General features: G+C 60.0%; 54 protein-coding genes (1 of these 54 running past the window's edge). 12 read left to right on the forward strand and 42 right to left on the reverse strand.

Features of this window, described 5'->3' with window-relative positions:
• The first annotated feature begins 191 nt into the window (after positions 1-191).
• A complete protein-coding gene (gene mnmC / locus D8U70_RS11140; RefSeq protein WP_130928888.1) occupies positions 192-2,171 on the forward strand; it encodes a bifunctional tRNA (5-methylaminomethyl-2-thiouridine)(34)-methyltransferase MnmD/FAD-dependent 5-carboxymethylaminomethyl-2-thiouridine(34) oxidoreductase MnmC in 1,980 nt (659 codons plus the stop codon).
• Between the two features lie 3 nt (positions 2,172-2,174).
• Here the strand turns inward: mnmC and D8U70_RS11145 are convergent, their stop codons facing one another.
• Complete coding sequence (locus D8U70_RS11145; protein WP_130928889.1) at positions 2,175-6,998, reverse strand: NEL-type E3 ubiquitin ligase domain-containing protein; 4,824 nt, start codon at positions 6,996-6,998, stop codon at positions 2,175-2,177.
• A 318-nt stretch (positions 6,999-7,316) separates the two neighbouring features.
• Here D8U70_RS11145 and D8U70_RS11150 point away from each other — a divergent pair, with 318 nt between their 5' ends.
• The 4 genes from D8U70_RS11150 (at position 7,317) to D8U70_RS11165 (ending at position 12,589) form a co-directional block, all read left to right on the forward strand.
• The gene (locus tag D8U70_RS11150) at positions 7,317-9,089 is read left to right on the forward strand and encodes an N-acetylglutaminylglutamine amidotransferase (RefSeq protein WP_122751487.1); all 1,773 of its coding nucleotides are present in this window, start codon (positions 7,317-7,319) and stop codon (positions 9,087-9,089) included.
• 3 nt (positions 9,090-9,092) lie between these two features.
• Entirely contained in the window at positions 9,093-10,841 is a 1,749-nt protein-coding gene (ngg, locus tag D8U70_RS11155; RefSeq protein ID WP_130928890.1) for an N-acetylglutaminylglutamine synthetase, read from the forward strand.
• A gap of 160 nt (positions 10,842-11,001) precedes the next feature.
• On the forward strand, positions 11,002-12,192 hold the full coding sequence (locus tag D8U70_RS11160; protein ID WP_024013890.1) for an osmoprotectant NAGGN system M42 family peptidase: 1,191 nt from the start codon (positions 11,002-11,004) through the stop codon (positions 12,190-12,192).
• 169 nt (positions 12,193-12,361) lie between these two features.
• Positions 12,362-12,589, forward strand: coding sequence for a YheU family protein (locus tag D8U70_RS11165; RefSeq protein ID WP_003172962.1), 228 nt, complete (start codon positions 12,362-12,364; stop codon positions 12,587-12,589).
• Between the two features lie 5 nt (positions 12,590-12,594).
• Here D8U70_RS11165 and csrA read toward each other — a convergent pair whose 3' ends face one another.
• The 3 genes from csrA to D8U70_RS11180 all read right to left on the reverse strand — a co-directional run bounded on the left by csrA (position 12,595) and on the right by D8U70_RS11180 (position 14,125).
• Entirely contained in the window at positions 12,595-12,780 is a 186-nt protein-coding gene (gene csrA / locus D8U70_RS11170) for a carbon storage regulator CsrA (protein WP_024013891.1), read from the reverse strand.
• Between the two features lie 133 nt (positions 12,781-12,913).
• Complete coding sequence (locus D8U70_RS11175) at positions 12,914-13,246, reverse strand: YnfA family protein (RefSeq protein ID WP_073472324.1); 333 nt, start codon at positions 13,244-13,246, stop codon at positions 12,914-12,916.
• Positions 13,247-13,309: 63 nt separating this feature from the next.
• Positions 13,310-14,125, reverse strand: coding sequence for an SDR family oxidoreductase (locus tag D8U70_RS11180; protein WP_125926386.1), 816 nt, complete (start codon positions 14,123-14,125; stop codon positions 13,310-13,312).
• Positions 14,126-14,455: 330 nt separating this feature from the next.
• Here D8U70_RS11180 and D8U70_RS11185 point away from each other — a divergent pair, with 330 nt between their 5' ends.
• On the forward strand, positions 14,456-14,608 hold the full coding sequence (locus tag D8U70_RS11185) for a DUF3309 family protein (protein ID WP_003183939.1): 153 nt from the start codon (positions 14,456-14,458) through the stop codon (positions 14,606-14,608).
• A 72-nt stretch (positions 14,609-14,680) separates the two neighbouring features.
• Here D8U70_RS11185 and D8U70_RS11190 read toward each other — a convergent pair whose 3' ends face one another.
• From D8U70_RS11190 to D8U70_RS11235, 10 genes are all read right to left on the reverse strand, one after another.
• Positions 14,681-16,774, reverse strand: coding sequence for an LTA synthase family protein (locus tag D8U70_RS11190; protein ID WP_130900013.1), 2,094 nt, complete (start codon positions 16,772-16,774; stop codon positions 14,681-14,683).
• Positions 16,775-17,088: 314 nt separating this feature from the next.
• Positions 17,089-17,694: an START domain-containing protein gene (locus D8U70_RS11195; protein ID WP_071173184.1), complete on the reverse strand. Its 606-nt coding sequence runs from the start codon at positions 17,692-17,694 to the stop codon at positions 17,089-17,091.
• Positions 17,695-17,734: 40 nt separating this feature from the next.
• On the reverse strand, positions 17,735-17,989 hold the full coding sequence (locus D8U70_RS11200; RefSeq protein WP_071173185.1) for a YkgJ family cysteine cluster protein: 255 nt from the start codon (positions 17,987-17,989) through the stop codon (positions 17,735-17,737).
• 163 nt (positions 17,990-18,152) lie between these two features.
• On the reverse strand, positions 18,153-18,626 hold the full coding sequence (locus D8U70_RS11205) for a translation initiation factor 2 (RefSeq protein WP_130928891.1): 474 nt from the start codon (positions 18,624-18,626) through the stop codon (positions 18,153-18,155).
• A 78-nt stretch (positions 18,627-18,704) separates the two neighbouring features.
• The gene (locus tag D8U70_RS11210) at positions 18,705-20,144 is read right to left on the reverse strand and encodes a PLP-dependent aminotransferase family protein (RefSeq protein ID WP_130928892.1); all 1,440 of its coding nucleotides are present in this window, start codon (positions 20,142-20,144) and stop codon (positions 18,705-18,707) included.
• 201 nt (positions 20,145-20,345) lie between these two features.
• Positions 20,346-21,158 carry an OmpA family protein gene (locus tag D8U70_RS11215; RefSeq protein ID WP_073472316.1) on the reverse strand — a complete coding sequence of 271 codons (813 nt, stop codon included), beginning with the start codon at positions 21,156-21,158 and terminating at the stop codon, positions 20,346-20,348.
• Positions 21,155-21,517 carry a DUF4398 domain-containing protein gene (locus D8U70_RS11220; protein ID WP_038860459.1) on the reverse strand — a complete coding sequence of 121 codons (363 nt, stop codon included), beginning with the start codon at positions 21,515-21,517 and terminating at the stop codon, positions 21,155-21,157. The genes D8U70_RS11215 and D8U70_RS11220 overlap by 4 nt, the downstream gene beginning before the upstream one ends.
• A gap of 9 nt (positions 21,518-21,526) precedes the next feature.
• Positions 21,527-22,348 carry a transporter substrate-binding domain-containing protein gene (locus D8U70_RS11225; protein ID WP_130928893.1) on the reverse strand — a complete coding sequence of 274 codons (822 nt, stop codon included), beginning with the start codon at positions 22,346-22,348 and terminating at the stop codon, positions 21,527-21,529.
• Between the two features lie 81 nt (positions 22,349-22,429).
• Complete coding sequence (locus D8U70_RS11230) at positions 22,430-23,359, reverse strand: FAD-binding protein (protein WP_056788298.1); 930 nt, start codon at positions 23,357-23,359, stop codon at positions 22,430-22,432.
• The gene (locus D8U70_RS11235) at positions 23,360-24,109 is read right to left on the reverse strand and encodes an electron transfer flavoprotein subunit beta/FixA family protein (RefSeq protein ID WP_007908338.1); all 750 of its coding nucleotides are present in this window, start codon (positions 24,107-24,109) and stop codon (positions 23,360-23,362) included. It lies immediately after the preceding gene.
• A gap of 550 nt (positions 24,110-24,659) precedes the next feature.
• On the opposite strand from D8U70_RS11235, the gene D8U70_RS11240 reads away from it, so the two are divergent.
• On the forward strand, positions 24,660-26,324 hold the full coding sequence (locus D8U70_RS11240) for an electron transfer flavoprotein-ubiquinone oxidoreductase (RefSeq protein ID WP_024013896.1): 1,665 nt from the start codon (positions 24,660-24,662) through the stop codon (positions 26,322-26,324).
• Between the two features lie 122 nt (positions 26,325-26,446).
• Here the strand turns inward: D8U70_RS11240 and D8U70_RS11245 are convergent, their stop codons facing one another.
• A complete protein-coding gene (locus D8U70_RS11245; protein ID WP_016770956.1) occupies positions 26,447-27,337 on the reverse strand; it encodes an AraC family transcriptional regulator in 891 nt (296 codons plus the stop codon).
• A 191-nt stretch (positions 27,338-27,528) separates the two neighbouring features.
• Between D8U70_RS11245 and D8U70_RS11250 the strand changes: the two genes are divergently transcribed.
• Complete coding sequence (locus D8U70_RS11250) at positions 27,529-28,581, forward strand: NAD(P)-dependent alcohol dehydrogenase (RefSeq protein WP_130928894.1); 1,053 nt, start codon at positions 27,529-27,531, stop codon at positions 28,579-28,581.
• 11 nt (positions 28,582-28,592) lie between these two features.
• Here D8U70_RS11250 and D8U70_RS11255 read toward each other — a convergent pair whose 3' ends face one another.
• The 9 genes from D8U70_RS11255 to D8U70_RS11300 all read right to left on the reverse strand — a co-directional run bounded on the left by D8U70_RS11255 (position 28,593) and on the right by D8U70_RS11300 (position 37,115).
• On the reverse strand, positions 28,593-29,396 hold the full coding sequence (locus D8U70_RS11255; RefSeq protein WP_016770958.1) for an IclR family transcriptional regulator: 804 nt from the start codon (positions 29,394-29,396) through the stop codon (positions 28,593-28,595).
• Positions 29,397-29,457: 61 nt separating this feature from the next.
• Complete coding sequence (locus tag D8U70_RS11260; RefSeq protein WP_130928895.1) at positions 29,458-30,768, reverse strand: MFS transporter; 1,311 nt, start codon at positions 30,766-30,768, stop codon at positions 29,458-29,460.
• A gap of 191 nt (positions 30,769-30,959) precedes the next feature.
• Entirely contained in the window at positions 30,960-32,108 is a 1,149-nt protein-coding gene (gene dgoD, locus D8U70_RS11265; protein ID WP_016770960.1) for a galactonate dehydratase, read from the reverse strand.
• 60 nt (positions 32,109-32,168) lie between these two features.
• Entirely contained in the window at positions 32,169-32,789 is a 621-nt protein-coding gene (locus D8U70_RS11270) for a 2-dehydro-3-deoxy-6-phosphogalactonate aldolase (protein ID WP_071173195.1), read from the reverse strand.
• A gap of 19 nt (positions 32,790-32,808) precedes the next feature.
• Positions 32,809-33,798, reverse strand: a complete 990-nt coding sequence (locus D8U70_RS11275) for a 2-dehydro-3-deoxygalactonokinase (protein ID WP_130928896.1) — start codon at positions 33,796-33,798, stop codon at positions 32,809-32,811.
• A gap of 777 nt (positions 33,799-34,575) precedes the next feature.
• Positions 34,576-35,316, reverse strand: a complete 741-nt coding sequence (locus D8U70_RS11285; RefSeq protein ID WP_071173197.1) for an alpha/beta hydrolase — start codon at positions 35,314-35,316, stop codon at positions 34,576-34,578.
• A 6-nt stretch (positions 35,317-35,322) separates the two neighbouring features.
• Positions 35,323-35,817 carry a PAAR domain-containing protein gene (locus D8U70_RS11290; RefSeq protein ID WP_073472301.1) on the reverse strand — a complete coding sequence of 165 codons (495 nt, stop codon included), beginning with the start codon at positions 35,815-35,817 and terminating at the stop codon, positions 35,323-35,325.
• The gene (locus D8U70_RS11295) at positions 35,814-36,476 is read right to left on the reverse strand and encodes a hypothetical protein (RefSeq protein ID WP_130928897.1); all 663 of its coding nucleotides are present in this window, start codon (positions 36,474-36,476) and stop codon (positions 35,814-35,816) included. The genes D8U70_RS11290 and D8U70_RS11295 overlap by 4 nt, the downstream gene beginning before the upstream one ends.
• A 159-nt stretch (positions 36,477-36,635) precedes the next feature.
• Positions 36,636-37,115, reverse strand: coding sequence for a GNAT family N-acetyltransferase (locus D8U70_RS11300; RefSeq protein ID WP_016770628.1), 480 nt, complete (start codon positions 37,113-37,115; stop codon positions 36,636-36,638).
• Between the two features lie 225 nt (positions 37,116-37,340).
• On the opposite strand from D8U70_RS11300, the gene D8U70_RS11305 reads away from it, so the two are divergent.
• The 4 genes from D8U70_RS11305 (at position 37,341) to D8U70_RS11320 (ending at position 39,191) form a co-directional block, all read left to right on the forward strand.
• Positions 37,341-37,994 carry an HD domain-containing protein gene (locus D8U70_RS11305; protein WP_130928898.1) on the forward strand — a complete coding sequence of 218 codons (654 nt, stop codon included), beginning with the start codon at positions 37,341-37,343 and terminating at the stop codon, positions 37,992-37,994.
• Between the two features lie 108 nt (positions 37,995-38,102).
• The gene (locus tag D8U70_RS11310) at positions 38,103-38,447 is read left to right on the forward strand and encodes a hypothetical protein (RefSeq protein WP_130928899.1); all 345 of its coding nucleotides are present in this window, start codon (positions 38,103-38,105) and stop codon (positions 38,445-38,447) included.
• A gap of 44 nt (positions 38,448-38,491) precedes the next feature.
• Positions 38,492-38,749, forward strand: coding sequence for a hypothetical protein (locus D8U70_RS11315; protein ID WP_016770967.1), 258 nt, complete (start codon positions 38,492-38,494; stop codon positions 38,747-38,749).
• 61 nt (positions 38,750-38,810) lie between these two features.
• The gene (locus D8U70_RS11320) at positions 38,811-39,191 is read left to right on the forward strand and encodes a Rho termination factor N-terminal domain-containing protein (protein WP_130928900.1); all 381 of its coding nucleotides are present in this window, start codon (positions 38,811-38,813) and stop codon (positions 39,189-39,191) included.
• Positions 39,192-39,336: 145 nt separating this feature from the next.
• Here D8U70_RS11320 and D8U70_RS11325 read toward each other — a convergent pair whose 3' ends face one another.
• From D8U70_RS11325 to tmk, 18 genes are all read right to left on the reverse strand, one after another.
• The gene (locus D8U70_RS11325; protein WP_130928901.1) at positions 39,337-40,266 is read right to left on the reverse strand and encodes a PfkB family carbohydrate kinase; all 930 of its coding nucleotides are present in this window, start codon (positions 40,264-40,266) and stop codon (positions 39,337-39,339) included.
• Positions 40,259-41,725 carry a cytosine permease gene (locus D8U70_RS11330; protein ID WP_130928902.1) on the reverse strand — a complete coding sequence of 489 codons (1,467 nt, stop codon included), beginning with the start codon at positions 41,723-41,725 and terminating at the stop codon, positions 40,259-40,261. Before D8U70_RS11330 ends, D8U70_RS11325 begins: the two co-directional genes overlap by 8 nt.
• 210 nt (positions 41,726-41,935) lie before the next feature.
• Positions 41,936-42,934: an ADP-ribosylglycohydrolase family protein gene (locus tag D8U70_RS11335; protein WP_130928903.1), complete on the reverse strand. Its 999-nt coding sequence runs from the start codon at positions 42,932-42,934 to the stop codon at positions 41,936-41,938.
• Positions 42,931-43,644, reverse strand: a complete 714-nt coding sequence (locus D8U70_RS11340; RefSeq protein WP_016770970.1) for a GntR family transcriptional regulator — start codon at positions 43,642-43,644, stop codon at positions 42,931-42,933. The genes D8U70_RS11335 and D8U70_RS11340 overlap by 4 nt, the downstream gene beginning before the upstream one ends.
• A gap of 272 nt (positions 43,645-43,916) precedes the next feature.
• Positions 43,917-44,885, reverse strand: a complete 969-nt coding sequence (gene araH, locus D8U70_RS11345) for an L-arabinose ABC transporter permease AraH (protein WP_038861078.1) — start codon at positions 44,883-44,885, stop codon at positions 43,917-43,919.
• A gap of 12 nt (positions 44,886-44,897) precedes the next feature.
• Positions 44,898-46,445, reverse strand: coding sequence for an L-arabinose ABC transporter ATP-binding protein AraG (gene araG, locus D8U70_RS11350; protein ID WP_130928904.1), 1,548 nt, complete (start codon positions 46,443-46,445; stop codon positions 44,898-44,900).
• 53 nt (positions 46,446-46,498) lie between these two features.
• A complete protein-coding gene (locus D8U70_RS11355) occupies positions 46,499-47,503 on the reverse strand; it encodes a substrate-binding domain-containing protein (RefSeq protein ID WP_016770973.1) in 1,005 nt (334 codons plus the stop codon).
• Positions 47,504-47,640: 137 nt separating this feature from the next.
• Positions 47,641-48,459, reverse strand: coding sequence for an SDR family oxidoreductase (locus D8U70_RS11360; protein ID WP_073472288.1), 819 nt, complete (start codon positions 48,457-48,459; stop codon positions 47,641-47,643).
• Between the two features lie 270 nt (positions 48,460-48,729).
• Positions 48,730-49,605, reverse strand: a complete 876-nt coding sequence (locus D8U70_RS11365) for an SMP-30/gluconolactonase/LRE family protein (protein WP_073472286.1) — start codon at positions 49,603-49,605, stop codon at positions 48,730-48,732.
• Between the two features lie 133 nt (positions 49,606-49,738).
• On the reverse strand, positions 49,739-50,455 hold the full coding sequence (locus D8U70_RS11370) for a FadR/GntR family transcriptional regulator (protein WP_122751501.1): 717 nt from the start codon (positions 50,453-50,455) through the stop codon (positions 49,739-49,741).
• Between the two features lie 192 nt (positions 50,456-50,647).
• A complete protein-coding gene (locus D8U70_RS11380) occupies positions 50,648-51,208 on the reverse strand; it encodes a DUF1285 domain-containing protein (protein WP_122707405.1) in 561 nt (186 codons plus the stop codon).
• A gap of 14 nt (positions 51,209-51,222) precedes the next feature.
• Positions 51,223-51,828 carry a DUF4823 domain-containing protein gene (locus D8U70_RS11385; protein WP_016770979.1) on the reverse strand — a complete coding sequence of 202 codons (606 nt, stop codon included), beginning with the start codon at positions 51,826-51,828 and terminating at the stop codon, positions 51,223-51,225.
• A 127-nt stretch (positions 51,829-51,955) separates the two neighbouring features.
• Complete coding sequence (locus D8U70_RS11390; RefSeq protein WP_130928906.1) at positions 51,956-52,924, reverse strand: radical SAM protein; 969 nt, start codon at positions 52,922-52,924, stop codon at positions 51,956-51,958.
• Between the two features lie 138 nt (positions 52,925-53,062).
• Entirely contained in the window at positions 53,063-53,701 is a 639-nt protein-coding gene (locus D8U70_RS11395; RefSeq protein WP_016770981.1) for a TetR/AcrR family transcriptional regulator, read from the reverse strand.
• Positions 53,702-54,052: 351 nt separating this feature from the next.
• Positions 54,053-54,844, reverse strand: coding sequence for a TatD family hydrolase (locus tag D8U70_RS11400; RefSeq protein WP_130928907.1), 792 nt, complete (start codon positions 54,842-54,844; stop codon positions 54,053-54,055).
• Positions 54,845-54,859: 15 nt separating this feature from the next.
• A complete protein-coding gene (locus D8U70_RS11405) occupies positions 54,860-55,216 on the reverse strand; it encodes a PilZ domain-containing protein (RefSeq protein ID WP_016770983.1) in 357 nt (118 codons plus the stop codon).
• Between the two features lie 42 nt (positions 55,217-55,258).
• Positions 55,259-56,242: a DNA polymerase III subunit delta' gene (locus D8U70_RS11410; RefSeq protein WP_130928908.1), complete on the reverse strand. Its 984-nt coding sequence runs from the start codon at positions 56,240-56,242 to the stop codon at positions 55,259-55,261.
• A protein-coding gene (tmk, locus tag D8U70_RS11415; RefSeq protein ID WP_130928909.1) for a dTMP kinase crosses the window boundary here: on the reverse strand, positions 56,235-56,535 show its final stretch. The gene runs 332 nt beyond the window's last position; only the last 301 of its 633 coding nucleotides appear in the window; its start codon lies beyond the right edge, outside the window — the gene reads right to left on this strand; the stop codon is at positions 56,235-56,237. Before tmk ends, D8U70_RS11410 begins: the two co-directional genes overlap by 8 nt.

Genomic DNA, 56,535 nt, shown 5'->3' on the forward strand with positions numbered 1-56,535 from the left:
GTCCAGCGGGGATGAATCCCCTCGCCACAGGGTTCTTTTCACTGCGAGTCTTGTGGTTTTGGGACTGCTGCGCAGTCCAGCGGGGATGAATCCCCTCGCCACAGGGTTCTTTTCACTGCGAGTCTTGTGCTGGATCAGGTAGTACCGGCGTGATCGGCTAGAATGGCCGCCTTGTGTTTGCCGAGCCTGCCATGAAAGCCGAAATGCCCCACGCCCAACTCGACTGGGACGACCAGGGACGCCCACGTTCGCGGGTGTTTGATGACGTGTATTTTTCCGATCAGTCGGGGCTGGAGGAAACCCGTTACGTGTTTCTTGAGCAGAACCGTCTGGCCGAGCGCTTTGCTGCGCTGCCGGCGGATGGTCGGCTGGTCATTGGCGAAACCGGCTTCGGCACCGGGCTGAATTTTCTCTGCGCCTGGCAGTTGTTCGAACAGCACGCGGTGGCCGGTGCGCGCCTGCATTTTGTCAGCGTCGAGAAGTACCCGCTGGCGCCTGCGGATCTGCGCCGGGCCTTGGCACTGTGGCCGGAACTCAAGCCGTTGGCGGATCAGTTGCTGAGGCATTACGTGGCGATTCATCAAGGCTTTCAGCGCATTACTTTGGCCGAAGGTCGAGTGACGCTGACCTTGCTGATCGGCGATGCGCTGGAGCAACTGCCGCAACTCGATGCGCAGATCGACGCGTGGTTTCTCGATGGTTTCGCACCGGCGAAAAATCCGGACATGTGGACCGCTGAGCTGTTCGTCGAACTGGCGCGTCTGGCCGCACCGGGCTCGACCATCAGCACCTTCACCAGCACCGGTTGGGTAAGGCGTCTGCTCAACGCTGCCGGGTTCAAGATGAAGCGCACACCGGGCATCGGCCACAAGTGGGAAATCCTGCGTGGCGAATTTCTCGGCTGGCCCGCCGAGGTGACGGCGCCAATGCCGGTTAAACCCTGGTTCGCCCGCCCTGCTCCGTTGCGCGGTGAGCGCCGGGCGCTGGTGATCGGCGCCGGTCTGGCCGGCTGCGCGACGGCGTCGAGTCTGGCGGCGCGCGGCTGGCAGGTGAGTCTGCTCGAGCGTCACGCGGCGGTGGCGCAGGAAGCGTCCGGCAACCCGCAAGGCGTGCTCTATCTCAAGCTGTCCGCCCATGGCACGGCGTTGTCGCAGTTGATCGTCAGCGGCTTCGGTTACACCCGGCGCCTGCTGGAAAGCCTGCAACGCGGCAGCGACTGGGATGACTGCGGCGTGCTGCAACTGGCGTTCAACGCCAAGGAAGCCGAGCGCCACGGGCAACTGGCGGCGGCGTTTCCTGAAGATCTCTTGCAGTGGCTGGAACAGCCGCAAGCGCAGGCTCGCGCCGGTGTCGGCATGGCCCACGGCGGCTTGTTCTACCCAGAGGGCGGCTGGGTGCATCCGCCGGCGCTGTGTCAGGCCCAGGCGGCCCACACCAATATTGAGTTGCTCAGCCATCACGAAGCTTTGGAACTGCGTAAAGTCGCTGACCAGTGGCAAGCCTTCGACGGCGAGCGTTTGCTCGCCAGTGCGCCGGTGGTGATCCTGGCCGGTGCTGCCGAAATCAAACGTTTTGCCCAGAGTGCCGAATTGCCGCTCAAGCGCATTCGCGGGCAGATCACGCGTCTGCCTGAAACCGCAGACAGTCGTGCGTTGGCCACCGTGGTGTGCGCCGAGGGCTACGTTGCCCCGGCGCGTCTGGGCGAGCACACCCTGGGCGCGAGTTTCGACTTCAACAGCGACGACCTGACGCCCACGACTGCCGAGCACCAAGGCAATCTGGCGATGCTCGAAGAAATTTCCAGCGATCTGCTGAGCCGTCTGAACATCAGCGAGCAGCCAATTGAGAACCTTGAGGGCCGCGCAGCCTATCGCTGCACCAGCCCCGATTACCTGCCGATTGTCGGCCCGCTCGCTGATCTGCAAACCTTCAATCAAACCTACGCTGCGTTGAGCAAAGACGCCCGACAGGTGCCGGACCTCGCCTGCCCATGGCTCGATGGTCTGTACGTCAACAGCGGCCACGGTTCTCGCGGGCTGATCACCGCGCCGCTGTCCGGCGAACTGCTCGCCGCGTGGCTGGACAACGAGCCGCTGCCGTTGCCGCGCAGCGTGGCCGAAGCGTGCCATCCCAACCGGTTTGCCTTGCGCAAACTGATTCGCGGCAAGTGAATATCAGATGTCCGGCATCACACAGAGGCCGAGATCCATCAGGCGTATGGACTCTTCGGTCAGGCGCTTGATCACTGCCTCTTGTGCCTGCTCCTTTTCAAGCTGGAGGGCATTCGCCTGACTCACATAGTCGGCACTGAGGAGGGTGTCCGCCTGCTCATCGAGGGCACTCATGCGCGGCGCGAACGATTCATCGATCATTGAAAATTTGCGCGTAAACGTACGCTTCAGATAATCACGCCAGAACGTTCGCTCCTGCATGTATTTCAGCCATTGCGGGGAAAGTTCGGCAGTCATCACGCGATTTCTGGCGACCTCAAGATCAGCGGCTGTCACGCCACTCTGGGCATCGAACAGCATACCCTTCGGTTGACCGCGCAGCCCCAGCTCATCGGTCAGACCGATGCGATAAGCAAGGTTCATTTCCAGTGCATCGACCTTCGGCGCCCGGAGCGAATGCTCCAGGGCAATTTCTTCCAGCTTGTCCAGCCTGAACAGACTGCGGCCCAGTTCCAGCAGAGCCTTGGCAGTGACCTTGCGGCCGCTTGCCGCGCTGGTTACCCGCTCGACTTCCACCTCGACTTCCAGGCGACTGAACACCAGCGTTGCGTTGTCGGTGCAATGAAGCGGATCGGCAGCCGTGTCGAGCACTTGTTCACACAGCGGCCCGTCAGCTTCGGCCGCCTTCAGTACCGCCCAGACGCGTCGCTGCAAGTCGGCGCTGGCCTTTTTCCCGTCCGCGGTATCGCCCAGTTGCGCCAGCACGGTGAACAACCCATCGGCCTTCGGCTCGTTTCGCAATGCCGTCCAGATGCGCGTCTGTTCTGCCCACTCCTCGCCACTGTTCTTGGTCAACCAGAGCGAGCGGGCGTGTTGCTCGTTCATCCTGGCGATGTCATTGGGGAGGTAGTCCATACCGATGCCGAAATTATCGCGATAGTTTTCCAGATGCGTTTTGCTGCGTTCGGAAAAAGGATTCAGTCCCAGCTTGAGTGCGCTGGTGAAATGGCGTGTTTTCTGGAATAACCAGTCGGGCAGCTCTTTGATTTTATTCCCGGTCAGGTTCATCAATTCAATGTGGACGGAATTGGACAGGCCTTCTGGCAGTTCCGTGATGCCGGTTTCTTGCAGGGACAAGCGGCGCAGTTGCGTCATTTGACTGAAATCCGGGGTGGCGCCCAACGGATTCTTGTCCAGATTCAGGTAGCGCAACGTGCTCAGACTGTTCAGCTTCGCCAGGGTCTGTTCGGTCAGTTTGAGCTGATTGCCTGCCAGACTCAGCCGTTGCAGACGCGGCATGTGCGACAACACTTCAGGCAACCGGGTGATCGTGTTGCTGCCCAGTTCCAGTAGCTCGAGCTGTTTGAAGGACTTGAGGAAGTGCGCGACATCATCACCCAGCGCCATGTTGCGCATCGACAATTGCTCTATGTGGTCGAAGCTCACCGACGGCGGCAATGTTGGCACCTTACCGATGCGCATGCCGTCAAGGTTGAGGGTACAGAGGTTTTTTCCCTCTTCGTTGGTGGCCCAATGAAAGCGTCGAAATCCTTCTTCGATCAACTCGGCGGCGATTTTCCGGCTGTGCCGCGCTTCGGCCAGATCGCCACCCATGGCTTTCAGTGCGGCGGCATCTTCGCTCCAGACAAACAGCGCGTCACGCAGGGTTTGCAAATCCTGACGCAGGGCTTTGATGCGGGTCGCACGGCTCAACGGATCATCGCCCAGCTCATCGAGCAATTGGCTGAGCTGCTGCTGATTCAAGCGTGGATACAGTTTGCGCGCCTTGCGCAGCAGCGCCCGCGAATGCTCCGTCCCGGCAGCCTGATCGCTCTGCATGCAGGCCGGCTCGACAAGCCGAGGCTCAAACGTGCCGCGAACCAGTGTCTGCGCTGTCTCCTCGCGTTCGTCCAGCGCCGCATCGAGCAGTTTGCTGCGCAAGCGCACCGTGTCAGCCTGCGCAGACCCGCCCAACCCGGCGGCCGTCCGCTGACGCAACGGCAGCGCTTTGAGAATCGCGCTGTACAGATCCCCCGGCGCTGCTGCCACTTTGCCAAGTGACTTGCCGTCGCCACTGAACGCCTCGTAACCGGCAGCAGACTTCACCAGCGAGCAGGTATTTTCGGGTTTCGCAGAGGCATCGCCGATGGCTTCCAGAATTGGCCCGGCGAGTGTCTTGTCACGCACTTGCAAGCGCAATTGTGCATCCCAGCCGCTCAGTCGTGGCAGCAACTGAATGGCCAGTTTGTCGGTATCGGCATTGGCCAGTCGTGGCCAATGCAAACCTGCCAGGGCACGATCGAGTCGCACTGCGTTGATGTTTTGCCTGACGCGTTGCCCCATCCGCAACGGCACCTGCCCGGTCTCGCGCAGATGCAATCGTTCGATACTCGGCGCGCGCTCGATCAGCTGCTGCCCATGGCGCGTCGTAATGGCGGCAAAGACCTTGCGCAACTTCAGCACATCGTCCGCCTCGCTCTGGTCATAACGCTGATACATACGCTCAAGCGCCTCACGATGATCCGTCTTCAGCGCCGCGCCGAGCTTCTTCGCCAGCGCCGACTCTTCCAGGCTGGCGGCGGTTTTACCGCCGAGCAGAGCATCGACTTCGTTCTGGTACAGGCCATCAATGACCGTTCGCAGCAACTGCCCCGCCGCCAGTTGTTCACGGCTGACTGCCACGCTCAGAGCTTCGTCGGGCTCACGGGTCAATGGATAAGTTGCCTCGACGCTGCCATCGGCGTCGGTAACCTTGATGTAGCGGTCGGTTGGCCAGCCCTTGAGCTTGGGCAATGCATGCAATTGCTCCTCGGCGGGCTGACCGGAATGTACTTCGCCGGCCTGCAGTTCGCGGGTCAGCTGGCGCAGTTGACGGGACAGACGCACGCGTTCCACCGTGTCGCGCAGACGCTCCGGCAACGCCAGGTTATCGTTGAACGCCTGGAGCAATTGGTCATGACTGGTGCCACTGAGCCGACGCATGTTATCCAGGTCGCTGTCGGTGAATTCGCTCAGGTGCGGGTCGATGCGTTTGAGTGTGTACGCAGAACTGCCCCACTCCTCGGGCTCTTCGCCAGGAATGCGCCAGCCGCCCTCAACGTGTCGGGCCAACTCCGGGGCATAGGCGTCAGCGCGACTGGCATGCTCCAGACGCCACAGGCTGGCATCGGCATCGTAACTGCCGGCAAAGAATCGATGATCGACACGCCCAAGGGTTTTGTGGCCCACCTGATAAAACTCCTTGGAGCTGGCATCAATGGTGAATCCCGCCGGGAGTGAATGCTCATAGGCAACGAGATCGGGCTTCCACAGACGTGCCTTGCCTGCGTGATTGAGGATGGCCCGAAATTGCCCGAAGAACTCCGGGTGCGAGCGCAGCAGTTTGCCGCCCAGCGTGCCCAACGCCTTCTGCCCGCCGGCAAACGCCGCCATCAGCGCGATGTTCTCCACCACGCTGAGCAGGTGCGAAAGCGCTTGCTGATGATCGCCACGCTGCCAGTCTTCGACCCCTTCATAAACTTCGCCGAGCAACTGCCCGACCGCAACGCCCATCATCAGTTGGCCAAGGACCGGCACAAACATGCCTGCCACTGACGCGATGGTCACACCCAGCTGGAGAAAATCCAGCAGACGTTTCTGGCGTGCGTCCTCATCGATATCTGCCGTCGGCACTGCCAGTTTGCGCGCATCGATCTGTAATTTGCCGACGTGACTCTGCACCATGAAATCAAAAAGCGGGACACTCATCGACAGTTGCCTGATGAGGCCCAACTCGCCCTTTTCCTCGAACGTTTTGAAGAAATCGGCCTTGTCATCCTCATCAAGGCATCGACCGAAATAATCCTTGTAGTCCGGTTTGCGCAGTTGTTGCGTGAGATAGTTTTTGAAGGCATTGAAGCTTGGATATTCGTACAACGCCCTCTCGGGCTCGCCCGCCATGTAGACCAGGCAACCATCCTCGGGATGTTCCTGCACCGAGCGCGCGCAGAACACCACGACGCCCCACACGCAGCTGTCCAGTATCTCGATGCCCTGCATGATCATCGGGTCATTGCCGTGGCGCAGGGTTGCCGACGCCACGCCCTGGGCATCAATCAGGTCCTGCAGCATGCGCAATCCCTGCGGAGTGATATCAGCCTTGAGCGCGGCCAGATGGGCGTCGAGCTGCAACAGGTTTTTTTTCATCGCGCCAATGTCGTGGGTCAGGACACTGCTGGTCACGACTTTGCCGTCGGCATCGCGCAGGCCGAAGACTTGCTGGAAATGTTGCTGATATTTCTTGCCCAGGTCGAGCGTGCGGCACAACGCGGCGAACGCCTGCGGTGTCAGGCCCTGCACTCCCGCAGGCGCACTGGCAATGCGCACGACACTGCCGGACGGGAAACCATCGGCTTGCTCCTCGTCTTCAGTGAAGTTCTGCATCGCCGCCTGCAGCAGGGTTTGCGCGGCGTGTTTTACTACATCGATACCCGCCTGGTTGGTCGCCGTCGCGTCGCAGCCGCAATCGTCACCCGGCAGACTGAGCACATCCTGTTCGACGTCATAGACCGCCGGCCACTTGGCGTTCAACGCAGCGGTGAGTTCTTTTTTGCAGAAACCGCGCAACGATTGCAATCCGGCCAGATCCTTGGCCACTTTGAGCTGCAGGCGATGCAGCTCGCGAGCGGTCTGATCCAGCGTGGCCAGCGTGTCGGGCGAAGCCTTGAGCAAATAAGGCGGCAGACTTTTCTCCAGGGCCTCGGCCGTGTCGAGGTCTGCGGTGGCTTCCAGCAGCGTGCCGAGCACTGAAGATGGAGCAAGGTTTTGTTTCTGTTGCTGCACTGACATGGCAATAGTCCTTTATTGCTGTTGGGGCTTCTGACCTTAGCGATGGTGTGAATGAATTGATAATGGAAAAAACTGCTGGCAAATGCCGCAAACACACGCAGTTTTTCGGCCTATAAAACAGCCCGCTACCGCCCCGCAAAAAAAACCGGCTAACGCTGTCAGGGCACCCTCTAGCACCGACCTGCAGAGGCCGTAGCGCCGCGCTTATAACTTATCGATCTAAAACTCCGCCTACCGTGACAGGTCAGTTTCTGAGTACCCGCACTTTTCGCGTGGTACGGCTTGACCTTCCCCAACGGAAAAACCGGTAAGGACTTTATGTGCGGATTAGCTGGCGAGTTACGTTTTGATCAACAACCTGCAGACCTTGCAGCGATCGAGAGAATCACCCATCACCTGGCCCCTCGCGGCCCTGACGCGTGGGGCTTCCATGCCCAAGGGCCGATTGCCCTGGGTCATCGACGCCTGAAAATCATGGACCTGTCGGACGGCTCGGCGCAGCCGATGATCGACAGCCAGCTGGGCCTGTCCCTGGCGTTCAACGGTGCGATCTACAACTTCCCGGAATTGCGCGCAGAGCTTGAAGCACTGGGTTATGCCTTCTATTCGGGTGGCGACACCGAAGTGCTGCTCAAGGGTTATCACGCCTGGGGCGAGGCACTGCTGCCGAAGCTCAACGGCATGTTCGCCTTCGCCATTTGGGAGCGTGATGCCAAACGCCTGTTCATCGCCCGTGACCGTCTCGGCGTGAAGCCGCTGTACCTGTCGCGCACTGGCCAACGCCTGCGCTTCGCCTCGGCACTGCCGGCGCTGCTCAAGGGCGGCGACATCAACCCGATCCTCGATCCGGTGGCGCTCAATCACTATCTGAATTTCCACGCGGTCGTACCTGCACCGCGCACGTTGCTGGCCGGTATCGAAAAACTGCCGCCGGCCACCTGGATGCGCGTTGAAGCCGATGGCCGCACCGAGCAGAAAACCTGGTGGACCCTGCCCTACGGCCCGAATGAAGACGAGAAAAACCTCAATCTGGAAGACTGGGTCGATCGCGTCCTCGACAGCACCCGCGAAGCGGTGGCGATTCGTCAGCGCGCGGCAGTGGATGTCGGTGTGTTGCTTTCGGGCGGTGTCGATTCGAGCATGCTCGTCGGCCTGCTGCGCGAAGTCGGCGTAGAGAATCTGTCGACCTTCTCCATCGGTTTCCAGGATGCCGGCGGCGAGCGCGGCGACGAGTTCCAGTACTCGGACCTGATCGCCAAACACTACGGCACTCGCCACCATCAGTTGCGCATCGACGAGAAAGAAATCATCGAACAACTGCCCGCCGCTTTCCGCGCAATGAGCGAACCGATGGTCAGCCATGACTGCATCGCGTTCTATTTGTTGTCCCGCGAAGTGGCCAAGCACTGCAAAGTGGTGCAGAGCGGCCAAGGTGCGGACGAACTGTTTGCCGGTTACCACTGGTATCCGCAGGTCGACGGCGCGGCGGATCCGTACGCCGCTTATCGCGATGCATTTTTCGATCGCAGCTACGACGACTACGCGGCGACTGTGCAGCCGAAATGGCTGGTCGATCATGATGCGGCGGGCGACTTCGTCAAACAGCATTTTGCCGAGCCCGGCGCCGAGGCTGCCGTGGACAAGGCGCTGCGTCTGGACAGCACGGTGATGCTGGTCGATGACCCGGTCAAACGCGTCGACAACATGACCATGGCCTGGGGCCTGGAAGCGCGTACGCCATTTCTCGACTATCGACTGGTCGAACTGTCGGCCCGTGTGCCGGGCAAATTCAAGCTGCCCGATGGCGGCAAGCAAGTGCTGAAAGAAGCTGCGCGCCGGGTCATTCCAAGCGAAGTGATCGACCGCAAGAAAGGCTATTTCCCGGTGCCGGGTCTCAAGCACTTGCAGGGCGACACGCTCAATTGGGTGCGCGAGTTGCTGCTGGATCCGAGCCAGGATCGCGGCCTGTTCAACCCGAGCATGCTCGACAAGCTTCTGACTGACCCGCAAGGCCAACTGACCCCATTGCGCGGCTCGAAACTGTGGCAACTGGCGGCCCTGAACCTGTGGCTCAGTGAACAAGGAATCTGATTGATGAAACCCCATGCCACGTCCATCAACCAACGCCTGTTGCGTGGTCAGGCCCCCTCGTATGAACGTTTGCAGGCGCGCCTGGCCGAAGACGGCAGCGAGCTTGCCAGCGCTCCGATTGCCGTGCATTGCGGTTGGGGCCGGCTGCTGATCGGCCACACCTTTCCCGACCCGGCGTCGCTGGCGCAGGAGCTGCTCAACGAGCAACCCGGCGAGCGCGACATCGCCCTGTATGTTGCCGCACCGCAGCAGATTCTCGGCCTGGAGCCGACGCAGCTGTTTCTCGATCCATCCGACACCCTGCGTTTATGGTTCAGCGATTACCGGCAGGCCACGCGGGTGTTTCGCGGCTTCCGCATTCGTCGTGCGCAAAGCGAAACCGACTGGCAAGGCATCAACCGTTTGTACCAGGCGCGCGGCATGTTGCCGATCGATCAGGAGTTGCTCACCCCGCATCATCAGGGCGGCCCGGTCTACTGGCTGGCGGAAGACGAAGACAGCGGCGCGGTGATCGGCAGTGTCATGGGTCTCAATCATGAAAAAGCCTTCAACGACCCGGAACACGGCAGCAGCCTGTGGTGCCTGGCGGTCGACCCGCATTGCTCGCGCCCCGGCGTCGGCGAAGTGCTGGTGCGACATCTGGTCGAGCACTTCATGAGTCGCGGCCTGGCTTATCTGGATCTGTCGGTGCTGCACGACAATCGTCAGGCGAAAAACCTTTACGCCAAACTGGGTTTCCGCAACCTGCCGACCTTCGCCATCAAGCGCAAGAACGGCATCAACCAGCCGCTGTTTCTCGGCCCGGGTCCGGAGGCGAATTTCAATCCTTACGCGCGGATCATCGTCGAAGAAGCCCATCGGCGCGGTATCGACGTGCAAGTGGATGACGCCGACGCCGGGCTGTTCACCCTCAGCCATGGCGGCCGTCGCGTGCGCTGCCGCGAGTCGTTGAGCGATCTGACCAGTGCGATCAGCATGACCCTGTGCCAGGACAAAAGCCTGACCCACAAGGTGCTGAAAGGCGCAGGTCTGAAACTGCCCGCGCAGCAACTGGCGGGCAATGCCGACGACAATCTGGCCTTCCTCGATGAACACCAACGGGTGGTGGTCAAACCTCTCGATGGCGAACAGGGCCACGGCGTCGCGGTGGATCTGCGCACCATCGAAGAAGTGCAGAAAGCCGTCGAAACCGCCAAGCAGTTCGACAGTCGCGTGCTGCTGGAAAGTTTCCACGAAGGCCTTGATCTGCGCATCGTGGTGATCGGTTTTGAAGTGGTAGCGGCGGCGATTCGCCGTCCGGCGGAAGTGGTTGGCGATGGTCAGCATTCGATCGGTGCGCTGATCGAAGCGCAGAGCCGCCGTCGGCAAGCGGCCACCAGCGGCGAAAGCAAGATTCCGCTGGACCACGAAACCCAACGCACGCTACACGCTGCCGGCTATGACTACAGCAGCATCCTGCCGGCCGGCGAGCATCTGTTTGTGCGGCGCACGGCCAATCTGCACACCGGCGGTACGCTGGAAGACGTGACCGACATTCTTCATCCGACCCTGATCGACGCGGCAGTGCGTGCGGCGCGTGCACTGGACATTCCGATGGTCGGGCTCGATCTGATGGTGCCGGCGGCGGATCAGCCCGAGTACGTGTTCATCGAAGCCAACGAACGCGCCGGCCTGGCCAACCACGAACCGCAGCCGACGGCGGAGCGCTTTGTCGATCTGTTGTTTCCGCATAGTCAGCCGGCTGTTTCGTGATTATGAAGCGCCTCTACTGACGCCTTCGCGAGCAGGCTCGCTCCCACAGGGTGAATGCATTCCAAATGTGGGAGCGAGCCTGCTCGCGAAGAGGCCCTGAACGTCACCACCAATTTTCCTCATCGAAACCATCGATGTGCTCAACCCATCAGGAGTTTCCATGACCACACAAATCCCTGAACCGGATCTGGCTTACCTGCAAAAAGTCCTGCTGGAAATGCTCGCCATTCCCAGCCCTACCGGTTTCACCGACACCATCGTGCGCTATGTCGCCGAGCGTCTCGAAGAGCTGGGCATTCCGTTTGAAATGACCCGGCGCGGGACCATCCGCGCGACGTTGAAGGGCAAAAAAAGCAGCCCTGACCGCGCGGTGTCTGCGCACCTGGACACCATCGGCGCTGCTGTGCGTGCGGTGAAAGACAACGGTCGCCTGACCCTAGCCCCGGTCGGCTGCTGGTCGAGCCGCTTTGCCGAGGGTAGCCGAGTCAGCCTGTTTACCGACACCGGGGTGATTCGCGGCAGCGTGTTGCCGCTGATGGCGTCCGGGCATGCGTTCAATACCCAGGTCGATGAAATGCCGATCAGTTGGGACCACGTCGAACTGCGTCTGGACGCCTACTGCACGACCAAAGCCGATTGCGAATCGCTGGGCATCCATGTCGGCGACGTGGTGGCCTTCGATCCGCTGCCGGAGTTCACTGAAAGCGGCCATATCAGCGCCCGCCACCTCGACGACAAGGCCGGCGTCGCAGCGCTGCTCGCCGCGCTCAAGGCGATTGTCGACAGTGGCCAGGAACTGAACATCGATTGCCATCCACTGTTCACCATCACCGAGGAAACCGGCAGCGGTGCAGCGGCGGCATTGCCGTGGGACGTCAGCGAATTTGTCGGCATCGACATCGCACCGGTCGCCCCCGGCCAGCACTCCAGCGAACACGCGGTGAGCGTGGCGATGCAGGACTCCGGCGGGCCGTATGACTATCACCTGTCGCGGCATCTGTTGCGTCTGGCCGATGAACACGAATTGCCGGTGCGCCGTGACATGTTCCGCTATTACTTCAGCGATGCGCACTCGGCGGTCACCGCCGGCCACGACATTCGTACTGCCCTGCTCGCTTTCGGCTGCGATGCCACGCACGGCTACGAGCGCACGCACATCGACAGTCTGGCGGCGCTCAGCCGTTTGCTCGGCGCGTACATTCTCAGCCCGCCGGTCTTTGCCAGCGATGCGGCGCCGGCCAATGCTTCACTGGATCGCTTCAGCCATCAGATCGAGCATGACACGCAGATGGAAAGCGAAACCCGCGTGCCGCCGGTGGACAGTCTGGTGGGGCAGCGTTCTGACAGTTGAGCCTTCGGTGAACAGATAACCGCCTTCGCGAGCAGGCTCGCTCCCACAGGGATCGCATTTCAAAGGTGGGAGCGAGCCTGCTCGCGAATGGGCCGGCAAGACCGATACAGAACTGGCAGACAAAACCCAATCCCCGTAGCATCCCGACATTGATTTGACCGAGGTGCCCATGCTCATTCCCCACGACGCGCTTGAAGTCGACACCCTCACCCGCCTGATCGAGGATTTCGTCACCCGCGACGGTACCGATAACGGCGATGACACCCCGCTGGAAACCCGCGTCCTGCGCGTGCGTCAGGCACTGACCAAAGGCCAGGCATTGATCGTGTTCGATCCGGAAAGCGAGCAGTGCCAGCTGATGCTCAAGCACGACGTACCCAAGCATCTGTTCGACTGAAACCGTCAGCCAGCCTTCGCCGCGGCTTCCTTGCGCTTGATCCGGTCATAGACCTCGGCGCGGTGTACATGGACCTTTTTCGGCGCCTCGACGCCGAAGCGCACGCTGGAGCCGTTGACCGACAGAACACGCAGGGTGATGTCGTCTCCGATTGAAATCAACTCACCGACCACACGGCTGAGTACAAGCATGGGATTCATCCTTCAGGACTGGCAAACCCTGAAGATGCGCGGCTTACAGCGTCTTCACAATCCACGACGAGCAAATCAGTCTTGCCCTACAGGAGCCCACGCCCGCAGCTGTCAGACGCTTCGCACAAAAGCCTCAGGCAGCGGAAAAGCGCGGCCCGAACAGAATGATGCTGGCACCGACCACGCACAGGGCCATGCCGATCCAGTCCGAGCCCAGCGGACGCACCCGCTCGACCACCGCCAGCCAGCCAATCGAAGCAACGATGTAGATCCCGCCATACGCGGCATAGGCGCGCCCGGCGTAGGCCGCTTCAACACGGGTCAGCAACAGCGCGAACAGGGTCAGGCTGAGCAACGCGGGAAGCACCCACAACGCACTCTTGCCCTGGCGCAGCCACATGTAGAAGGCAAAACAGCCGGCGATTTCAAACAGCGCCGCAAGAAAGAACCACAAGTAATTGAGCATGGAGACGTCTCGACAGGGTGACCGTGGCGGCCACCCTAACGACGCGGCGGGAATCGAACAAGATCAAGCGTTGTTTTGTTTGGCCTTGGCGCGCATTTTCTCGGCCATGGAAGTCATTTCGTTGTAGAGCAGTTGCGGATTCTTCTGTTTCAGCGCCCAGGCCATGCGCCCTTGTTCGTGAGGCAGAATCAGGAATTCGCCGGCGGCGACTTGCTGGTAGATGTAGTCAGCGATGTCGGCGGCACTGATCGGCGAACTTTCCAGCAACTTACCGACCTGGGCTTTCATGGCCGGGGTCGGGCCGCGGAAAGAATCGAGCAAGTTGGTCTGGAAGAACGACGGGCAAACCACATGCACCGCCACTTCCTGCTGCGCGAGTTCGATCAGCAGACTCTCCGACAACGCCACTACGCCGGCCTTGGCCACGTTGTAGTTACTCATTGCCGGGCCTTGCATCAACGCGGCCATGGAGGCGATGTTGATGATCTTGCCCTTGCTCTGTTCCAGCAGCGGCAGGAACGCTTTGCAGCCCTTGACCACGCCCATCAGGTTGATCGCGATCTGCCAGTCCCAGTCTTCCAGAGACAATTCGCTGAAAAACCCGCCCGAGGCGACGCCGGCATTGTTGACGATGATGTCGATGCCGCCGAGCTTCTCTTCGCAGGCCTGGGCGAAGGCGGTGAGCTGACTGTAATCGCGCACGTCACAGCGCTGGATGAAGCCGTCACCGCCCGCCTCGCGCACCAGCTTCAGGGTTTCCTGCAGGCCGGGCTCACTGACATCGGACAAGGCCAGCCGCCAGCCTTCACGGGCCCAGCGCAGCGCGATTTCGCGACCCAGGCCTGAGCCTGCACCAGTGATCATCATGCGATTTTGCATAGCGGACAGCCTTGTTGTTCCGGGAGAGATGCGCCGAGTGTAGCGAAGGAAGTTCGTTCACCCACGCTCCATCCAGTTGCTGAATGGAGGATCAAAAGATTCCAGCCGTCATTGTTTTGGGGATGGTCTCCTGTAGGAGCTGCCGAAGGCTGCGATCTTTTGCTTTTTTGCTTTAAAGGAAATAACCAGCCAATCCAAATACATTAAAAAAACATTGAATTTTTTTTCATCGGCGCAAGTCGGAACATGTAAGCCGGCTGGAATTTAGTTGCTCTCCAGCTGCCCACTGAGCATCAAGACTCTTCCAGACTCTGAACAAGGAAATCACCCATGGGCACAATTCTAATCATCATCCTGATCCTGTTGCTGATCGGTGGTCTGCCGGTCTTCCCGCACTCCAGAAGTTGGGGTTATGGCCCGTCGGGTATTATCGGCGTGGTGTTGGTCGTGCTGCTGGTGCTGTTGTTACTCGGCAAGATATGACGATTTGAAGCGGTAAAAAAAGAGGCCCTTGTTCAAGGGCCTCTTTTTTATTGCGTGGACTTTAACCAGTCATCAGTCCGGCTTGCCGTGAATGACACCGGCGGTGTTATCGAGCAGGCTCTTGGTCGCGGTTTGCAGGAACGCTTCAAGTTTGAGTTTGAGTTCGGCAGTGCGCGGCGCGTCCGGTACAACTTCGGCGTGCGGGTTGGCGCCCAGCTGATATTTCCAGATTTTCGGGCCCATGTCCTTGTCACGCGGCAACACCAGAATCTCATCGGCGGTGACGATGGCGGTGGTCTGCTCGCTGCCAGATGGCTTGATCACACCGAAGCCGGTGTCGCCCTGCGGCAGGTTGAGCAGGTCACGGCCCCAGCACTGGTGACGCACTTCGCCACCGAGGCGGCCCATGATGGTCGGCACGATGTCGATCTGCGTGCCCACGGTGTGGTCGCGGGTACCGAACTTCTGCTGGATGCCCGGGGCAATCATCAGCATCGGCACGTTGAAGCGGCCCAGGTCCATTTCGGTGATCTGGCGCTCGTTGCCGAAGCCGTGGTCGCCGACGATGACGAACAGGGTTTCGTTGAAGTACTTCTCTTTGCGCGCCTTCTCGAAGAACTGGCCGAGCGCCCAATCGGAGTAGCGCATGGCGGTCAGGTGTTCGTTGAGGCTGCCACGGTCAGTGACGCGCTCGACCGGCAATGGCGTGGGCAAGGCGTACGGCGTGTGGTTGGACAGAGTTTGCAGCAGCGCGTAGAACGGCTTGCCGTTTTCCCGCGCCTTCAGTTCCTGCAGGCCACGATCGAACATGTCCTGGTCGGACACGCCCCAGGTCGGATCGGAGAACACCGGATTGACGAAGTCGTTGCGGCCAACGAAGTTGGTCATGCCCTGGTTGCTGAAGAAGCCCGACTGGTTATCCCAGGCGAAATCACCGTTGTAGACGTAGACGTCGTCATAGTCGCGGGCGCTGAGCAGCTGCGGCAGACCGGACAGTTTGTGGCTGCCTTCCGGGGTCTGCATCAGGTATTCGAAACCTGGCAGGTTGGGGAAGCAGGCCATGGTCGCGAACATGCCCTGGTGGGTGTGGGTGCCGTTGGAGAAGAAACGGTCGAACAGCAGACCTTCCTTCGACAGCTTGTCCAGGTACGGGGTGATATTGCCCGGCGCGCCCAAAGCACCGACCGAGTGACCGGCCATGCTTTCCATCAGGATCACCACGACGTTCTTGATCGGCAGGGTCTTGTCGGCCGGCGGCATGTAGTCGCGGCGAACAGCGGCGATGTCGGCATCGACCAGTTTGTCGTCCGGCATCAACAGCATGTCGCGCACCACTTGCTGCGCCTGTTCCTGCGGCAGGGTGGCTTTCCAGATGTTGTCGCGGTCTTCGCCCATGCGCGCCTTGGCTGCGGCGACCAGCGACAGCGTGCCATTGAGGCCGAGCTGGTTGGCGAAGTTGGAATCGGTGGTATAGACGTCACCCCAACGCATCGGCGGGCCTTGACGCAAGGTGCCGCGAGCGGCGACGACGCAGATCAGCAGGCAGACCACGAACACCGCAAGGCGGGTGTACCACGGCGCAACCTGACGGGAGCTGACGCTGCCGCCGCTGAACGGTCCGCGCGGGCGGGTGGCGCGGTCGGCGCCTTTGAACGCCAGGGTCAGAATGACCGTGCCGATCACCCACGCCAGCACGTAGCGCACCACCGGGAAACCGTACCAGAGCATGCTCATTACGGTTTTCGGGTCTTCCTTCACGTACTGGAACACCAGACCATTGAGGCGCTGGTGAAACTCGCGGTAGAAGTCCATCTCCATCAGGCCGAGAAACAGCGCGATGCTCGACGCGACGGTCAGCCACAGACGGAAGAAACCGCGCGCGGCCATGGCCCGAGCACTGAACAGCGCCAGCACCAGCGGAATGCACAGGTAGACCACCAGGCGCAGGTCGAAACGCAGACCGTTGACGAACGCTTCAAGGAAGGTCGCGGCCGGGGTGTCGAGGATCATCTCGCGGTTGTAGACCAGCAGCGCAAGGCGCAGCGCGGAAAACATGACCATCATGACCAGTGCGCACAGCAGCGTGTAGGCCAGATGCGATTTGACGGTCGGTTGCAGCAGACGAGCAGAAGATCGCTGCTGACTCAGGGCGTCCGGGTTTGCCATGTCGTTTTAGGACCCATTGGAAGTTGAAGTTGCAAAAATACAGCGGCGCCAGGCCCTCTATTGGTCAGTCCAGACCCCGGGGCGTGCGCGGTGCGCAAATGTTGCACGATCGTTCACACCATTGCCATTGATTACTGCCCTGCTCTTCGAGACTTTCATTCAAAGGGCTGGCAGCGCTATGGCAGGCAACAAGTGCGGGCGAATTGTCTTGGAGACTTTGTGAAAATTTCGTGCAACGCATATCTGGAAATACAATTTAGAGACAAAACAAAACGCCCCGAACCGGTCGGGGCGTTTTGCTTACAGCGAATTGATTATTTCTCGGCGCGTTCTTTCAGCGCTTTCAGGGTATTGAATGGCGCATCCACCACAAACTTGTTGGCGACCATGGCCGGCACGCTACCGCCCGGCTCGGTGTGCACCTGATAAGTCACTTCGACCTGATCGCCCTTAGGCACGAACTTCCAGAAGCCCTTGACTTGCTGGACCCGCACGAAGCCTTTTTCTTCCGGCAGATAGGTCGGCACGCCTTCAAGATTACGAGTCAGGCTACCATCGGCACCCTCAACAGTGGTGATTTTCAACACCGAATCACGCGGGGTCACCGGCCATGGCGTATTGAATTGCGAATAGGTCCAGCTCAGATCGCCTTCGTGCTTGAGCAGTTTCTGGCTCTTGCATTCGTGAATCCACGCGCAGGCGCCGGAGACGTCTTCCTGCAAGGCGCGCAGTTTGGCGACGGTGGTTTTCATCAGCGCGACGCCTTGGTAGGACTTGTAGTCCGAACCGGGTATTTCGCTCAGGGAAACCTTGATGCCGTCTTCGTTCTTGGCAACTTTCCAGTCTTCCGCGTGGACGACCGAAGTGGCAAGTACGGCAGTCAGACCACACAACACAGCGATACGGTGCAGCGAACCCATAGTGTTATTCCTTATTGTTGAAGTTCCGTTGGTGAACACATCATGCCGCCGTCATCTGCTCCCACCAGCCGATCAATCTGATCGCTTCTTGCGAACTGCTGCCGCAAACCTCGACATCCGCAGCGAAACCCGAGCAGACAGCCGGACGTTCCGGACGGCCGAAAATGCTGCACAGGTTATCGACCGAAAGTTGCACGCAACGTTCGCCGGCGGGTTTGCCATCGGGCATGCCGGGAATCGGCGAACTGATGGAGGGGGCAATGCAGCAAGCGCCACAGCCTTCACGGCATTTCATGACGAACAGATCCTCGCGACGGGCGATGTGTAAAGAGACGGGGAACAGAGTAACCGCTAAAACAGCTGTTTCAAATTGCTGCGAGCGGCTTTTCAACGATAAGTAAAAGTGACCAGGCAGTCTCCGACGAAGCGTCTGGTCTGCGCGTCGCAGAGGGCTGCATCTATTGCTTGAATTCGAAATCCAGCGCCGCACCTTCCACATCGCGTCGCGCTTCGTTGCGCAATTGCAACTCCATTTCATTGCTGAGCAAGCGGCCGTTGAGCTGGAAGCCGTTATCTTTTTCGCCAAACATCTGCGGCAGGATCGCCTCGCGTTTGGGCAGTTCTACGGTGCCCTGTGGCTTCAGGTCTTCAACCATATCCTTGGGCAGGCTGAGATCGAGTTTTGCCGGCGGCAATTTGGTCTTGGCCACTTCGCTCGCGGATTTCGACTTCGAGGCAACCGGGCGGCGCTTCTTCACCGTGGCATTTTTTTTGGCCTGGGCTTTTTTTGCCGGAGCCACGGTTTTGGTGGCTTTGTTCGTGGTACTGGTCGCTGCCGGTTTTTCCTGGGCTGCGGCCGCCATGACACCCGGTGCCTGACCGATCATCAACAAACCCAGCAATACCCACGCGGCAGGAACAATGGCTTTCATGGACCCAACGAACTAACGGCAGAGGGCCACATGCTCGCTTGTTGTGCGTCACATGACAAGCACCACCGCCCTCCTCGTTCAGAATCCGCCAGCCATTTCCTGACACAGTTGGGTGGCCAACAGACCCAGCGTCATCAGCGCGCGCTCCGCCTCGCGGTTCCACGGAATGCCGCAGTTGAGGCGGATACAGTGGTTGAACTGCTCGGTGTTGCTGAAGATCAGACCCGGCGCGATGCTGATGCCTTGTTGCAGTGCGCGGACATGCAATTCCTGAGTGTTGACCCGCCCCGGCAAGCTCACCCAAAGGATGAAGCCGCCCGTGGGCCGGGACATTTGCGTGCCTTCAGGGAAATACTGTTGAACCGCCAGCTGGAACGCGCTGAGGTTTTTCCGGTATTCCTGACGGATATAGCGTAAATGCCGGTCATAACCGCCGTTTTCCAGATACGCGGCAATCGCCATCTGCGTAACGCTGCACGCCGAATGGGTGCTGAAGGTTTGCAGGCGCTGGATTTCCTGTTGGTATTTGCCGGCGATCATCCAGCCGATACGCACACCTGGCGACAAGGTTTTGGAGAAGCTCGAGCAGTAGATCACCCGATCCAGGCGGTCGTAGGCTTTCAGCGCCTTGGTACGGCCCTGCTCGAACATCAGTTCGCCGTAGATATCGTCTTCGACGATCTGAATGTCGAAATCCGAGGCCAAGCGCAGCAACTGTTTCTGCCGCTCTTCCGGCATGGTGCCGCCAAGGGGATTGCTCAGGCGCGTAGTCAGCACAAGTGCCTTGATCGACCATTGGTTGGCGGCCAGTTGCAAGGCTTCCAGACTCATGCCGGTAGCGGGGTCGCTGGGGATTTCGATGACTTTCAGACCGAGCAGATCGGCCAGTTGCAGCAGGCCGTAATAGGTCGGCGATTCGGCAGCGATCAGATCGCCCGGCCGGGTCAGCACGCGCAACGACATCTGCAAGGCGTCGACACAGCCGTGGGTGATCACCACTTCCGACGGATCGACCACCACGCCAGCGTCACGCATGCGGATCGCCACTTGCCGGCGCAGCGGCTCGAAGCCGGGGCTGAACATATAGCTGAACGCCCGTGGACTGTGAAACCGGGTGACCTTGGCCAGTTGCTGATGCAGCGCGCGCACCGGCAGATAATCGACACTCGGCACCGCAGCGCCCAGCGGAAACACGCCTTCGCGGCGGGATTCGACCAATACCTGCTGAATGATGCTGCTGCGCGTCACCAGCCCCGGCCGTTCGACCCGGGCGATGTCCGGCGTCGGCGCGGTCAGCGCTGGGGTCTGGTGCACGTAGTAACCCGACTGCGGCCGGGCGCGGATCAGGCCCTGATCTTCAAGGTTGGCATACGCCTGCAACACCGTCGCATGGCTGACGTTGAGCTGCGAACTCATCTTGCGCACCGAAGGCACGCGCTCCCCCGGTTGATAGACACCACGGCGGATGTCTTCGGCCAGTTGCTGAGCAATACGTTGGTAGAGCAAGAGATTGGTCATGACGCAGCACTCGATTTCACGGGCGTTTTATTCTTGTGTGAAACAATACCGGAACAGTTTAGAAGTGTACTGGGACAGTTGCCAGATTACTCGACCATACAGTGCGGTGTCTGCCCCATCTGTACGGTTTTGCGCGGCAATCGACAGACACAAAAAAGCCCGGCACTGCATGACAGCCCGGGCTTTCCAGAGACGCAGCCCTTAGCGGGCGGCGCCGAGCTGGCCTTTTTCGTCAGAGAACACGATTTCTACGCGGCGGTTCTGCGCCCGTCCACGCTCGGAGGCGTTGGCGTCGACCGGAAACTGGTCGCCGTAACCTTCGACCTGAATGCGTTTTTCGTCGATACCCAGATCGACCAGCACGTCAGCCACCGATTGCGCACGATCGCGGGACAGTTTGAGGTTTTCCTGTCTGCCACCGGTGCTGTCGGTGTAACCCTCAATGCGCACCACGCGCTTGGGGTTGAGTTGCAGAAACTGGACGATCTTCAGCACGACGCGGTTGGCCGAGTTTTTCAGTTCCGCCTGGCCGGTGTCGAACAACACGTCGCCGAGGGTCATCACCAGACCGCGATCGGTCTGTGTGGTCGCCAGCGCGACGATCTGTTCCTCCAGCCACTTGCCTTGTTGCTGCACGCTGAGCAGTTTCGATTCGCGCAGGGCCAGTTGCAGACGCTGACGCTCAAGCTCGAGCTTGGCTGCGCGTTCTTCGTTGAGCGCCTGGTTGGTGTGCTCGCGGGCGATTTCGCTGTAGCGCTGGCTCAGGTAGGCGTAATGCACCACGTCGGCACCGCTGCCCCAATAGGTCGACAGTCGATCGGCGCGGGCCAGGGACTCGCCGGCGCGGATCACGTCTTTCGGCGCGATGCGCAGCACGTTGGAATCTTCCTTGACCTTCTGGAAATCAGCGCCGGCCTGTTGCAGTGCCGCCTCGCTGTGCTGGCCGGCGCAGCCGTAGAGGCTGGCGCAACCGGCGAGGATCAGAATGCCGAGAGCATTGGACTTGAGGCTCATTGCGCTTCCCCCAGTTGCAGCTGCTTGCGCAGGCGGACAATGCGGGTATTGAGCACATTCAGCTGTTCTTCACTTTTTTTCGTCAGCACCTTGGCCTCGGCCAGACGTGCATCCAGTTCCGCCTGCTCGGCACGCATGCGCGCGTTGCGATAGGACTCGTCGGCCATGCTGCCTTTGGCGCGGTTGTATTTTGTTTCGGCCAGTTGCATTTCCGGCACTTCGTCAGCGGTGGCGCCGACTGCCTTGGCCTGCACGATGGCTTGTTCGGTCAGACGCATTTGTTCACTGGGTGCCGGATCGGATGCGCACCCGGCCAGGGCCAGAACGGCCACAGCCGCGAAAAGAGGTCGAATACTCACTAAGAATCCCTACTGTTTTGGGGCACTGACAGGTTGTGGCGGCTGCTGCTGTTGCGCCTTCCAGCGCTCGATGTTGCGTTGCAGCGCGGCTTCCGTCAGTCCGGACGCGGGCAATTCTGTCATCTTTTTGGCGAGCTGTCCGCGCAACCACGGATCGTTGCAGGCCGAGTTATGCGAAACCGCGAGGAACAGACCCGGCCGGTCGATGGGTTGTTCAAACGCCAACAGATCGCTGGTCATGCCCAATGTCTGAGCGGCGGCCAAGCCTGAGTAACGTCCGGCGAGGACATATTCCACCTCGCCCAACAGCAACTTCTGTAGTGCCTCGGTAAGGTTGGCTGTGCGGGTCAGCGTCAGATTCTGCTCGGCGAAAGTGCCGAATGCCTGGGTCATCCGCGACTTTTCCGACACCGCGCCGGCATGGCCTTTCAGGTCGCTGGCCTCGGCATAGGTCAGCGTCGAGCCTTTGCGGGTCCACACCAGGTAGTCGTTTTCCAGCAGTGGCGGATGAATGAAGTCGAAGTTCTCCAGCTCATTCACGGTCAGCGGCGCGTCGGCCAGCATGTCCATGCGCCCGCTGCGCACTTCATCGAGGGCCTGCGAGCGTTTGCCGGCGTAGAGCAGGTCGACTTTGATGCCCAGATCCTTGGCCACTTGCTGCAACAGATCGGCACTGGCGCCGATCAAGCGCTTGGGGTTTTGCGGGTCCTGCCACAAGTACGGCGGCGCGTCCGGGCTGCCGGTGACGACCAGGCGCTCGCACTTGCCAGCGGCCATGGCCAAACCTGGCAACAGCAACCATCCCAACAACCATCCGCAGCGCAGATCCATGGCAAAACGCTCCCGCTTGAAATTCGAGACAAAAAAAAGCCCGACCAACAGGCCGGGCTCTTTATAAGTGAAGCCGCCGGATTAGACCAGCTTCTCCAGCTCAGGTACTGCTTCGAACAGATCCGCCACGAGACCGTAATCGGCCACCTGGAAGATCGGCGCTTCTTCGTCCTTGTTGATCGCAACGATCACCTTGGAGTCTTTCATGCCGGCCAGATGCTGGATCGCGCCGGAGATACCGACGGCGATGTACAGCTGTGGCGCAACGATCTTGCCGGTCTGACCGACCTGCATGTCGTTCGGTACGAAACCTGCGTCAACCGCAGCGCGCGAAGCGCCAACAGCAGCGCCGAGCTTGTCGGCCAGCGCGTACAGGTGTTTGAAGTTGTCACCGTTCTGCATGCCGCGACCGCCGGAAACGACGATCTTGGCAGCGGTCAGCTCAGGACGGTCGGACTTGGCCAGCTCTTCGCTGACGAAGCTCGAAGTACCGGCGTCGTGCGCAGCGCCAACGGCTTCAACGGCAGCCGAACCACCTTCAGCGGCAACCGGATCGAAACCGGTGGCGCGCACGGTGATCACTTTGATCGCGGCGGTCGATTGCACGGTGGCGATGGCGTTACCGGCGTAGATCGGACGCTTGAAAGTGTCAGCGCTTTCGACCGAGATGATCTCGGAGATCTGGTCAACGTCCAGCGCAGCAGCAACGCGCGGCAGGATGTTTTTGCCGTTGGAAGTGGCGGCAGCCAGAATGTGGCTGTAATTCTTGCCCAACTCTGCAACCAGCGGAGCTACGTTCTCTGGCAGCTGATGCGCGTAGGCGGCGTTGTCAGCATTCAGGACTTTGCTCACGCCAGCGATTTTCGCTGCGGCTTCGGCCACCGGGCCTGCGCCCTGACCTGCTACCAGAACGTGGATGTCGCCGCCGATTTTGGCAGCAGCGGCCACGGTGTTCAGTGTGGCCGGGGCCAGCACTTTGTTGTCGTGTTCAGCAATAACCAAGATAGTCATTTAGATTACCTTCGCTTCGTTCTTGAGTTTTTCAACCAGTTCAGCCACCGACTTGACCTTGATGCCCGCGCTGCGTGCAGCCGGCGCTTCGACTTTCAGGGTCTTGTTGGTGGAGGCGGTGGAAACGCCCAAAGCGTCCGGAGTCAGCACTTCGAGAGGCTTCTTCTTGGCTTTCATGATGTTTGGCAGGGACGCGTAGCGCGGCTCGTTCAAACGCAGGTCGGTGGTGACGATGGCTGGCAGTTTCAGCGAAACGGTCTGCGCGCCGCCGTCGATTTCGCGGGTCACGGCAACGCTGTCGCCGGAGACTTCGACTTTCGAAGCGAAGGTGCCCTGACCGTAGCCGCTCAGTGCCGCGAGCATCTGGCCGGTCTGGTTGTTGTCGCTGTCGATCGCCTGTTTGCCAAGAATCACCAGCTGCGGCTGTTCCTTGTCGACAACAGCCTTGAGCAGCTTGGCCACGGCCAGCGAGGTCAGGTCTTCAGCGGATTCGACGAGGATGGCGCGATCGGCACCCAGAGCCAGTGCGGTACGCAGCTGCTCCTGAGCGGTGGTCGGGCCGATGGAGACGACGACGATTTCAGTCGCAACGCCCTTCTCTTTCAGGCGTACGGCTTCTTCCACGGCGATTTCGCAGAACGGGTTCATCGACATCTTGACGTTGGCGAGGTCGACGCCGGAATTGTCCGCCTTGACGCGGACCTTGACGTTGTAATCCACAACGCGTTTGACAGCTACAAGAACCTTCATGGATTCCTCGTTACTCTCCGGTGAAAAGAAAGTCGCCTAGGCGAACCTGGCGGATGATGCTCATCGGGCGACAAGGGCACCTCTAAAAACGCCGGCTTGAATGTGAGGTGATTCACTTCGCGAAGAGCGGTGACCGTTCGTCAGGGGTGACTGTCGGGTCATTCATTCTCACGCTGTGTAAACTGCGCGCCGGACTTGCGCTGCGCATCACCGTCTACTGCCTGTGCCCTGTCTTTAGAGGTGCTCTTGAAACCGCCAGTCTGCCTACGGCGAGCGCAAAACCGCCCGTATCTTGACCGGAACGCCCATTCTGGTCAATACGCCAAAATGCCCTGTCATAAGCCGCGCTTCTTTGATTTATCAGGGCTGGAGGCGATTCAAACAAACGTTTGTATTGGACGCTCGGAGTGGTGTAGATATAATGCGCCGCCTAGAGAGAAAGGTGGATTCGCCAATATTCCCTTTGACGTTAACGTAAAGGCAATACGGATGCGAGATCAAACCTCCATATTAGAAAAAAAACTGTTGAGCCTTGAGTAGGAGATAGCCTGTGGAACGCGAATACATGGAATTCGACGTCGTCATCGTCGGTGCCGGCCCCGCTGGTCTGTCCGCCGCCTGCCGCTTGAAGCAGAAGGCCGCTGACGCCGGTAAGGAAATCAGCGTCTGCGTGGTCGAAAAAGGCTCCGAAGTCGGTGCACACATCCTTTCCGGTGCGGTATTCGAACCCCGCGCCCTGAACGAACTGTTCCCGGACTGGAAAGAGCTCGGCGCGCCGCTGAACACGCCCGTCACACGCGATGACATTTTCGTGCTGAAAAACGCTGACAGCGCGCAGAAGATTCCTGACTTCTTTGTGCCCAAGACCATGCACAACGAAGGCAACTACATCATCTCCCTGGGCAACCTGTGCCGCTGGCTGGCTCAGCAGGCGGAAAACCTCGGTGTGGAAATCTACCCGGGCTTCGCCGCTCAGGAAGCGCTGATCGATGAAAACGGCGTAGTGCGCGGGATCATCACCGGTGATCTGGGCGTCGACCGCGAAGGCCATCCGAAAGAAGGCCTGTACACCCCTGGCATGGAACTGCGTGGCAAATACACGCTGTTCGCCGAAGGCTGCCGTGGCCACATCGGCAAGCAACTGATCAAGCGCTACAACCTCGACAGCGATGCCGACGTTCAGCACTACGGCATCGGCCTGAAAGAAATCTGGGAAATTGACCCGGCCAAGCATCAGCCAGGCCTGGTGGTGCACACCGCAGGCTGGCCGCTGGACATCATGGGCACCGAGAACACCGGCGGCTCGTTCCTCTATCACCTGGAAAACAATCAGGTGGTGGTCGGTCTGATCGTCGACCTGTCCTACAGCAACACTTACCTGTCGCCGTTCGATGAGTTCCAGCGCCTCAAGCATCACCCGGTGCTCAAGCAATATCTGGAAGGCGGCAAGCGCGTCAGCTATGGCGCCCGCGCCATCGCCAAGGGCGGCCTGAACTCGCTGCCGAAAATGGTCTTCAAGGGCGGCGCGCTGATCGGTTGCGACCTCGGCACCCTGAACTTCGCCAAGATCAAAGGCAGCCACACGGCGATGAAGTCCGGCATGCTCGCGGCGGAATCGGTGGCAGATGCGCTGTTCGCCGAGCAGGATTGCACCGTCGAACTGACCACTTACGTCGACGCATTCAAGAACAGCTGGCTGCACGAAGAATTGTTCGCCAGCCGTAACTTCGGCCCGGCGATTCACAAGTACGGCGCGATCATCGGCGGTGGTTTCAACTGGCTGGACCAGAACATCTTCGGCGGCAAACTGCCATTCACCCTGCGCGACACCAAGCCGGATTACGCCTGCCTCAAGCTCGCGGCCGACTGCAAGAAGATCGATTACCCGAAACCTGACGGCAAACTGAGTTTCGACAAACTCAGCTCGGTGTTCATCTCCGGTACCAACCACGAAGAAGAGCAGCCGTGCCACTTGAAGCTGACCGATCCGAGCATCCCGATCAGCAAAAACCTGCCGCTGTACGACGAACCGGCGCAGCGCTACTGCCCGGCCGGCGTATACGAAGTGATCACCAAGGAAGACGGCGAGAAGCGCTTCCAGATCAACGCCCAGAACTGCGTGCACTGCAAGACCTGTGACATCAAGGACCCTGCGCAGAACATCACCTGGGTGGCGCCGGAAGGCGCCGGCGGCCCGACTTACCCGAACATGTAAGTCGAAACGCTGAACAACAAGGCTCCCGAAATGGGGGCCTTTTTGTTGCCCAAAATTCCTCTGCCACCACAAAACAACTGTGGGAACGAGCCTGCTCGCTCCCACAAGGGATTATCGGTGGATCAGGCAGCGCGCTCATCCCCCGGACTGCGTTCGAAGTAGCGCTTGTATTCGCGACTGAATTGCGACGTGCTCTGATACCCCACCCGATGCGCCACCTGCGCGACACCCAGCCCCTCCGCCACCAGCAGCGTCTGCGCCTTCAACAAGCGCAAACGCTTCAGATACTGGACCGGCGACAACAATGTGCTGCGTTTGAAATGCTCATGAAACGTCGACACGCTCATGTTCGCGCAACCGGCCAGTGTCTCGACATTGAGCGGCTCGGTGTAATGCGCATGCAGATGGCTGATCGACGCCGCCACCCGGGCAAATTGCCCTTGTTGCTCGACCAACGCTCGCAACACATCCGCTTGCGGCCCGCGCAGCGCGACGAACAATAATTCGCGAACCCGCGCCGGGCCGAGAATCTGGCATTCCAGCGGATCGTGCAGACAGCTGAGCAGCCGTTCGACACAACCGCGCATGCCATCGTCGAGCACCACCGAGGTCATCGACTCCGGCGTCTGCGCCGGAATATGCCGCCCCGGCGCCAGCCCCATGGCCAGCACCAGTTCGCCGAGCAGGACGCGATCAATCGCCACCGACACACCGAGCAATGGCGCATCGGGCAAGGCAAAGGTTTCGCATTCGAACGGCACCGGCAGCGCCTGGATCAGGTAATGCCCGGCGCCGTATTCCATGGTTCGTGGGCCGAGGAACGCCAGTTTGCTGCCCTGGGCGATGATCATCAGGCTCGGCTCGTAGATATGCGGGCCACGGGCGACGTCGCAACTGGCGCGCAAAATCTGCACGCCGGGCAGGCCGGTCTGGCTGTAGCCATCGCGCAGCGCCAGTGGCTCGATCAGCGAAACCAGCCGGGCATTGGCATCAAGATGACGGGTCAACTGCATCGAATAGGTCTTCGTAAAATTCACGGAAAAGGGGATGAAAACATCATCGCAGATCCGCTGGCCAATGCGATCGCCGAAACCCGCATGCCGGAGGATTAGGCATGAGACCCGGAGAAATCGTCATGGCCGCACCCGCCTCTGGCGGCCAGAATTCACCGCCTCACTTGTCACTGTTTTTGCGAGGTCACCCCATGTACACCGCCATCGGCTATGCCGCCCAATCGGCCACCACTCCCCTCGCCCCGATGAAATTCGAACGCCGCAGCCCGCGCGCCGACGACGTGGCGATCGAAATTCTCTATTGCGGCGTCTGCCATTCCGACATCCATCAGGCACGCAACGAATGGGGCATCGCCGTTTATCCGCTGATGCCTGGCCATGAGATCGTGGGAAAAGTCACCGCAGTCGGTGCGAATGTCACCCGTCACAAGGTAGGCGATCTGGTTGGCGTCGGCTGCATGGTCGATTCCTGCCGCAGCTGCGAAGCCTGCCAGGCGAACCTCGAGCAATATTGCCTCGAAGGCCCGACCATGACTTACGCCACCCCGGACCGGGTCGATGGCAGCAACACCATGGGCGGTTATTCCGACAGCATCGTGGTCAGCGAACACTTCGTTGTGGGCATCCCCGAGAAACTCGCTCTGGCCAGCGCCGCACCGATTCTCTGTGCCGGTATCACCACTTACTCGCCGCTGAAGCACTACGGCGTCAAGGCCGGTGACAAGGTCGGGATTCTCGGCATGGGCGGCCTCGGCCACATGGGCATCAAGTTCGCCAAGGCCATGGGCGCCGAAGTCACGCTGTTCACACGCTCGGCGAGCAAGGCTGAAGAAGGTCGCCGTCAGGGCGCCGATCACGTCATCGTATCCACCGATGCCGAGCAGATGAAGGCCGCGGCCGGCTACTTCGACTTCCTGCTCGACACCATTCCGGTGCAGCACGATTTGAACCCGTACCTCGACACCCTGCGTTTCGACGGTGTGCACATTCTGGTCGGCCTGATCGAGCCGGTGAACCCGCCCGTCCACGCCGGCAAACTGGTGATGAGCCGCCGCGTGCTGGCCGGTTCCTTGATCGGCGGTATCGCCGAGACCCAGGAAGTGCTGGATTTCTGCGCCGAGCACAACATCACCTGCGACATCGAAATGCTCGACATCCGCCAGATCAACGAAGCCTACGCGCGGATGATTGCCGGTGACGTCAAGTACCGTTTCGTCATCGACATGGCCACGCTGAAGGCCTAAACCTTCACGGCTTACACCTTCAAGCCCAGCTCCGCCGACAGCCGGGTTGTGACCCCTTTCAGCAGGGGGATCAACTCGGCCATTTTTTCCAGCGGCATGTACGGCACGGTGCTGGCGATACTGATCGCCGCGACGATGCCCTTGCTCGCATCACGAATCGGCGCCGCCACGCAGCGGATCGACGGTTCGTTGTCTTCCAGATCGAACGCGTAGCCACCGGCAACGTATTCGCCCATGCGCTGCTCAAGCTGTTCCCACGACTGCTGGGGATGCTGCGGCCAGAACTGACTTTTCCCACCTGCCGGCAGGCTGATGTCATACAGCCGCCGCCAATCCTGCGGCGAATCATCGAGCATCAAGGCCTTGCCGATCCCGGTGCGCACCAGCGGCATGCGATGGCCAACCCGCGAGCGCATTTCCGGGCCGTTGCGTCCTGGATTCTTCAGCAGGTACAGCACTTCGTCGCCTTCGCGGATTCCGAGGTGCACGGTATCGCCAGTCAGTGCCGAGAGCTCGTCCAGATACGGCCCGGCCAGGGTCACCAGCGGCAACTCTTCACGGGCCTGAAAGCCCAGTTCGATCAGTTTCGGCCCGAGCAGATAACCGATCTGCGGCACCACGCGCAGATAACGCTCGTCGACCAGGCAACTGGCCAGACGATGGGTGGTGCTGCGCGTGGTGCCGATCAGCCGGGCAATCTCCTTGAGATCACGCGCGCCACTGGCCACCGCCTGCACTACACCGAGGCCGCGCAGCAGCGTCTGGGTGCCGGTGGGCGCGGCGTCCTTGGTTTTTTCCGGGGCGTCTTCCTGCATATCCAGCCTTTTACCGTTGAGCGAAGGAACGGGCGGCATTATGGTCGCCCGAGACTGAGCACTACAACTCGATACGCTCGACCTTGCCCACCAGCAGCACGTAGGACAAGGCACCGACCAGTGCGAGCACGGCGATGTAGGTGATCGCCGGCGCGAACGAATCGCCGCTGGCGAGGAAGCCGATCACGATCGGCGTAGCAATCGCCGACAGGTTGCCGATGAAGTTGAACACGCCACCGGTCAGACCGAGCAACCGCGCCGGTGCCAGCGTCGACACCAGTGACCAGGTGATCGACGCCAGACCGTTGCCAAAAAATGCCAGGGCGAGGAAGGCAATCACCAGCGGCGTCGACTCGACAAAGTTGGCGCCGATGATCGAAGTCGAAATCAGCAGCCCGCCAATGATCGGCAGTTTGCGCGCGAAGCCCACGGTGTAGCCGCGCCGGATCAGGAAGTCGGAAAAGAATCCCGAGCACAACACGCCGACGAACGCGGCAAGAAATGGCAGCGATGCGAGCAGACCGGACTTGATGAAGTCCATGCCGCGATATTTCACCAGATAGGTCGGAAACCAGGTGAGGAAGAACCACAGCGTCGAGTTCAGGCAGAACTGGCCGAGGTAGATGCCCCACAACTTGCGCTTGCTGAGGACGATGCCCAGATCGGTCCAACTGAATTTGGCTTTGACCTTGGCCGCCTCGGCCTGGATATCGACCAGCCCGCCGCCTTCGCGGATCAGGTCGATTTCCGCCTGATTGGTGCCTTTGAAATCGCGCGGCTCGCGATACACCGCGTACCAGATCATTGCCCAGAGAATGCCCACCGCACCGGTGGCGACGAACACCATGTGCCAGCCGAATGCATGTTGCAGCCACGCCAGCACCGGGGTCAGGAAGGCCAGGCCGACAAACTGTCCGGAGGTGTAGAAACCGATCGCCGTGGCGCGCTCGCGCTCAGGAAACCAGGTGGTGACCACGCGGCTGTTGATCGGATAGGCGGGCGCCTCCAGCGCACCGACGGCCATGCGCAGCACAAACAGCGCGATGAAGCTGCTGACGAAACCGAGCATCACCGTGGCCACCGACCACAGCAGCAGCGCGACGCTGTAAAGGATGCGCGGCGGCACGCGATCGACCAGCCAGCCGCCGGGGATCTGCATGGCAGCGTAAGTCCAGCCGAAGGCGGAGAAGATCAGACCGACGTGAACCGGATCGATGCCCAGCTCACTGGTCAGCGCCGGCGCGGCAATCGACAGGTTGCTGCGGTCGAGGTAATTGATGACCACGGTGATGAACAGCAACACCATGATGAAAAATCGCTTGCGGCTAGGCGTGACTAAAGACGCCTGCCCGGAGAGGGTGTGCGTTTGCATGAGAGATGCCTCTTTTTATGTTTGTTGAGGTCATGACGCAGATCTCCTCTCCCTCGGAGAACTGATCGTTCCCACGCTCCGCGTGGGAATGCAGCCCGGGACGCTCCGCGTCCCAGCAGCGGACGCAGAGCGTCCATTGAGGCATTCCCACGCAGAGCGTGGGAACGATCTGATGCTAGCGAGTCAGAGACTCACCACTCGGCAAAGCTGCCATCGGCATGACGCCAGATCGGGTTGCGCCAGCGGTGGCCGACGGCGGCACGCTCGATCACGTATTCCTCGTTGATCTCGATGCCCAGCCCCGGGCCGTTCGGGATCTTGACGAAGCCTTGGTCGTAGTCGAAGACGCGCGGATCCTTCACATAGTCGAGCAAGTCGTTGCTCTCGTTGTAATGGATGCCCAGGCTCTGCTCCTGGATAAACGCGTTGTAACAAGCCGCGTCGAGTTGCAAACACGCCGCCAGGGCGATCGGTCCCAGCGGGCAATGCAGCGCCAGCGCGACGTCGTAGGCTTCGGCCATGTTGGCGATCTTGCGGGTTTCGGTGATGCCGCCAGCGTGGGAAGCATCCGGCTGGATAATGTCGACGTAGCCTTCGCTCAACACCCGTTTAAAGTCCCAACGCGAGAACAGCCGCTCGCCGAGGGCAATCGGCGTGCTGGTCAGCGGCGCCAGTTCTTTCAGCGCTTCGTAGTTTTCGCTGAGCACCGGTTCTTCGATGAACATCAGTTTGTACGGGTCGAGCTCCTTCATCAGCACCTTGGCCATCGGCTTGTGCACGCGGCCGTGGAAGTCGACGCCGATACCGACGTTCGGCCCCACCGCATCACGTACGGCGGCAACGTTGGCCAGGGCGAGGTCGACTTTCTCGAAGGTGTCGAGGAACTGCAGTTCTTCGGTGCCGTTCATTTTTACCGCCGTGAAACCACGGCTCACTGCTTCTTTCGCCGCACGCGCGGTGTCGGCCGGACGGTCGCCGCCGATCCACGAATAGACACGAATCTTGTCGCGCACCTGGCCACCGAGCAGATCGCTGACCGACACGCCGAGGGCCTTGCCCTTGATGTCCCACAGCGCTTGGTCGATACCGGCCAGCGCGCTCATGTGAATCGCGCCGCCACGGTAGAAGCCGCCGCGATAGAGCACGGTCCAGATGTCTTCAATATTGCGTGGGTCTTTGCCGATCAGGTAGTCGGACAATTCTTCCACCGCAGCAGCTACGGTATGCGCGCGCCCTTCGACCACAGGCTCGCCCCAACCGGTCACGCCCTCGTCGGTTTCGACCTTGAGGAAGCACCAGCGCGGCGGAACGATGAAGGTCGTGAGTTTGGTGATTTTCATCTCTGCTCTCTTTTGTAAATGCAGCTTTTATTAGATGCAGCGCACACAGCGCCAAAATTCTTAACGCAGGGCTTTCCAGGCAGCCACGTAGGCCTTGGCATTGACCGCCACCTGCTCGGGCGTCATGCCCGGTTTGAACAGGCCGGAACCGAGGCCGAAACCTTTCACACCGGCATCGATAAAGGCCTGCATGTTGTCCGGCGTAATGCCGCCGACCGGCGCCAGCACCGTGCCGGCTGGCAATACCGCGAGCCAGGCTTTGACGACGGCCGGATTCATTTGCTCGGCCGGAAACAGCTTGAGAATGTCCGCGCCCTCGGCCAATGCGGCGAAGGCTTCGGTCGGCGTGGCCACGCCAGGCGACAGGTACAGCCCCGCCGCTTTCGCCGCGCGCAACACCTTGGCATCGCTGTGCGGCATGACGATCACTTGGCCGCCAGCCGCTTTGACCTGCTCGACCTGCTCGGGGCTGAGCACCGTGCCGGCACCGATCAGGCAATCGGCGGGCAGCGCATCACGCAGGATGCGGATACTTTCGTACGGCGATGGGGAATTGAGCGGTACTTCGATGACGCGAAATCCGGCGGAATACAGGACTTCACCGACAGCCGCCGCTTCCTGCGGTTGCAGGCCACGCAGAATCGCGATCAGACCGTTTTGTGCCAGTGCTTGCTTGAGCATGTCAGGCCTCCAGTCAGGGTTAACGGGATGAGGAATCGATCAGTCCGGCGGCGCGCGCCAGTTGCCACAGGCCACGCTCGGTGGCCTGCTCGGCCAGCGTCACCTGAGCAAAGCCGCAGGCGTCGAGGGCGCGTCGATAGCGTGAGCACAATTGCGCATTGCCGATGAGCACAATCGATGGAAGATTCGCTTGATTGCGCCGGCGCCGCTGCACATTGGCGAGCGCGGCCAGCTCATGGCCGATCATCAGGCCGGACAGATAATCTGCCTGAGCGCTCGGGTTCAGTTCGCCGGTCAGGCCGAGGGTACGGGCGCTGAACAAGGTCGACAGCACACCTAGCTCGGCATCTGTCGACAGCGCGATTTGCACGCCGCGATCAAACGCCTGCGCGTCGAAGGTCGCGCTCGGTTGCTGGGTACGGCCAAGGATGCTGTGCTCGCTGAGCACGGCGAAGACTTCGCCGGTCATGAACGTGTCGAAATGGGTGATGCGGCCATCGACCACTTCCACCCATTTCGAGTGGCTGCCGGGCAGGCCGATCAACAGATCGTTACCCGCCTCGGCCGGCAGACTTTGCAGCACGCCGAGGACTTGGGTTTCTTCGCCGCGCATCACGTTGGGCAGACGCGAACGCTGGATCACGCCCGGGACGATATGCACCGGCGTACCGCGAAGACTGACAACGGTTTGTAGGGAATTTCCGAGATGGGCGACGTCGGCCGGCGTCTCGCAGTAAGCCGCCTCGCGCCAGCCCTGTGCACTGCCGACCATGCCGCAAGCGATTACCGGCAGATCCGGCTGCGCATCGAGCCAGTCACCACAGGCTTCGTCGAAGGCCAGTTCAAAACCATCGGCGCATTCACGGCCGTGGATGATTCGCGGGGTCTTGGGCAACTGCATGATCCCGGACGACAGCGCACGCTGCTCGAGCACCACACCGTCCGCCGCGAGTTTGTAAGCACGTAATGAGGTCGTCCCCCAATCGAGCGCGATTAATTGCGCCTGCATCGCTTCACCTGTTTTGTTTTTGGCAGTGAGTGCGATGGACTATAAACCCGAGGGACGGGAAATCTCAATATATAAATATCAATCCCACATTATGGGAAAATCAACAGTAACGGTATCACCTCACTCAAAGCGCCCCCTCTTGGGCTGCAACGATGGCGATCGAAGGGCCGAGTCAGGCTTGCACGGACAAAAATGCAAGGTTCGCCATGCCGCTGCGGTCGGGAAATACTCAGGGAGAGCGGCCCTCGAAAGAGGCAAGGCCGGACGGGATACTTTTTATTTTGCAGGTCCAGTTGTCAGCAAATCCGCGCTAGGTACCCGCATAATCTTGGAAAAATACGTCTTGTATGTAGTGGAGTGGACTCTATAAACACAGGAAAAGGAATCTCTGGCTTTTAAAAAGGGATCCAGTGTTTCCCCTTTCAGGCGCCTTTCTCCCCCCTCATCGTCTACCGACTCGTCAAAAATGACATCTGCTCTATAGATTAACGAGTCCGGCGAAACTCTCTCGATAAACCCGAAGCCGGACTGTTTAATTCGGTGTGCCTGAGAGAAATCAAGGTCATTCGTCAACGAGCAGACCAGCCCACGCCCTATAGACGACTTGAACAGGCCGAGAAGTTCCACGTCGGACTTGAAATAAACTTGATAAATTCCGGTAGTACGAAGCCGCTCTGTCTTTTCGTATTTGAGGTTAGCAATGGGCCGACCATGATTCAAAGAACAAGCCGAGAGTACCGACATACATATTGTCAAGATTAAAACCTTCACAGGTAGTTACCCCTTAATCCATTTGAATATTGACTCCGCTACAATCTGTCGCGCTGACTTTCCACCGGGCAAGGCGTGAGCATACATAGAGTTGGCATCTGCGTGATTGATATCGAGCCGCCCCATGACGTTCGGTCCTTCGGAGATCTCCCATTGCTCACCGAAGTCTGCAACCAGATCTGACAGGTTCCAATCGACCGCAGCTGCCCTGATATTTACCCAATACTGCGCTTTAGGCTTGGGAACCTGACGATATATTTTCGAAATACCATATACGATTTTGCCGTGTCCTACGGGATCCAGGGTCACCAAAATTTTTATTTTGAAACCGCGCTCGGTTAAAATCGCAGACAAATGAGCACCGTTCCAGCCGCCCAAACTGTGGCCAATGATATAAATCGCAGTATTGCAACTTGGAATTTTTCGAATAACGTTACGCTCCAAATCCTCCTCACTCATAAATGAGTTATAACCAAGAGGCAACGTCGTACAAGATTTCTGTATTTCCAGCGCTTCGATGTCCGCGTCGACCATGTCTCGCACATAGTCGACATTGTGATTGGGACCATCAACGTAATACCGTTCCTGATCGCCAGCTCCACCAACAAGAAAAACCATTGCATCGCGGACGCTTACTGTTACTTGCTTGACCGATTGATCTGTCTTGCAAGTAAGTGTATGACTCACCGGATCCCTTTTCGCCATTGGCGGTGGTGGAGCCTCTGCTGTAGCACTTCCATTTGCCATCTCTAATTACTCCACAAATAATTTAATCGTCTCAGCCAGGTGCGAACTGACGGTATGGGTAAATCCCGCCGCATCCGTCACGCCAGACTCTTCACTGCCGTCACCCCGCTGAATGATGTAAGGGTGATAAGAGACCGGCTCTCCGGTGTCCTGATTGACTACTTGCAACCTGTCAGTGAAATGCACCGGCATCGGCAACAGCCCACTAAATGCGGCCCCTCCCCCACTTTGGCCGATGATCACCGTGCCCGAGCCACCGATCACGACATTGCCATGCCCACCAGTGCTATCGAGCATCGCGGCATTCAGGCCGTTAATGAAAACAGTGCCGGAGACCGCTCCGGTGATAGGGCTGCCACACGCTGATTTATCGGTCATGCGTGCAGCAGCGAGGCCGTCGAAGAATACGTTCGGCGAGCCGGAGACAATCGGGTTGGTGCCGTGACCTGGCAGTGGGCAGGCGGTTGGGTCGGTGACGCGAGCTGCGGGTTTACCACTCAATTCAAAGCTCCTTGCTTAAGGGGTGCCGGGGATGGCTGATAGATGTCGATGTCGGTCGCGACAAAGCGCCAGCGATTATCGACCGGGTCGAACAGAGCATGACAATGCTCACGGCTTTCAGGTGCTGTCGCGGTTTGTATGGCACGCCAGGCTTCGTTGGCTTGCCAACTCAACTCGGCAGGCGTTGCATCATCAAGTTCGTTGAGCCAGGCGTTGTAGTTACGCAGGTGATTGCGCTCGAAAGTCGATTGCAGCAAGTCGCCCATTTCCACGCCAAGGTCCAGATGATGCCTGGAGGTCCAGCGCCCTACTTCGGAGTAGACGTGCCAGCCCATCGGGATCAACGCACCGTTTTTCAACAGAGAATGACCGGCGAGAGCGACGAAGCCGCAACTGACGTGCAGCATCAGCCAGCCTTGATGGGCGTCGATAATCGCTGTGGGATCAAAGGTTCTCAGCGCTACCACGCGGTAGTCGCCAAGGTCGGCACTGCGCGTCATCAACTCGGCATCAAGCCGCGACACGAAAGCCCGTATAGCCAGGCCGCCAGTGCGCTGGGCCATGCAGAGAATTTCGACAGCCTGTCGATTCGGGTCGTCAGAAGAGCCGGTGGTTTTCACCAGACCATACAGACGCATGGACGCCTGCAGTCCGCTCATAGCTGGTCACTCATTGACGCAGCGAGGGCTCCACAGGCGCGGAGAAATTTTGCCAGATGCATTGCAGGTGTCGTCCGTGAGCGCGCAAAAATGGCGCACAGAATGCCGGACTAGAGCGGTGGCGACAACTGAATCAGTAGTAGATTGCCATCATTGTGCTCAGCCCTCGGCAAATTCGCGCAACACCTTGCCATCCATGCGATACCGCACCCATTCCTCCTGCGGTTGCGCACCGAGCGACTTGTAGAATTCGATGGCCGGGGTGTTCCATTCCAGCACGCTCCATTCGAAGCGGCCGCAGTCGTTGGCGCAGGCGATTTTTGCCAAGTGGCGCAGCAGGGTTTTGCCGGCGCCGCCGCCACGTTGTTCGGGGGTGATGTAGAGGTCTTCGAGGTACAGGCAATTGCTGCCCAGCCACGTTGAATAACTGAAGAAGAACACCGCGAAGCCGATCGGCAAGCCGTCGCGCAGGCAGATCAGGCCGTGGGCGGTGGCGCCTTCGCCGAACAGGCTGCGTTCGATGTCAGCGACGCTGGCGATGACTTCGTGACGGGCCTTCTCGAAATCTGCCAGTTCGGTGATGAAGGTGAGGATTTGCGGCGCATCGCTGGGGGTCGCCGGGCGGATTTCGATCGTCATGAACGGGCCTTGTCTGCAAATTAAAGCGCCATACTAAGGCGCGCAGCGGCACTCGTCACATGGCAAACATACTGATCTGCCCAATTTGCTGAACACTGTTGCCCTTGTGGGAGCGAGCCTGCTCGCGAAAGCATTCTGTCAGTTGAATCAACGTCTGACTGAAATGACGCTTTCGCGAGCAGGCTCGCTCCCACAGTTGATATCGCAAATTCTGAAAGGATGCTTATGACCGTTAACTGTTTTGCGCCGTTGGAAGCACTGGCATCAGCGCTGATTCGGCACACACTGGAGTCGTCAGATGACGGCGCCCACGACATCGCCCACCTGCAGCGGGTCTGGCACACCGCACGCACCCTGCATACAACCGAAGGCGGCGATCTGGAGGTTTTGCTCGCAGCGGTGCTGTTGCACGACTGCGTATCGGTCGAAAAAAACTCGCCGCTACGCTCGCAAGCTTCGCGTCTGGCAGCGGACAAAGCTTCTTCCGTGCTGAAGGAATTGGACTGGCCCAACGAGAAAATCAGCAACGTCGCCCACGCCATCGAAGCCCACAGCTTCTCTGCCAACATCACCCCAATCACTCTCGAAGCGAAAATCGTCCAGGACGCCGATCGCCTCGACTCGCTGGGCATGCTCGGTGTTGCCCGAACCTTTTATGTGGCCGGGCGCATGGGCTCGGCGCTGTACGACTCGCAGGATCCCGAAGCGCTTGAGCGTGAGTACGATGACACGCGTTTTTGCCTCGATCATTTCCAGACCAAACTGCTACATCTGGCCGACGGTTTTCAAACGGTGACCGGTCAGCGCCTGGCGCACATTCGTCATCAACGACTGAAGGGTTTCATGGAGCAGTTCAAGGAGGAAATTGGCATCGTCTGAACAGCAGCCACATGACCCCGGCGAAGACCGTTCGTCGATCATCAGGCACCAATCCGTCATCAGGGCTGACCAACCAAGTGTAAGGATTCCAATCACTGGAGAAGCCCTATGATCTCGTCAAGGTTGACCGCTTTAGTCTTCAGCGCCCTGCTTTGCCCTGCGGTGTTCGCCGCCTCGTCCACGGCAGCGGGCACTGGCCCTACCGATCCGACCCCGCCACGCGCGCCCGCCATCAACAGTGCCCCCGGAATGAACACCGATGGCTCCGGCATGCCGCTGATCAATCAGCCACCCGCCACCGGCACCGACCCGCGCACTCAAGGCAGTGACCCGGGGCGTCAGGGTGGCATGAACACGCCTGATTCTCCTGCCACTGCGCCTGACAATGCCGGCCCCGGTGTCGGCTCGAAAACCACCACAGGTGGCTCCGGTTCCGAAGGTGCCGGTCAGTAGTTCGCCGACGCGAGCGCCCTATTCACTCCCATGAAGAGGTAACCATGAACGTCGACAAAGACCTGGAAAAAGAAGTCCTCACCCGCCTGCTGCACGCGCATCCCAACGGTTTGGGCAAAGAGGTGCTGGACAATTACCGGGGCGAGAAAGTCGTGGCCAGCGCCCTCGCCGCCCTGCAGGATCGCGGGCTGATTCATCATGGTCATGTGACCATGAGCGAAGCGGGTGAACACTCGCTGAACCTGCCGATCAAGCTGAGTTCTGCCGGCGTCGAAGCGGCGCGCAAACTGGATCTGCAGTAGTGCCAAGCCGCTCGCCGTCGAAGCGGCGAGCGGCCGGATCCGCAACTTGAGGAGAAATCCCATGCCTCGTGGAAGCAAAGACAAATACACCAGCGAACAGAAGCGCAAAGCCGAACACATCGAAGACAGCTATGAGAAAAAGGGCGTGTCGAAAGATGAGGCTGAGGCGCGCGCTTGGGCGACGGTGAACAAACAATCCGGTGGCGGCGAGAAGTCCGGCGGTTCGGGACGCAAGAAGCCCGCCAGTGCCAAGTCGGAAGATCGCAAAGAGTCGTCGCGGCGCGCGGTGGTCAGTCGCAAGGGACATTCGCGTAACAGCGAAACTTCGAAGGATACGCAGACTGTCGATAGCCTGATGAAGGAAGCCCGAGCGAAGAATATTCCGGGGCGCTCATCGATGCGCAAGCAGGAGTTGATCGAGGCGTTGCGCAAGGCGAGCTAGAACGACGCCCACTGTAGGAACCGCCGAAGGCTGCGATCTTTTGCTTTTCAAGATCAAAAGATCGCAGCCTTCGGCAGCTCCTACAGAAGATTTGTGTACGACGTAGATCCAATGTGGGAGCGAGCTTGCTCGCGAAGGCCTCATGTCAGTCGCGGCAGGACTGACAGATAAAAGCATCCACCTCACCCGCCCCCGGCGATGTAGCCGGTCCCCAGCGAGTCACCGCCAGCGCCGCCGCCGCATTGGCCCGCCGCGCCGCTTCCGGTGCCTCCAACCCCTGCGCCAATCCAGCAACAAACACCCCGGCATGCGCATCACCGGCGCCATTGCTGTCCACCGCTTTGACAACAAACCCCGGCACTTGTCGACGCTCGCCCCGCTGCTGAATCCAGCAACCCTGCGGCCCGTCGCGCACCACCATCAGCACACTTTCCGGCAGCAGTTCCGCGAGGCGATCCATCGCTATACCAATCTCATCGGCTCCGGTAAACCGCAGCGCCTCGACACTGTTGCTGGTCCACACATCAATGCGCGGCAGCAACGTCTGCATCATTGGCGAATCGGGCGACTCCACCAACGGCCCCGGATCGAACACCACATTGACCGACGCCGGCAGCGCCAGCGTCCAGTCGAGCAACGCCTGCGCCTTGCCCTCGTGCAGCAGACTGTAACCGCTGAGATAAACGTAATCGCCGGGCTCGGCAGCCACGCTGTTAAGGTCCTCCCCGGTCACCTCGCCTTCGGCGCCGATGTAGGAAATGAAACTGCGTTCAGCCGAGGCATCGGTCAGCGCCACACACAGACCGGTGTCGCGCTCGGCCGGTTCGCGGATGCCGATGCCGATACCTTCCGCCTGCATCGCTTGGCGCGCCAGGTCACCGAAACGCCCCGTGCCATGGCGACCGAGGTAAACCACCGGCAGACCGTTACGCACCGCAGCGGCCATCACGTTGAAGCCGCCACCGGCTTCGAACCCCGCCGACTGCGCCAGCACGTCGCCGCCAATCTGCGGCAGTTTTTCCACGGCCATGACCAGGTCGATGATGACCTGGCCGGTGTGCAACATCTTAGGCATGAGCATTCTCGGGTTGCGCGGCGCGACGATCTTTCGCGCCGCCAAGTATCAGGTAAATGCCACCGGCGACGACGAAGGTCACGATCCAGCCGAGGCCGTTGTGGCCCAGCCAGGAGTCGGACAGAACGCCCTTGAACCAGACGTTTTCTGCCGTGGTGCCGATGGTAGTGAAGCTGAAACCAAGGACGATGGCGATCGCCCAGGCGCCAAACGCGCGCCACTCGATGCCGCCGCGATACCAATAGGCGCTGCTCGGGCCGACGTCGAGCAGGTCTTTGGGGCTGTAGTAGTGACGGTGAATCAGGTCGACTACGAAGATCCCCACCCAGGCAGTGATCGGCACTGCCAGCAGGGAAATGAAGGTGATGAACGGGCCGTAGAAACTGTCGGCGATCAGCATGAAGTAGATCGAGCCGACGAAGATCGCGACGATATCCACCACTACCGCGTAGACCCGTTTGACCTTCAGGCCCAGGGTCAGCGTGGTCAGGCCGGCGGAGTACACCGACAGGTTGTTCGACAGCAGCAGACCGCCGAACGCGGTGATCAGGTACGGCACGGCCATCCACGTCGGCAGCATGTCGCGGATCGCCACGATCGGATCAGTCGCCGACGCCAGATCATTGTTGCCCACCGACAACAAGCCGCCGAGGGTGATCAGCAGCACCAGCGGAATCCCTGCGCCGAACGCCGCCGACGCCACCAGGCGCACAGCCTTGACGCTGCGATGCTGATAGCGCGACATGTCAGCGCCAGCGTTGGCCCAGCCGATACCAGTGCCGGCGGCCATGGTGCCGATGCCGATGATCATTGCGCTCAGCGGTGCTGGCGTGGCGTTGAACACCGCACTCCAGTCGATCGTCGCGCAGAGAAAACCACCGACGAGAATGTTCAGCGCACCGAACACGTACGTCGCCCACTTCTGGATCACCAGCAAAGTCGCGTGGCCGAGGCCGGACACTGACAAGGTCAGCAGGACGAAGATGGCGATAAAGATCAGCGTCAGTATCGGCGCACTTTTCGCCTCGACCGGCGAGCCGAACAGGATCGAGCACAGCGACAACAGCACGAACGCGGCGGTGGTGGTGTTGACGGTTTCCCAACCCAGACGCGACATCAGCGAAACCAGCGTCGGGCCGATGTTGCCGCGCACGCCGAAAATTGCCCGGGACAGCGTCAGGCTCGGCGCGCGGCCACGCCGCCCGGCAATCGAAATGATCCCGACCACGGCAAACGAACCGGCGGCACCAAGAATCGCGACGATGATCGCCTGCCAGATCGCCAATCCGCGAAACGCCACCAGTGTCGCGCCCAGCGGCAGGCCGAGGATGGAAATATTCGCCGCAAACCAGACCCAGAACAGTTGCAGCGGATGACCGTTGCACTCCGCCTCCGGCACCGGCTCGATGCCCCGGGTTTCCAATTGCCCGACGCTTTGCCCGGCGGTTGATGAACTCATGAAGATGCTCCTGTTTGCCTTTTTTGTGGTTGTGGCAATGATGCAAAACGACAAGACAACCGGCCTTCCGAGGCCTGTCTGTGCGATCCATTGCGGGTTAAGTATTCGACTATGCAGTGCGGCCTTCGCGAGCAAGCTCGCTCCCACAGGGTATGTGAACGCCACAAATCCAATGTGGGAGCGAGCTTGCTCGCGAAGGCGGCAGCCCAATCAGCGCAAGGCCAACAGCCCCTGCACCAAAGGCTCAAGCTCCAGCTGATTAACAGCTTTCACCGTTTCGATCATCGGCTCCGGCCAGCACTCAAGCCCCAGGCAAGCCCCGAGCATAGCGCCAAGAATCGCCGCGATGGTATCCGTGTCGCCGCCCAGGCTGGCAGCCATGCACAGCGCTTCGAATGCCGTCATCTCACCGATGGCCACTTGCTGGGCCAGGGCGAATGAAACCACCACCGACTCCTGCGACGCCACCGATGTACCGATCACGTCATAGAGCAGATCGGCAAGCAATGCTTTGTCGCTGTCGACGCTGATACTGCGCGCCCAACTGATACGCGAGGCTATGCGCCCGCCAGCCAACCAACGCCCGTGGGCTTCGGCCTGCTGGGCGATCTGCTGGCCGAGGTTCAGCGCCTCGCCGAGATCGACGTCATTGATGCCAGCAGAGACCACCGCCGCCACCGCCGCCGCACTGGAAATTCCCAGCGTGGTGTTATGCGTCACTTGGCAAGCCTGCACGACCGCTGCAATGAAGCGCTGCGGATCGGCCACGTTCGCGGCAATGCCCACCGGGGTAATGCGCATCGCCGCGCCATTGGTGGTGCCGTAGCGCCCCGCTTCTTCCGGGGAATGCCCGGCGAGGATCATTTCAATGGCGCGCTTGGTCGACGGGCCGAGCAAGTCCTGCGAGCCTTTGGCCTGCATCTCGGCTTCCCATTCGATCAAGCGCTGGGCGAGGACCGCCGGTTCGATGCGGCCTTGGCCTTCGACCAACAATTCACCGACCAGAATCGCCTGTTCGGTGTCATCGGTGATCGAGCCCTTGGGCATGTTCGCGGCGATCGGTTGCAGTGGGCCGGCGTCTTGCAGATCAGTGATCTGGCCGAAGCGCGCCTTGATCGTTTCGCGATCGAGCGATTGCGTCGGCATGCCCAGCGCGTCACCCAGGGCCAGACCATAGAAAGCGCCAAGCGCACGGTTGAGCGCGGTCATTTCGATTCTCCGAATTGCAGGTGCAGACGAAAGTGCACCGGGTCGAGCAGGCTTTCGACCTGTTCCATGAAACGGTTCTGCCGGTCGTAGGTGGTGCGCAGGGCTTTTAGAAACACCGTGCCGACCGGACGGCCGAGCAGCTCGGCGTCTTCGGCATTCAGCGGCTCGGCGCCGATCCACTGATCGCCGCGCTCGCCGATGTAGCCGTAGGCGGCCAGGGTGATGGTCAGGGAATTGTCGATCAGGCCAACGCGGGGCAGGCTTTCCAGGCCGCCGTTGGCCGGCATCAAGGATCGTTCGAGAGACACCAGCGTACCGTCGGTGGCGCGCCGGCGACGGTCGAGGGTGATGAATTGATCGGTGCCGAAACGCACCAGCAGATCCGGGCGAGTCACGGCTTCGAGGCGCAACACTTCGGTATTGATCAGCGCCCCGCTGTCTGCCAACGCCTGCGCCCAGCCGCTGCGCTGATCCAGCGCGACACCGTCGAAAGTGACGATGGAGCCGACACCGCTCTGCGTGGCGATGTAATTACGCCGCTTCAGTTCGGCCAGCGCCTCACGCAAGGTGCCACGGCTGACCTGGAATTCTTGAGCCAACTGATGTTCGCCGGGCAACAGAAAACCGTCCTCCATGAGGCCGCTCTCGATGCGTCGGACGAGCTCGTCGACCACCCGTTGTTTCTTGTCGAATCGTACCTGTCTAATCATGTACAAATTGATAACCGAAACGGTGCGTGGCGGGCAACAAAAATTTGAGCGAGGTGACCGGTGGAGAGGGCAAAATCAAGAGCCCCTCACCCTAGCCCTCTCCCGGAGGGAGAGGGGACTGAATGGGGGATGCTCAAGAGATACGCCGACCTGAAAGTGCTTCGCCGAATCCATAATCGACGAGAGCTTTCAGGTCGACGGATTACGCAAGACACCTCGGTCGGCCCCCTCGCCCTTTGGGAGAGGGCTGGGGTGAGGGGTAGCTTTTGACGTTACCGTTGTTTCAAGCGGTCAATGACCACGGCCAGCAACAGAATCGAACCCCGAATCACATACTGATAAAACGTATCGATGTTCTTCAGGTTCATCGCGTTCTCGATGATCGCCAGAATCAACACCCCGGCAATCACATGGCGAATCATGCCGATGCCGCCACTCAGCGAAACCCCGCCCAGTACGCAAGCCGAGATCACCGTCAGTTCAAAACCCTGACCAATCATCGGCTGCCCGGAAGTCATCCGCGAGGCCAGAATCACACCCGCCAGCGCACCGATCAAACCATGCACGGCGAAGATGATGATCTTGGTCCGGTCAACGTTGACGCCCGCCAGCAACGCCGCTTCCTGGTTGCCACCGATGGCCATGGTGTTGCGCCCGTAGGTGGTGTAGTTCAGCAGCCAGCCGAAAAACAGGAAGCAGACAATGGTGATCAGGATCGGCACCGGCACACCGAACAGCTGGCCGTTACCGAAGACGAAGAACGATTCCTGCGACACACCGACCGCTTTGCCGTTGGCAAAAATATAGGCCAGACCGCGAACGATCTGCATGGTCGCCAGCGTCGTGATCAACGCATTGACGCGCAACTTGGCAATCACGATGCCGTTGATCAGACCAACGATCAGGCCCATCACCAGTGCTGCGCTGACCCCGAGAAACACGCTGTTGGTGTCACGCATCACCACCGCCGCGACCACGCCGGCACAGGCGATCACTGAGCCGACCGAGAGGTCGAAGTGCCCGGACGCCAGGCAATAAAGCATGGTGCACGCGGCGATGCCGGTGGTGGAAATCGCCAGGCCCAGGCCACGCATGTTCAGCGGCGAGAGGAAGTTGTCGATCAGCAATGTGCAGGCGACGAAGATGCCGATCGCCGCCAGCAGCATGACCCAGTCATCGAGGAAGCGCCGCAGGTCCAGCGGTTTGCGCTCGGTCGGCAGGGTTTCGTTTTGCGTAGTCATCATAGTCACCTCTCAGTTCGCCACGCCGTCAGCGCGGTGGCGTGGCAAAGCCAGTTGCAGCAGGTTGGATTCATTGGCCTGGTCGCGGCTGACTTCGCCGCGCAGGGCGCCTTCGCACAGCACCAGGATGCGGTCGGAAATGCCCATCACTTCCATCAGATCGCTGGACACCACGATCACCGAAATACCGTCGGCGGCGAGGTTATGAATGATCTGGTAGATCTCGGCCTTGGCGCCGATATCGATGCCACGGGTCGGTTCGTCGAGCAGCAGGACTTTCATCGGCATCGACAGCCAGCGGCCGAGAATCGCCTTCTGCTGATTGCCGCCAGAAAGGAACTTGATCTGCTGGCCGGCGTGCGGGGTTTTTACTTTCAGGGCCTTGATCTGCTTGTCGGCGTTGCCCTTTTCCCACAGGCCGCGAATCAGGCAGCCGAGCCCGGAATGCGCACCACGGGCACTGATGTTGATGTTCTCGGCGACACTGGCCAGGGGGATGATGCCTTCTTTCTTGCGATCTTCCGGGCAGAGCAGAATGCCGGCGGCAATCGCGTCACGGGGCGAGCGCAGTTTCAGCTCATGACCGCGCAATTCGAGACGGCCGGCGGTGTTGCGCTCCAGGCCGCTGAGCAGGCGAAACAGCTCGGTGCGCCCTGCCCCGACGAGCCCGAACAGGCCAAGGATTTCGCCTTTGTGCGCTTCGAAACTGATCGGCTCGCGCAGGCCCGGGCCGAGCAGGCCGTCGACTTTCAACGCCACGGCGCCACGCGGGCGATGGCGGTAATCGTAGATGTCCTGAATGTCGCGGCCGACCATGCAGGTCACCAGTTGATCGTGGGTCAACTGGCTCATGTCCTCGAAGGTACGCACGTAGCGGCCGTCCTTGAACACGGTGACGGCGTCGCAAATACGGAAAACTTCTTCCATGCGATGGGACACGTAGAGCACCACTTTGCCTTCGTCGCGCAGACGACCGATGATCGCCATCAAGCGGTCGATCTCGCGTGCCGAGAGACTACTGGTCGGTTCGTCGAACGCGATAACGTGAGCGCCGCGCGACAGCGCTTTGGCGATTTCCACCAACTGCCGCTGCCCCAGCGACAAGCGTCCGACCTTGGTTTGCGGATCGATTTCGTCGGCCAGGCCTTTCAGGCAATTCAAGGCTTTCTGGCGCAGCTCACTGCGATTGATCAGGCCGAAACTCGCCGGCAGATGCCCGAGAAACAGGTTCTCGGCCACGGTCATTTCCGGGACCAGATGCAGTTCCTGGTGAATCACCGCGACGCCGCTGCCGATGCTGTCAGCGGTGGACTTGAAGGCCATCGCCTGATCGCCGATCTGCAGCTCGCCGCTGCTCGGAATGTAAGCACCACCGAGAATCTTCAGCAGGGTCGATTTGCCCGCGCCGTTCTCGCCCATCAAGGCATGAACCTGGCCGGGGTGGGCGACGAAGCTGATGCCGTCGAGCGCTTTCACGCCGGGAAAGGTCTTGCCGATCCCGTTGAAGCGCAGGCTGCCGCTGGCGCCATGTTGTTCTTGTGTCTGTACTTGCGCGTGCATAAAGCCACCTCTTCACACCGAAAAACGGCCCGGCTGCCCGGGCCGTCGCTGCCTCAGTTCCACAAGCCGATTTTTTCCAGCTCTTGCTTGAAGTTTTCGCGGGTGATCAGGGTGACGTCATCCATGGCGGTGTACTTCGGCGGCTCTTTGCCAGCGGTGATCCACTCGTACATCATCTCGGCGGTCTTGTAGCCCTCGATGTGCGGGCTTGGCAGCATCGAACCGAAGAAGCCGCTGTTAGGCTTTTTCAATTCGCCGATGGCGTCGGTGCCGTTGATGCCGATGCCGATCACGTTGCTCGCGGCAAAGCCTGCCGCTTCGGTAGCGCGCACGCCGCCGAGCACGGTGTTGTCGTTCATGCCGCCGATGATCAGGTTTTTCGCCGCGCTCGGCAGTTTCACCAGCGCCGAGTTGGTGGCGTCCATGCTGCCCGGTACGTCGAGGGTTTTCAGCGCGGCGAAGAGGATGTGGTCCTCCGGCATGCCGGCCTTCTTCAGGGCATCGACCGAACCGTCGGTGCGCTTCTTGCCGGTGTCGAGTTCGTTGTAGGTGTTGACCACCGCGTAGGTGTCTTTCCAGTCCCAGTTACGCTTCTTCGCTTCGGCAGCCATGGCGGCGCCCTGCTTCTGGCCGACTTCAAACGCGGCCATGCCCAGGTACGGCACGTCTTCCATGAACTTGCCGTTGGCATCGACGAAACGGTCGTCGACGGCAATCACTTTCAAGTCGTTGATCTTGGCTTTGGCCATGATGGCCGGGCCGAGGGACACGTCAGGCGGGCAGATCACAAAACCCTTGGCGCCGTTGGCGGCCAGACTATCGATGGCCGAGAGGGTCTTCTCGCCATCCGGCACGGCGATCTTGATCAGTTCAAAGCCTTTGTCCTTGGCGGCTTTTTCGGCAAAAGCCCATTCGGTCTGGAACCACGGTTCTTCGGCCTGCTTGACCAGAAAACCGATCTTCACCGCGTCGGCGGCGAGCAGCGCACTGCTCAGGCTGAACGCAGTGACCGCCAGGGCAGTGCTGCACAGGGTACGAATCCCGAAACGACGTTTCATCAGATGACTCCTTGTTATTTTTTTTGAGCAAGGTTTGAAAAGCGTTGAAGCGTTTTCTCAGTGAAGCTGTTTGAAAATAGTCATATCGTATGATGATTGGATTTCAAGCGTAGTTCAGCGCTGGAAATCCGTTTTGTTCAGTCGTGGTACATCACCGAGCGGCCACCATCGATGGTGATGCACGAAGCGTTGATAAACGGTGCCTCATCGCTGGCCAGAAATACCGCCGTCATTGCCACTTCGATCGGCTGGCCGATGCGCTTGGGCGGGTGCAGGTCAAAGGCGCGTTGACGCTCGGCATGCGGATCGGCAAAGCCATTCCAGTAATCGACGTTCAGCTGCGTTTCGATGTAGCCCGGCGCGATGGCGTTGACGCGAATGCCTTTGGCCGCGTATTCGATGCCGAGAGCGCGGGTCAGGCCGAGCAAGCCGTGCTTGGCTACCGGGTACGGGAAGCAACCGGGAATGATCTGGCTGGAATGGGTCGAGGCGATGTTGATAATGCTGCCCACGCCCTGCTCGATCATCTGCGGCAGCACCGCTTTGCAGCCATACCAGGCGCCGTCCAGGTCAATGGCGAAGCAGCGGCGCCAGTCTTCTTCCGTCATCTGCAAAGGATCGCGGAACACATTGACCCCGGCACAGTTGACCAACACATCGATGCGGCCATGCAATTCCACGGCGCGTCGGGCCAGGGCATGCAGATCCTGCTGATTCGATACGTCGACCTTGAGCGCCTGCACGTCATGGCCCTGATCGCGCCAGTGAGCGGCGACCTGCTCGACCTTGTCGGCCTGGATATCGCTGATGAGTAATCTGGCTTGCTGCGAGGCGAAGGCGGCGACGATGGCTTCGCCGATGCCCTGAGCGGCCCCGGTCAGCAGCACGACCTTGTTTTTCAGGCGCTCGCCTTTCGGCGGGGCCGGCACTGCCGGCAATGTCAGCGCTTCAGCCATGGCTCAGGCCTCCTGCACGCAGGCGCAAAAAAACCGGGCATCGGTCGATGTCCGGTTCTGACGGCTCGGCAAAACAAACAGGCAAGCATCGCCGGCGGCATTGAGCCGTGGCGAAAGGCGGATCCCGCTTGCGCGGGCGACAAGAATTCGCTGCATCACTTCACCTGTTTTGTTCTTTTTAAGTGTGAGTGCGTGTTACTGCTGGAGCCGACTATAAACCCGACCGCCAAATAATCTCAATATATAATTTTGCATCCCATATTTTGGGATCTAGCCAGCAAAACGCGTACAGGGTTTTCCTGCAACGTCGACGCGCATGCTCAGCACCGCGCCATCCAATGAATGATTCAGTGGACTCTTGGCGCTGGTGATGAATAAGGTTTTCAAGTCTTCGCCACCGAACACGCAACTGGTCGGGCGACTGACCGGCAGATCGATTTTGCGATCCACCTGCCCGTCCGGCGTCAGGCGCAACAGGCAACTGCCGTCCCAGCGTGCATTCCACACGTAGCCTTCGGCGTCCATCGCCGAGCCATCGGGACCACCGTGTCGATCGGACGAGTAGAACACCTGCGGCGCATCGAGACTGCCGTCGGTGCGGATGAAATATCGATTGAGTGTGCTGTCGAGACTTTCACCAAACAGCAGCGTGGTGCCGTCGTCACTCCACAGCAGGGTGTTGGGGATGCCCAGACCGAGCAGCAGCGGTGTCACGCGCTGATCGGGATCAATGCGGAACAGGCCTCCGGAACGGCGCACCAGCGGCAGATCCTCACCGTGCTCGCCGATGTTGTTCTGCATGGTGCCTAACCACAACCGGCCCAAGGCATCGCAACGGGCTTCGTTGGGCCGGTTGCCTGGTTGCGGGTCGGCGACGCAGAACAACGTCAAGCGTGGCTCGAGGCCGGGCGAATCGAGATCCAGCCGATAGACACCGCTGCTCAGCGTGACCAGCGCATCGCCGCTGGCGCAAGGAATGAAGGCGGAGATGTGCTCGGGCATCTGCCAGATCTGCACGTTCTGACCGATCAGGCGCAACGCTTGTTTACCGGCGATATCGACCCAGTACAACGCCTGGGTCGGCGCATCCCAGAACGGGCCTTCGCCGAGTTGCGCGCGGTGTTGGGTCAGGGCGGTGAACGGCATATCAAGTCCTTCTGAGTTGTTGTTTTACTGTGGGAGCGAGCTTGCTCGCGAAGGCGGAGTGTCAGTCAATGATGATTTATCTGACCTGACGCATTCGCGAGCAAGCTCGCTCCCACAGGATGTCTCGACATTTTCAGCTAGCTTTTCTATTGGCCATGACTTTCGGGTAAAAGCGTTTTATCGCCAGATCGGCGTTGTCGATCAAGGTCATGCACGCCCACACGCCACGAGTCGAATCGCGCGCGACGATGGCGTCGGCCATGTCTTTATGGATCGGCAAGGTGCGGCGCAGTTCATCGGGGTCGGCGGCGGAGACTTCAAACGACACCGCCAGCAACGCGCCGAGGGCCGGGACCATTTGTTCGATGAACTGATTATGGCTGGCGGCCAGGATGCATTCGTGGAAGGCCTGGTCGGCACGGTTGTAATCGATGCCACTGTCGACCGCACGCTCCAGTGCATTGAAAGCCAGTTGCACCGCTTCGATCTGCTCCGGCGTTGCGCGCTCACAGGCCCAGCGCACCGCCATCGGCTCGATGGTGCGGCGCAAATCCAGCAGGTCATCGACGAAGTTTTCCGGCAAGCCGTTGCGCGATAGCCAACCGACCACTTGCGGATCGAACAGATTCCAGCGCCGCACCGGCAACACTCGCGTGCCGACTTTCGGCCCGACTTCGAGCATGCCTTTGGCGACGAGGGTTTTGATGGCTTCGCGAATCACCGTGCGGCTGACACCAAGCTGTTCGCCCAGATCCGCCTCGACCTTGATGGTCTGCCCCGGCTTGACCTGACCGGCAGCAATCCAGCTGCCCAGCCAGTCAACGGTCGACGCATGAAAGCTGCTGGACATGAACACCTCAAGGCGAATCGCGATGGGTGCCTACGCTAATCATCATACGAATAACAGTCAATCGGATTTTTTCAGCTTGCGCAAACCATTGTGGGAGCGAGCCTGCTCGCGAAAGCGTCGCGTCAGTCAACATTGCTGGCGACTGATACAGCGCGTTCGCGAGCACGCTCGCTCCCACATTTTGATGTTGTGTCAGGGTTCCAGACCGATGCGAAAGAACTCGCCGCCACTCCACACGCCCAACCAGCGCTGACCATCGATCTCGCGGCTCACCGCCAGTTCCACCAACTGGTAAAACACATTGCGGTGAATCAGCGCTTCAAGGTTGCTGCGCACATGCACATAAGGCGCAGGCTCCTGGGTCTCAGGATTGATCTCGACACGGATCGGATGCTCAGTCCCTGCTTCGGTGGTTTCCTCGACATTGGTGGTAAAGCGCAAAACCTGCGCCTCGCCCTCGCCTTGCACTTCCACGGCAACCGCTACGAACGGCGCATCATCGACCTTGATGCCGACCTTCTCGACCGGGGTGATCAGGAAATAATCATCGCCGTCGCGGCGGATGATGGTGGAGAACAGTTTGACCATCGGCTTGCGCCCGATCGGCGTACCCAGGTAGTACCAGGTGCCGTCGCGGGCAATGCGCATGTCGATGTCGCCGCAGAAATCCGGGTTCCACAAATGCACCGGTGGCAGGCCTTTGGTCTTGGGGATCTGCCCCAGCAGGTCATTGGCTGTTTGCGGGTCACTCATGGCGTACTCCTTGATTACTGGTCGCCGATCCCCAGCAGGCTGCGTGCGTATTGCGCCAGCGGCGGACCGATGAGGTCTTCGGGTTTGGAGTCATGGAACGTCAGTAAACCGCCACGACTCTTGATCCGTGCAGTATCAATCAAATACTGGGTGCTGGTCTCGATCAACATGATCTGAATCACGCCGCCGTCGATACCGAGGCGATCCACGGCTTCCTGGTCCAGCCACTCGTCAGAGTTGCCGATGCGGTCGTCAGCCTTGGCGAAACGTGTGTACAGCAGATAATGCGCGCCGGCATCACGGGCTTCGCCCATGGCCTGATCGAGTCCTTCCGGCGCACGGGCGCGGCGGACCATCGGGAAATATTCGACAAAGCCCTTGAAGGCTTCTTCGGCGACCACGTTCGGCCGTGGATAGGAACCACCCGGTGGCGCGAACGCGCCCTGGGCGATGAAGATGAACGAGTCCGGCTGAATGCGGAGATTGTTCACCCGGCGGCTGTCGCTATGGTCCAGAAGCCCCGCATCGCTCATATGATAACGAGTGCCTTCGGCCATATCGCTGACATTCATGCAGCCGCCAAGCGCCAAAACGGCCAGCAGCAAAACCAGGCTACGCATCCTATTCCTCCAGAAGCCGGTGTCGGAAAACCGGCGAATGGCCGTTGGATGCAGCTTTTGCGCCAGCTCGGGATTTTCCTTGAAAGGCGTTCCCTGTGGGAGCGAGCCTGCTCGCGAAAGCGATTTTTCAGCCACCAATAATCTTCATGACAGTAGCGCCGCCAGAGAACGCCACCTCCTGCTTGTCACCCAACGCCTTGACCAGCAAACGTTGCAGCGCCGGCAACGCCTGATGACGCGGCTTGTCGAGCAGATCGCCGACATAGTGGCGGTTGCTCGACGACAGGCAGCCATGCAGCCAACCGGTCGATGACAGGCGCAAGCGCGAACAGGTGCGGCAGAACGGCACGCTTTCGTTGGCGATCACCCCGAAATTGCCGCGACCGGGAATCGCATAGCGCACAGCCGTGGCGTCCACCGGTGCGTCGGTCTGAGCGTATTCATAGCGCTCGCCAATCAGGCCGAGCAACTGCTCAAGGCTGACGAACTGCTGCAGGAAGGCATTGGAATCCTTGGCCAGGTGGCCCATGCGCATCAGCTCGATGAAGCGCAGTTCGAAGCCGCGCTCCAGACAGTAATCAAGCAACGGCATGACCTGATCGAGGTTTTGCCCGCGCAACGGCACCATGTTGACCTTGATCTTCATCCCGGCGGCAGCAGCCTGATCCATGCCATCGAGCACGCTGGCCAGGTCGCCGCCACGGGCGATGCTGCGAAAAGCAGCGGCATCGAGAGTATCGAGGGAAACGTTGATCCGGCGCAGACCGGCATCGACCAGCAGCGGCAGTTTTTTCGCGAGGAGTTGACCGTTGGTGGTCAGACTTATGTCGTCGAGGCCCATCTGGCCGACGGCAGTCATGAACGATTCGAGTTTGGGGCTGACCAGTGGCTCGCCGCCAGTGATGCGCAGGCGCTCGATGCCGGCCGCTTCGATCAGGTATTCGACGCCGCGTGCAATGGCTTCGGCCGACAGTTCATCCTGCGCAGCGACCAACCGCTTGCCGTTGGGCACGCAGTAGGTACAGGCGTAATTGCAGGCAGAGGTCAGGCTGATGCGCAGATTGCGAAAACGCCTGCCTTGACGGTCAACGATCATGAAACACTCCGGCGAAAGAAAATCGAGCGAGCAAAACTTGACTGAGAAATCAGGTTTTAGCAAGCCCTATGCCTGAGTATATTCCTGCGCTATTGCGCCATGTTGTGAAAACACGGCGCAATCAGCCCGCTGAATGACTTATGTGCTGGGGGTTTCCGGGTCGCGCTTGCGCTTGTTGCCCATGCGCACGCCGATGTCCATCAGGAACTGGAAGAAGCCTTCCTGATCTTCCAGCACATTGCTCCAGAATGGCGAGTGATACAGCGCCACCGCGCCGTGCACCAGCGCCCAGGATGCGCAGTAGTGGAAGTACGGCGGCACGTCTTCGAGCTTGCCTTCGCTGATGCGACCCTTGATCAGCAGGGTCAGGCGTTCGAAGTTCGAGGCACGGATCTTGTGCAGTTCCTCGACCATCTCCGGCACCTGATTGCCCTTGACCACTTTCTCTTCGAGGCGGTCGAACAGGCGATAGCGCTGCGGGTCGCGCATGCGGAATTCGAAGTAGGCGCGCGACAGCGCTTCCTTGTCCTTGTCGACATCCGCCGAATGCAGCAGCTCGTTCAGATCGCGCTCGTAGTCGAGCATCAGGCGCAAGTAGATCTCCGCCTTGGATTTGAAGTGCTTGTAGATCGTGCCTTTGCCGATACCCACGGCATCAGCAATCATCTCGACGGTGACACTGTCTTCACCCTGGTCGAGGAACAGCTTGAGCGCGGTATCGAGAATTTCCTGCTCGCGGCGACGAAATTCACGGACCTTACGAGGTTCTTTATGCATAAGAAAAAGGTCTGAAGGGTCAAAATTCGAAGCCGCGTATTATGCCTAACTTGCGCAAAAAAGCACGGTTCATCGACCAAATCTGTGTTTCTTGTTCATTTCGAGAACGATTCGGGTGCAATGAGAACTCAACTGAAGCAAACGTATTCCAAATTTGTTTAAAAACCCCGACCGGCTCACTGGACTGCACGCCAGACTGATCAATACTTGAACTGTCGGGCGACATCTCCCCCAAGTGTCGCGCCGGTAAAGGTACCAACGGACCGCGTGCCTTTGTTTTACTCCTAATGGTCTTAACCCGGATTCACCCCCCAGAACCCGGGTTTTTTTTGCCTGTGATTTGGCCAGCCGTCACAGGGCAGATTTAACACTCGCCAGCGGGAACAGACGCTTGAAGTTCTCTGTGGTCTGCTCGGCAAAGCGCTCGTAGTTCTCACCACGCAGCATCGCCAGAAACTCCGCCACTTCGCGCACGTACTGCGGCAGGTTCGGCTTGCCGCGATACGGGATCGGCGCCAGGTACGGCGAGTCGGTTTCCACCAGCAGGCGATCGGCCGGCACTTTGCTCGCCACGTCACGCAAGGCGTCGGCATTGCGGAACGTGACAATGCCCGAGAGGGAAATGTAATAGCCCATGTCCAGCGCCGCTTTGGCCATGTCCCAGTCTTCGGTGAAGCAATGCAACACACCCGCCTGGGGCAGCGCCGCTTCGCGCAGCAGTTCCAGGGTGTCGGCACGAGCGCCACGGGTGTGGATGATCACCGGTTTGCCGGTCTGCTGCGCCGCTTGCAGGTGCAGGCGAAACGATTCCTGCTGCAACTCGGCAGCTTCCGGCTCGTAGTGATAGTCGAGACCGGTTTCGCCGATCGCCACCACTTTCGGGTGATCGAGTTCGTGCAGCAGCCAGTCCAGCGCTGGTGCCGCGCCCGGCTGCACATCCAGCGGATGCACACCGACCGAGCAATCGACATCGGCATACCGCTCGGCGAGGGCTTTGACGTCGGCGGCGTTGTCGGCACTGACGCCGATGCACAGAAAGTGTCCGACCCCACGCTCGCGGGCCGCAGCGAGTGCGGCATCCAGCGAGCCGTCATGGGCGGAGAGGTCGAGACGATCAAGGTGGCAATGGGAATCTACGAGCATAAAAAGGACTGCAACTTACATCGTATGAGTGGGACGGTCGGATTTCAGCGCTCCGGCCAGATGAGTTTCGATGCGACTGCGCGCAGTGTCGTCGCCGTCATTGAACTGCACGCCGACACCGGCGGCGCGATTGCCTTGTGCACCTTTGGGGGTGATCCAGGCGACCTTGCCGGCGACGGGGATTTTTTCCGCTTCGTCCATCAGGTGCAACAGCATGAACACCTCGTCGCCCAACCGGTAGCTTTTGTTGGTCGGGATGAACAGACCACCATTCTTGATGAACGGCATGTAGGCGGCGTAAAGCACCGACTTGTCCTTGATGGTCAGGGACAAGATGCCGTTACGCGGCCCCGGGCTGACAGGTTCAATCATGTTCACCTCCACTGCTGATCTTCAGAGTCTAGGTACACATTCTTATCTTTGACCAGGCAATCCCACCCATTGCACCAACAATGCTTCCAGCAAAAGCGCCGGATTGAGGTTGGCCTTGCTCAACACTTTCTGCCGTTGGGCGAGAATCCAGTCCTGAATATCCAGCACTTTACCCTGCGCGCTTTTCTGCGCCAGGTACTGCACGACCTTGCGCATATCGGCCAGGCCGAGGCCGCCTTCGTCCTGAGTCAGTTGATAGCGCAGGATCAGGCTCGACCAGTCGCAGAACCAGTCGAACAGACGCAACATCGGAATGTTTTTCCACTCTTCCGCCAGTTGCGTCGGCGATTGCTGGCCCTTGAGCAACTTCTTCACGCCTTCGACCACTTGTGCACGTTGTTCACGCACACCCTGGGATTGCAGGCTGACCGCCATCAGCGGCGACCCGGCGGCCAGCGTCAGCAGTTCGACGCGTTCGTCTTCCGCGCAATCCGGCAGCGCCTGGGCCAGCCATTGCAGGCTCATCGCCTCGCCCGGCAGAGGGCAGGCCTGCTGCACGCAACGGCTCTTGATGGTTGGCAACAAACGGCTCGGCTGGTGACTGACCAACAGCAGAACAGTATCGCCGGACGGCTCCTCAAGGCTTTTGAGCAAGGCGTTGGCAGCGTTGATGTTCATCGACTCGACCGGCTCGATCAACACCACTTTGCGCCCGCCGAGCTGCGCAGTCTGCACGACGAAACTGACCAGATCACGAACCTGATCGACCTTGATCGCCTTGTCCGCCTCTTCCGGCTCCAGGATGTAATTGTCCGGATGACTGCCGGCCTTGAGCAGCAAGCAGGATTTGCACTCGCCGCACGCCTCAGGCGTAGGACGCTGACACAGCAGGCTGGCCATCAGGCGTTCGGCCAGAGCACGTTTGCCGATACCGGCCGGACCGTGCAGCAGGTACGCGTGGGCATGCTGACTGCGTCCGGCCAGTTGCTGCCAGAGGCTGTCCTGCCATGGATAGGCCTCAGCCACGGGCCAGCTCCAGCAAATTCGGTAGCAAGGTGTCCAGCGATTGCTGGACCTTGACCAATGGCTGACCGGCATCGATGCGCACATAGCGCGAAGGATCGGCTTCGGCGCGCTTCAGAAACGCATTGCGCACGTTCTCGAAAAACGCCCGGCCTTCGAGTTCGAAACGGTCCAGGCGACCACGGGCACTGGCGCGGGCCAGACCGATCTCTACGGGCAGATCGAAAATAAGTGTCAGATCGGGCCGCAAGTCACCCTGCACGAAAGTTTCCAGGGTGGCGATGCGTTCCAGCGAC

The organism is Pseudomonas sp. Sample_20 (assembly GCF_004307585.1).
Classification (GTDB): domain Bacteria; phylum Pseudomonadota; class Gammaproteobacteria; order Pseudomonadales; family Pseudomonadaceae; genus Aquipseudomonas; species Aquipseudomonas atacamensis.

What these genes read in the sequence shown, in the direction of transcription:
- D8U70_RS11385 (WP_016770979.1), bottom strand. Translation starts at nt 51,828, where the DNA reads ATGCGTAGCCTGGTTTTGCTGCTGGCCGTTTTGGCGCTTGGCGGCTGC.
- D8U70_RS11235 (WP_007908338.1), bottom strand. Translation starts at nt 24,109, where the DNA reads ATGAAGGTTCTTGTAGCTGTCAAACGCGTTGTGGATTACAACGTCAAG.
- D8U70_RS11145 (WP_130928889.1), bottom strand. Translation starts at nt 6,998, where the DNA reads ATGTCAGTGCAGCAACAGAAACAAAACCTTGCTCCATCTTCAGTGCTC.
- D8U70_RS11270 (WP_071173195.1), bottom strand. Translation starts at nt 32,789, where the DNA reads ATGCTCAAGCAAGCACTGGCACAAAACGGTCTGATCGCGATTCTGCGT.
- araH (WP_038861078.1), bottom strand. Translation starts at nt 44,885, where the DNA reads ATGACTACGCAAAACGAAACCCTGCCGACCGAGCGCAAACCGCTGGAC.
- D8U70_RS11380 (WP_122707405.1), bottom strand. Translation starts at nt 51,208, where the DNA reads ATGAGTGACCCGCAAACAGCCAATGACCTGCTGGGGCAGATCCCCAAG.
- D8U70_RS11300 (WP_016770628.1), bottom strand. Translation starts at nt 37,115, where the DNA reads ATGACGATCGAAATCCGCCCGGCGACCCCCAGCGATGCGCCGCAAATC.
- D8U70_RS11245 (WP_016770956.1), bottom strand. Translation starts at nt 27,337, where the DNA reads ATGCAGTTGACCCGTCATCTTGATGCCAATGCCCGGCTGGTTTCGCTG.
- D8U70_RS11335 (WP_130928903.1), bottom strand. Translation starts at nt 42,934, where the DNA reads ATGACCGCGCTCAACCGTGCGCTTGGCGCTTTCTATGGTCTGGCCCTG.
- D8U70_RS11395 (WP_016770981.1), bottom strand. Translation starts at nt 53,701, where the DNA reads ATGCATAAAGAACCTCGTAAGGTCCGTGAATTTCGTCGCCGCGAGCAG.
- D8U70_RS11295 (WP_130928897.1), bottom strand. Translation starts at nt 36,476, where the DNA reads ATGAGCGGACTGCAGGCGTCCATGCGTCTGTATGGTCTGGTGAAAACC.
- D8U70_RS11250 (WP_130928894.1), top strand. Translation starts at nt 27,529, where the DNA reads ATGTACACCGCCATCGGCTATGCCGCCCAATCGGCCACCACTCCCCTC.
- D8U70_RS11355 (WP_016770973.1), bottom strand. Translation starts at nt 47,503, where the DNA reads ATGAAACGTCGTTTCGGGATTCGTACCCTGTGCAGCACTGCCCTGGCG.
- D8U70_RS11285 (WP_071173197.1), bottom strand. Translation starts at nt 35,316, where the DNA reads ATGGCAAATGGAAGTGCTACAGCAGAGGCTCCACCACCGCCAATGGCG.
- D8U70_RS11405 (WP_016770983.1), bottom strand. Translation starts at nt 55,216, where the DNA reads ATGATTGAACCTGTCAGCCCGGGGCCGCGTAACGGCATCTTGTCCCTG.
- D8U70_RS11325 (WP_130928901.1), bottom strand. Translation starts at nt 40,266, where the DNA reads ATGCCTAAGATGTTGCACACCGGCCAGGTCATCATCGACCTGGTCATG.
- D8U70_RS11365 (WP_073472286.1), bottom strand. Translation starts at nt 49,605, where the DNA reads ATGCCGTTCACCGCCCTGACCCAACACCGCGCGCAACTCGGCGAAGGC.
- D8U70_RS11160 (WP_024013890.1), top strand. Translation starts at nt 11,002, where the DNA reads ATGACCACACAAATCCCTGAACCGGATCTGGCTTACCTGCAAAAAGTC.
- D8U70_RS11370 (WP_122751501.1), bottom strand. Translation starts at nt 50,455, where the DNA reads ATGTCCAGCAGCTTTCATGCGTCGACCGTTGACTGGCTGGGCAGCTGG.
- D8U70_RS11190 (WP_130900013.1), bottom strand. Translation starts at nt 16,774, where the DNA reads ATGGCAAACCCGGACGCCCTGAGTCAGCAGCGATCTTCTGCTCGTCTG.
- D8U70_RS11185 (WP_003183939.1), top strand. Translation starts at nt 14,456, where the DNA reads ATGGGCACAATTCTAATCATCATCCTGATCCTGTTGCTGATCGGTGGT.
- D8U70_RS11305 (WP_130928898.1), top strand. Translation starts at nt 37,341, where the DNA reads ATGACCGTTAACTGTTTTGCGCCGTTGGAAGCACTGGCATCAGCGCTG.
- D8U70_RS11360 (WP_073472288.1), bottom strand. Translation starts at nt 48,459, where the DNA reads ATGGCTGAAGCGCTGACATTGCCGGCAGTGCCGGCCCCGCCGAAAGGC.
- D8U70_RS11205 (WP_130928891.1), bottom strand. Translation starts at nt 18,626, where the DNA reads ATGAAAGCCATTGTTCCTGCCGCGTGGGTATTGCTGGGTTTGTTGATG.
- ngg (WP_130928890.1), top strand. Translation starts at nt 9,093, where the DNA reads ATGAAACCCCATGCCACGTCCATCAACCAACGCCTGTTGCGTGGTCAG.
- D8U70_RS11225 (WP_130928893.1), bottom strand. Translation starts at nt 22,348, where the DNA reads ATGGATCTGCGCTGCGGATGGTTGTTGGGATGGTTGCTGTTGCCAGGT.
- D8U70_RS11255 (WP_016770958.1), bottom strand. Translation starts at nt 29,396, where the DNA reads ATGCAGGAAGACGCCCCGGAAAAAACCAAGGACGCCGCGCCCACCGGC.
- D8U70_RS11260 (WP_130928895.1), bottom strand. Translation starts at nt 30,768, where the DNA reads ATGCAAACGCACACCCTCTCCGGGCAGGCGTCTTTAGTCACGCCTAGC.
- D8U70_RS11195 (WP_071173184.1), bottom strand. Translation starts at nt 17,694, where the DNA reads ATGGGTTCGCTGCACCGTATCGCTGTGTTGTGTGGTCTGACTGCCGTA.
- D8U70_RS11230 (WP_056788298.1), bottom strand. Translation starts at nt 23,359, where the DNA reads ATGACTATCTTGGTTATTGCTGAACACGACAACAAAGTGCTGGCCCCG.
- dgoD (WP_016770960.1), bottom strand. Translation starts at nt 32,108, where the DNA reads ATGAAAATCACCAAACTCACGACCTTCATCGTTCCGCCGCGCTGGTGC.
- D8U70_RS11175 (WP_073472324.1), bottom strand. Translation starts at nt 13,246, where the DNA reads ATGCTCAATTACTTGTGGTTCTTTCTTGCGGCGCTGTTTGAAATCGCC.
- D8U70_RS11315 (WP_016770967.1), top strand. Translation starts at nt 38,492, where the DNA reads ATGAACGTCGACAAAGACCTGGAAAAAGAAGTCCTCACCCGCCTGCTG.
- csrA (WP_024013891.1), bottom strand. Translation starts at nt 12,780, where the DNA reads ATGCTTGTACTCAGCCGTGTGGTCGGTGAGTTGATTTCAATCGGAGAC.
- D8U70_RS11200 (WP_071173185.1), bottom strand. Translation starts at nt 17,989, where the DNA reads ATGAAATGCCGTGAAGGCTGTGGCGCTTGCTGCATTGCCCCCTCCATC.
- D8U70_RS11310 (WP_130928899.1), top strand. Translation starts at nt 38,103, where the DNA reads ATGATCTCGTCAAGGTTGACCGCTTTAGTCTTCAGCGCCCTGCTTTGC.
- D8U70_RS11400 (WP_130928907.1), bottom strand. Translation starts at nt 54,844, where the DNA reads ATGCTCGTAGATTCCCATTGCCACCTTGATCGTCTCGACCTCTCCGCC.
- D8U70_RS11210 (WP_130928892.1), bottom strand. Translation starts at nt 20,144, where the DNA reads ATGACCAATCTCTTGCTCTACCAACGTATTGCTCAGCAACTGGCCGAA.
- D8U70_RS11275 (WP_130928896.1), bottom strand. Translation starts at nt 33,798, where the DNA reads ATGCAGGCGCAATTAATCGCGCTCGATTGGGGGACGACCTCATTACGT.
- D8U70_RS11180 (WP_125926386.1), bottom strand. Translation starts at nt 14,125, where the DNA reads ATGCAAAATCGCATGATGATCACTGGTGCAGGCTCAGGCCTGGGTCGC.
- D8U70_RS11390 (WP_130928906.1), bottom strand. Translation starts at nt 52,924, where the DNA reads ATGATCGTTGACCGTCAAGGCAGGCGTTTTCGCAATCTGCGCATCAGC.
- D8U70_RS11320 (WP_130928900.1), top strand. Translation starts at nt 38,811, where the DNA reads ATGCCTCGTGGAAGCAAAGACAAATACACCAGCGAACAGAAGCGCAAA.
- D8U70_RS11215 (WP_073472316.1), bottom strand. Translation starts at nt 21,158, where the DNA reads ATGAGCCTCAAGTCCAATGCTCTCGGCATTCTGATCCTCGCCGGTTGC.
- araG (WP_130928904.1), bottom strand. Translation starts at nt 46,445, where the DNA reads ATGCACGCGCAAGTACAGACACAAGAACAACATGGCGCCAGCGGCAGC.
- D8U70_RS11150 (WP_122751487.1), top strand. Translation starts at nt 7,317, where the DNA reads ATGTGCGGATTAGCTGGCGAGTTACGTTTTGATCAACAACCTGCAGAC.
- D8U70_RS11165 (WP_003172962.1), top strand. Translation starts at nt 12,362, where the DNA reads ATGCTCATTCCCCACGACGCGCTTGAAGTCGACACCCTCACCCGCCTG.
- D8U70_RS11340 (WP_016770970.1), bottom strand. Translation starts at nt 43,644, where the DNA reads ATGATTAGACAGGTACGATTCGACAAGAAACAACGGGTGGTCGACGAG.
- D8U70_RS11330 (WP_130928902.1), bottom strand. Translation starts at nt 41,725, where the DNA reads ATGAGTTCATCAACCGCCGGGCAAAGCGTCGGGCAATTGGAAACCCGG.
- mnmC (WP_130928888.1), top strand. Translation starts at nt 192, where the DNA reads ATGAAAGCCGAAATGCCCCACGCCCAACTCGACTGGGACGACCAGGGA.